Raw genomic sequence first — 57,671 nt, 5'->3', positions numbered from 1 at the left:
GTCGCCGACCGCAAGTACCTGGCCGACGAAGGGGCGATGAACATCTACACGATGTACCGGCTGCACAACCTTCACTTCGTGGTCTACGGCGCGATGTTCCTCGGCCAGTACACGCCGGCCATCGCGGCGGCCGAGGAGATCATCGCCTCCACGCCCGACGCCGTGCTGCGCGTCAAGACGCCCCCGTTCGCCGATTTCATGGAGGGCTTCATCCCGATGAAGCAGCACGTGCTGGTGCGCTTCGGCAAATGGCACGAGATCCTGGCGCAGACGCTGCCGGACGATCGCGACGTCTACTGCTCGACCACGGCCATGATGCTCTACGCCAAGGGGGTCGCGCACTCGATCCTGGGCAACCTCGAGGAGGCCGAGAAGACGCGCACCGCCTTCCTCCAGGCCAAGGCGCGGGTGCCCGACTCACGGCTGGTGCACAACAACACAGTGACCAGCCTGCTCGGTGTCGCCGAGGCGATGCTGAGCGGCGAGCTCGAGTACCGCCGCCGCAACTACGACATCGCCTTCGCCCATCTGCGCCGCTCGGTGGCGCTGAACGACGCCCTGCTCTACGACGAGCCGTGGGGCTGGATGCAGCCGACGCGCCACGCGCTGGGCGCGCTGCTGCTCGAGCAGGGCCAGGTCGCCGAGGCCGAGGCGGTCTATCGCGCCGATCTCGGCTTCGACGGCAAGCTGAGCCGCGCCTGCCAGCATCCCGACAATGTGTGGAGCCTGCACGGCCTGCACGAATGCCTGACCCGCCGCGGCGACAGGATCGAGACGCCGCTGATCAAGTCCCGCCTCGACCTCGCCCTGGCCCGCTGCGAGGTCCCCATCCACGCCTCCTGCTTCTGCCGCCGCAAGGCGATGGCGGCGTAGCTTCATTCTCCCTCCCCAGCTCCGCTGGGGAGGTGTCCCGTCTTACGGGACGGAGGGGTCATGAGCAGCGCGACTGCGGCTTACGACCCCTCCGTCGCCGCAGACGGCGACACCTCCCCACCTTGTGGGGAGGAACAAGACTGACAGGCCCGCTTCGGCGCCGTGCGGCGGCCGTCCTTCCTCGGCCGCACGGCGGCGTGGCCGCAGGCGGTGCAGGCGTCGATCTCGAAATCGACCCAATGGGTCGGCGTGCCGCACGCCTCGCACGGCAGGCCGCGGCGCGACTGGGTGAGGCCGAAGCCCGGCGCCTGGCATTTCGGGCACAGGCATTGCAGGCGCCTGGCGAGCTTCCACGACAGCGCGCGCAGCACCTGCATGCGCGTCGGGTTGCGGTGCGCGCGCATGTCGGCGATGACGATGGCCAGCCCCTCCTCCGAGCGCCTTGCCTCGCTGTCGACCGCCGCCACGACGTCCTCCAGCCGCGTCAGGTCCTTGATCGGCTTCGTCGGATCGGTGCTCGAGATCACGAACACGCCGTAGCGCGGAAAGCCCATCGCCTTGACGGCCTCGGGCACGGCGGGATCGCCGGCCGGGAAGCGATGGAGCCGCCAGTTGGTGCGCTCGGTGCCCAGGGTCTCGACCAGCCGGATGCCGCGCCGGCGGTCGATGAAGGCCATCGCCTCGACGCCGCTCGCCACGAACGGCACGCGGACGATCGGCCCGTAGCTGCCCTCGCTCGCCACCGCGCAGTCGACATCGAGCGTGCGGAAGGCGAGCTCGGCCTTGAGGAAAGTGGTCTCGACCAGCGCATCGGGCCGCGGGATCTCGCCCGAGAAGGTGCCGAGCGTGTCGGTGTCGACATCGGGCGCCACGGTGATGTGGGCGCCGAGCAGCCGCCGGAACGGCGGCCGCATCGCCTGCTCCTTGGCATGGATGGTCGACAGGCCGATCGCCTGGCCTGTGTAGGGATGGGCACGGGACGCCATGGCGCGCTGCCGCCGGCGCAGGAGGCTGGGCTACTCCGCGGCGTGCGGCACGGCCTGCCGGGCGAGCTGCTGCTCGACCAGCGTCGCCCAGTAGGAGGCGCCGATCGGCAGGATCTCGTCGTTGAAGTCGTAGCCCGGGTTGTGGACCATGCAGCTGCCTTCGCCGTCGCCGTTGCCGATCCAGATGTAGCAGCCCGGCTTCTTCAGAAGCATCCAGGCGAAATCCTCGCTGCCCATCGCCGGCGTCGGGTTGCGGTTGACGTTCTCCCTGCCGACCAGCGCCGATGCCGCCTGGGCCGCGAACTCGGTCTCCTTGTCGCTGTTCACGGTCGCCGGATAGCGCCGCTCGTAGCGCCACTTGGTGACCTCGGCGCCAAAGCCCGCCGCGACGTTGCGCGCGATCTTCTCGATGCGCTTCTCGATCATATCCTGCACCGGCTTCTTGAAGGTGCGGACGGTGCCGCGCAACACGCATTCCTGCGGGATGACGTTCCAGGTGTCGCCGGAATGGATCTGCGTCGTCGACACCACGGCGGTGTCCATCGGGTCGATGTTGCGCGCCACGATCGACTGCAGCGCGGTCACGATGTGGGCGCCGACCACGACCGGGTCGATGCCGTGATGCGGCATCGCGCCGTGCGCGCCGACGCCCTTCACCACGACCTCGAAAATGTCGTAGGCCGCCATCATCGGGCCGGGCCGGACCGCGAAGCGGCCCACCGGGATGCCCGGGATGTTGTGCATGCCGTAGACGCCCTCGACCGGGAACTTGTCGAACAGCCCCTCCTCGACCATGACGCGGCCGCCGCCCTCGTTCTCCTCGGCCGGCTGGAAGATGAAGTAGACCGTGCCGTCGAAGTTCTTCGTCTCGGCCAGGTACTTGGCGGCGCCGAGCAGCATCACCGTGTGGCCGTCGTGGCCGCAGGCGTGCATCTTGCCGGGGATCGTCGATTTGTGATCGAAATTGTTGGTTTCGTGCACGTCCAGCGCATCCATGTCGGCACGCAGGCCGATCGCCCGCTTCGAGGTGCCGCAGCGGAGCACGCCGACCACGCCGGTCTTGGCCAGGCCGCGATGGACCTCGAGGCCGAACGATTTCAGCTTGTCGGCGACGATATCGGCGGTCCGCACTTCCTCGAAGGCCGTCTCGGGGTGGCTGTGAATGTCATGCCGCCACGCGGTCATGTCCTTGTGGAACGAGGCAATGCGGTTGTTGACCGGCATTCAAATTCTCCCGGAAGTGCGCTGGCAGCTGGATAACAGGCATGCCGGATGACGCGCAAAACGTCAACGGCTCGCGTCGTAGCTCCGCTCCTCGACGCCGAGCCGCCCTTCCTCGATCGCGTGGCAGGCGACCGTGCCGCCCTCGATCGGCAGCGCCTTCGGCCGCTCGACCTTGCAGCGCGCGTTGGCGAAGGGGCAGCGCGGGTGAAACGAGCAGCCCGGCGGCGGGTTGATCGGGCTCGGCACCTCGCCGGCCACCGGGACGCGCTGGCGGCCGGTCATCTCGAGGTCGGGAATCGTGTCCAGCAGCATCCGCGTGTAGGGGTGCTTGGGCCGGCGGAACAGCGTGTCGGTCGGCGCCACCTCGACCAGCCGGCCGAGATACATCACCCCGACCCGCGTCGAGATGTGATAGACGACCGCGAGGTTGTGCGAGATGAACAGGTAGGTGAGCTGCAGGCGGCGCTGCAGGTCGACCATCAGGTTCAGGATCTGCGCCTGCACCGAGACGTCGAGCGCCGAGGTCGGCTCGTCGCACACCAGGAACTCGGGCTGGCTGGCGAGCGCCCGGGCGATCGAGATGCGCTGGCGCTGGCCGCCGGAAAATTCATGCGGGTACTTGCGGCCGTCGGCCGGCGTCAGCCGGACCTGGCGCAACAGGTCGCCGACTCGCTGCTCGAGGTCGGCCTTGTCCCGGGCGAGGTCGAAGGCGCGGATCGGCTCGGCGATGATGTCGAACACGCGCCAGCGCGGATTGAGGCTGGCGTACGGGTCCTGGAAGATCATCTGCATGCGCCGGCGCAGCGCCGCCGTCTCGGCCTGGCTGCGGCGCTGCGCCATGTCGTTGCCGTCGAACTGGATCGAGCCTGCGGTCGGCGGGTAGAGGCCGACCACCAGGCGCGCCACCGTCGACTTGCCGCAGCCCGATTCGCCGACCAGCGAGAAGGTCTCGCCCTTGGCGATCTCGATGTCGATGCCGTCGACTGCCTGCACGATCTGGCGCGGCCGGCCCTCGAGCGTGCGCACGAGCCATGGCGCCGAGACGTCGAAATAGCGCTTCAGCCCGGCGAGGCGGACGAATTGGCCGCCCTTCAAACCGTCAGTCGGGACGTCAGGCATGCCGTCAGGCATCGGCGGTCTCCCGGGCGACCGGCGCGCCCACCCCGCCGCGATCGTGCAGCCAGCAGGCGGCACGGCTGGTGCCGGCCGACATGAGCTCGGGGCGCTCGACGAGGCAGCGCGAGCCGCGCTCGGTGCAGCGCGGGTTGAAGGCGCAGCCCGGCGGGATCTCGGTCAGGCGCGGCATGGCGCCGTCGATCTGGGTCAGCCGGTCATGACGCACGCCGAGGCTCGGGATCGAGCCCATCAGCCCTTTGGTGTAGGGATGCCTGGCGTGCTTGACGACGTCGCGCACCGGCCCGATCTCGGCGATGCGGCCGGCATACATAACGGCCACCCGGTCGGCGGTCTCGGCGATCACGCCCATGTCGTGCGTCACCAGCATCACCGCCGTGGCGTGCTCGCGACACAGCCGCTTCAAGAGCGCGATGATCTGTGCTTGGATCGAGACGTCGAGCGCCGTGGTCGGCTCGTCGGCCACGATCAGGCGCGGGCCGGCGCAGAGCGCCAGCGCGATCACCACGCGCTGGCGCATGCCGCCGGAGAACTGGTGCGGGTAGTGATCGATGCGGGTCTCGGCACCGGGGATGCCGACCTCCTTCAGGAGATCGAGGGCGCGCTGGCGCGCCGCCGCGGCCGACAGCGGCAGGTGCGTCTGAATGGTCTCGACGAGCTGGCGGCCGACCGAATAGAGCGGGTTCAGGCTGGTCAGCGGATCCTGGAAGATGGCGCCGATCCGAGCCCCGCGCACCTTGCGCATCTCCTCGTACGGCAGGTTGTCGATGCGCCGTCCCTCGAGGCGGATCTCGCCGGCGGCGACGCGGCCGGGCGGCTCGAGCAGGCCGATGATGGCATTGCCGGTCAGCGACTTGCCGGCGCCCGATTCGCCCACCACGCCCAGCACCTCGCCCGGTGCGATGTCGAACGACACGTCGTCGACCGCCAGCAGGGTGCCGCGCCGGGTCGGGAACTCGACGCGCAGGTTCTTCACCTCGAGCAGCGGCGGATTGTTGGAGGCAATGGTCATGACCGCCCTCCCGTCATCCTGAGCGCAGCGAAGGATCTCATCGCCAGAAGTCTCGAAACGCACTCGTGGCGGGCGGCGATGAGGTCCTTCGCTGCGCTCAGGACGACAGAGGAGTTGAAGTTTCGTCTCATCGCAGCTTCGGGTTCAGGGCGTCGCGCAGCCAGTCGCCCAGCAGGTTCACGGCCAGGACCAGGGCGGCGAGCGTGATGCCGGGGAACACCGTGATCCACCAGTCGCCCGACTGCAGCACCTCGTTGCCGAGGCGGATCAGGGTGCCGAGCGACGGCTCGGTCGACGGCAGGCCGACGCCGAGGAACGACAGCGTCGCCTCGGTGATGATGGCGAGTCCGAGATTGAGGGTGGCGATCACCAGCACCGGGCCGGTGACGTTGGGCAGCACGTGACGCACCATGATCAGCAACGGCGACAGGCCGATGACTCGCGCCGCCTGCACGTACTCCTTGTTCTTCTCGACCATGACCGAGCCGCGCACCGTGCGCGCGTAGCTCACCCAGAACGACAGGCCGATGGCGCCGACGATCACCAGCAGGGCGATCTCGTCGTGGCGCTTGACGGAGATCAGGCCGCGCACCACGCCGTCGATCAGCAGCGCCACCAGGATCGCCGGGAAGGTCAGTTGGACGTCGGCGATGCGCATGATCACGGCGTCGACCGTGCCGCCGAAATAGCCGCTGATCAGGCCCAGCGTGATGCCGATCAGCATGGCGACGAACACCGAGGCGAAGCCGACCTCGAGTGACAGACGGGTGCCGTACATGATCGACGACAGCACGTCCCTGCCCTGGTCGTCGGTGCCGAGCGGGAAGGTCCAGTCGCCATCGGCCGAGACCAGCACCGGCGGCTTCAGCCCGTCGCTGAGGTTGAGCGTCGCCGGGTCGAACGGCGTGTGCGGCGCCAGCACCGGCGCCAGGAAGGCCATGGCGAAGATGAACAGCGTCAGGAGCGCCGCCGCCACCGTCATCGGCGAGGATTTGAAGCTCCACCAGATATCGCTGTCGGTGACGCGGTGCAGCCAAGTGGTCGGTACGGCTCCGCTGGCCATCTCAGTGCCCCGCCGGCCGCGCGCTGCCGGCGCCGCGCAGGCGCGGATCGACCACCGAATAGAGCAGGTCGACCGTGAGGTTGATGACCACGAACAGCAGGCCGATCAGCAGCAGATAGGCCGCCATCACCGGGATGTCCGAGAACTGCACCGACTGGATGAAGAGCTGGCCGACGCCCGGCCACGCGAACACCGTCTCGGTAACGATGGCAAAGGCGATCAGCGAGCCGAGCTGCAGGCCGAACACGGTGATCACCGGCACCAGGGTGTTCTTGAGCGCGTGACCGAAATTGATCGCGTGATTGGTGAGGCCGCGGGCGCGCGCGAACTTGATGTAGTCGGTGCGCATCACCTCGAGCATCTCCGACCGCACCAGCCGCATGATCAGCGTGAGCTGGAACAGGCCCAGCGTGATCGACGGCAGGATCAGCGCCTTGAGCCCCGAGATCGTCAGGAAGTTGGTCGTCCACCAGCCGATCTGCACGGTCTGGCCGCGGCCGAACGACGGCAGCCAGTGCAGGCTGACGGCAAAGATCAGGATCAGCAGGATGCCGACCAGGAAGGGCGGCAGCGAGACGCCGAACAGCGACACCGCCTGCAGCAACCGGCTCGACCAATGGCGTGGGTAAAGCCCGGTATAGACTCCCATCGGCACGCCGACGAAGAGGATGAACACGGCCGCGCAGAACGACAGTTCCAGCGTCGCCGGCACGCGCTCGAGGATCAGCCGGCCAACCGGCTCCGACGTGCGATAGCTCAGGCCGAAATTGCCGCGCGCCGCATTGGTGATGAAGCGGAAGAACTGGATCGGCGCCGGGTCGTTCAGCCCCAGCTTGTCGCGCATCGCCGCCCGCTCCTCCATCGAGGTGTCCTGGCCGACCATGGCGTTGATCGGGTCGCCGACGTAGCGGAACAGCGAGAAGGCGACCAAGCCCACCGCCAGCAGCACGGCGATGGATTGCGCAAGTCGTCGCAGGATGAAGGCAAGCATGTCAGGTTGATTGGCTCGGCGGCAGGCCTAGCAGGATTGGCGCCAAATAGCAGCTTTTTCCTCCTCCCCAGCTTCGCTGGGGAGGTGCCCCGTCATACGGGGCGGAGGGGTCATGCGCTGGGAGTGCGCCACTCCGTGGCGCTTTTCTCGTTGATCACACATCCCATGAGCGCCACGGAGTGGCGCGCTCCCGGCCATGAAGCCCATGACCCCTCCGTCGCCGTAAGACGGTGACACCTCCCCAGCGGAGCTGGGGAGGCGGGAGGACATTCTACTTCACCGTCACGAAGCGCAGCGGGAAGCTGTTGTCGGCGGGCTGGACCAGGTCGATGTTCTTGCGCGCCGCCCAGACCACCGCCTGCTGGTGCAGCGGAATGTAGGCGAAGTCCTCGACATAGAGCCTGGTCGCCTCGGCGATCATGGCGTCGCGCTTGGCCTTGTCGGTCTCCTGCTCCATCTTGTCGGCGAGCGCGTCGATCTTGGGATTGGAGTAGCCGCCGGCGTTGAACTGACCCTTCTTGGTCTCCTTGTTCGGGGTCTGGATCAGCGCCTCGAAGACGTTGTGGACGTCGTAGGTCTGGGCCGGCGACCAGCCCAGCATGTAGAGGTCGGTCTCGCCCGGCGACAGGTCGCCCTTGCGCAGGATCTTGGCGAAGTAGAGGTTGCGGGTCTGCGCCCGCAGGTTCACCTTCACCCCGATGCGGGCCAGCATCGCCACCACGGCCTGGCAGATCTTCTCGTCGTTGACGTAGCGATCGTTCGGGCAGTCCATGCCGATCTCGAAGCCGTTGGGATAGCCGGCGTCGGCCAGCAGCTTCTTGGCCTCCTCCGGCTTCAGGAGCGGCGGACGCTTGTCGAGGTCCTTCATGTAGCCGTTGATGCCCGGCGCCACCATCAGGTTGGTCGGGAACGACTGGCCGCGCATCACCGTGCGCTTGATCGCCTCGACATCGATCGAGCGATGAATCGCCTCGCGCACCCGCTTGTCCTTGAACGGGTTCTTGCCCTTGATGTTGGACTCGGGCAGCTCGGGCCGCTCCTGGTCGAAGCCCAGGTAGACGATGCGCGTCTCGGGGCCTTCGAGCACATTGACGTTGGCGTCCTTCTTCAGCGATTCGGTGTCGGCCGGCGGGACCTCGTAGGTCATGTCGATATCGCCCGATTTCAGGGCGGCGACGCGCGTCGCCGCATTGGCGACCGGCGTGAAGATCACCTCGGTGAGGTTGTGCGTCGGCTTGTCCCACCAGTTGGGATTGACCACCAGGACCGTGCGCTCGCCGGCGCGCCGCTCCTTGAGCATGAACGGCCCGGTGCCCATGGCATTGCGGGTCGCGAAATTCTCCTCGTTCTTGGTCATCTCGGCGGAATTGACGGCGTTGTTCTTCTCCGCCCACGCCTTCGACATCATGCCCAGCGCCGCCCACTTATCGGCCAGCAGCGGATCGGGATATTTGGTCGTCACCTCGACGCGCAGGTCGCCGGCCTTCTTGATCTCCTTCACCGACACGAAGTTGCTCTGCATGTTCGAGCCCGGGCCGTTGGCGCGGTTGAGCGAGAACACGATGTCGTCGGCGGTCAGCGTCGAGCCGTCGTGGAACTTCACGTTCGGCCGGATGTCGAAGAACCAGGTGGTGGGGTCGGTCTGCCCCCACTTCACTGCCAGCGCCGGCTCGAGCTTGAGATCCTTGTCGCGCCGGATCAGCGGATCGTAGATGTTGGAGTTGAAGGTCAGCAGGAAAGTCTCCTGCCGCGCGTAGGGATCCATCGAGCTGACGTCGCCCGAGTTGGCCCATTTGAAGGTCTTGGCGTCGACCGGACCGGCCAATGCAAGACTGGCGCAGGCGAACGCCGCCAGCGCGAAAGACTGCCTGAAAGTGAAATGCATCCCTGTTACCCCTCGATGGCGCCCGTCAGGTCGCGCCGATGTTCTCCCCGCTCCCTGAGTTATGCGCACACGCATACCTGTATCCAAGTTGCACCGGCGGTGCGGAGGCGTCAATTGCCCAAAAAATTTGCATGTTGGGGGCAGTTGGATTTGCAGGGCGAGGCCCGGTATCGTAGCCGACCTCGCTTTTCCTATGTCGATTTAACAGGGTGCCGCCATGAACGACGTTTCTCGCAGCTTCCGCGGCAATTCCAACGCCGCGCGGGACATTGCGCACCACCTGCACCCGTACACCAACTTCAAGAAGCACGAGGAGACCGGCCCGCTCACCATCGTGCGCGGCCGCGGCATCTACGTCACCGACGACGACGGCAAGGAGTATATCGAGGGCATGGCCGGCCTGTGGTCGGCGGCGCTGGGCTTCAGCAACGAGCGCCTGGCGACGGTGGCCTACGAGCAGATGAAGCAGCTGCCGTTCTATCATGCCTTCAATCAGCGCAGCCACGAGCCCGCGATCAACCTCGCCGAGAAGCTGAAGCAGATGGCGCCGGTCGAGATGTCGAAGGTGTTCTTCGCCAATTCAGGGTCGGAGGCCAATGACACCGTCGTGAAGATGGTGTGGTACATGAACAATGCGCTGGACCGTCCGAACAAGAAGAAGATCGTGTCGCGCCTCAAGGGCTATCACGGCATCACCGTGGCGGCGGGCAGCCTGACCGGCCTGCCCACCAACCATCGTTCGTTCGACCTGCCGATCGCGGGTGTCCTCCACACGACGACGCCGCACTACTATCGCGGCGCCCAGGCCGGCGAGACCGAGGACCAGTTCGCCACGCGCTGCGCCGAGGAGCTCGAGGCGCTGATCATCAAGGAAGGCGGCGCCGACCATGTCGCGGCGATGATCTGCGAGCCGGTGATGGGCGCGGGCGGTGTGATCGTGCCGCCCAAGGGCTACTATGAGAAGATCCAGGCGGTGTGCCGCAAGTACGACATGCTGTTCGTCGCCGACGAGGTGATCTGCGGCTTCGGCCGCACCGGCAACGTCTGGGGCAGCCAGACGATGAACATCAAGCCGGACATCCTGACCTGCGCCAAGGCGCTGTCGGCGTCGTTCCTGCCGATCTCGGCGGTGATGGTGAACGACAAGGTCTACCAGGCGCTGATGAGCGAGAGCAACAAGATCGGCACCTGGGGCCACGGCTTCACCTACTCTGGCCATCCGGTGGCGGCCGCCGTCGCCCTGGAAGCCCAGAAGATCTACGACGAGATCGACCTGTTCGGTCATGCCAAACGCATGAGCCCGGTCTTCACCAAGCACATCCAGTCGTTCGCCGATCATCCGCTGGTCGGCGAGGCGATGAGCGTCGGCATGGTGGGTGCCCTCGAGGTGGTCGCGGACAAGAAGACCAAGACGCCGTTCGACCTGGCGACGGTCGGCGCGGGCAACCGCGTCTACAACCACGCCGTGACGCGCGGGCTGTTCATCCGCAACATGGGCGACCGCGTCGCGGTCTGCCCGCCGCTGATCATCAACGAGAGCGAGCTCGCCGACCTGTTTGGCCGCTTGCGCCAGTCGCTCGACGCGACGCTCGCCGATCTGAGGTCGGAAGGCCACTTCAAGGGCTGAGGTGAACGAGCGGCCGCCGCCGTTCGGCACCAGCCAGCGCATCCGCAACAGGGCGATCTGGGCGGTCGCCCTGTTCGCGGCCTCCCTGCCGCCGGCCGCGGTCGGCTTCGGCATCGCCCACGCGACCGAGGACCAGATCAACATCGCCACCCCACTCGCCCTGCTCTTCTGGGTGCTGGGCTTCCTGTTCGCGCTGTGGACTGCCGTCCCGACGCTGCGCTACTGGGACGGTCTGCCGCTGGCCACACGGTGGCTCGGCGCGCTGCCGCTGCTCTCGGTGTCGATGTTTCTCACCGCGGTGCTGATCGCCGGGATGGTGATGTAGCCCTCCTCCCCAGCTTCGCTGGGGAGACCCCCAGCCCGGCGGCGCGCACCACGATGCCGAGAAAATCGGGGCGGTGCCCGCCCCGATTTTCATAGGAGGAAAATGACGTCACTTCCCCGACTCTTTGCGCAGGTAGGCGATGATGTCGGCGCGATCCTCGGCGGTGGCGACGCGGAAGTTCATGCGCTGGCCGGGGATCAGGGCCTGCGGGTTGGTGAGCCAGGCGTCGAGCGTCCTCTCCTCCCACACCACCGTCGAGCCCTTGACCGCCGTCGAGTAGCTGAAGTTGGGCGCACTGCCTGCCTTGCGGCCGTAGACGCCGCGGTGTGCCGGGCCGACCCGGTTGGCATCGAGGGAATGGCAACCGCCGCAACGCGATTCGTAGAGTTCCTGGCCGTGCGCGGCGTCGGCCGCGGCGGCGTGATCCGCCTCGGCCGACAGGAGCGCCATCGCCAGAAGCGAATGGCCAAGGCGCATGATCAGGCGCCGAAGCTCAGCGCCTTGGCCGGCAGCGGCTGCTGGAGCGCGCCAGTCAGGGCCGTCCAGTGCATCACCTCGTCCTCGCCGAGCCGGGCCGAGATCTGCGCCAGCGTGCGGTCGTTGAACGACGGGATGACGCCGACATAGGCGTTGGCGGCGCCCCTCTCGAGCCTCTGCGCCAGCTTCAGCACATCGGCCTGCGTCTTGAGCGAAGCGGCGTTCAGGGCCTTCGCCACCTCGGCGTCGCTCTTGGCCATCACCGGCGTGCCGCCCATCTTGCGGATCGTGGCGACCAGAGCGTCGCGGTGCTCCTTGTGATGCGACTGGAACAACACGGCGACCTCGAGCACCGGCTTCTGCAGCAGGCCGCTCTGCGCGCCGAGCTGATAGGCGCTGATCGCCTCGTGCTCGAGCGCGAGCGCGACATTCAGGATGCCGACGTCGCTGGCCGCGCCGCCGGTATTGGCGAGCGCCACCTTCTCCTCGCCGGCCAGCAGCGCGACCGCCGAGGCCGACAACAGCGTGACGCCAGACGCGCGCAACAGGCCGCGACGGCGCAGATCGATCAAACGGGACATGAAATCCTCCGGGCGTTGGCTAGGAGCACGGCAGATCGCCTGCTCTGCCCCGCTTTACGCGCGCCGGCTTTCGGGTGGATGGCACACGCGGCCATCACGTGCAGGTGAGCCCGACGCGAGGGCGCGAACGCGAAGTCGTGAGGTGGCGATCGCGGGTGTCATTCTCCTCCCCAGCTTTGCTGGGGAGACCCCCAGCACGCCGGCGCGCACCACGATGCTGAGAAAATCGGGGCGGTGCCCGCCCCGATTTTCATAGGAGGTGTCCGCGTAATCGCGGACGGAGGGGTCGAAAGCCTCACTGAGACTCATGACCCCTCCGTCGCCGTATGACGGCGACACCTCCCCAAGCTTCGCTTAGGGAGGAGAAAGAGCGTGCGATCGCTTTGACCCTTGTGGAAGCGGTCGATAGAGTCCGCGCCGCGCGTGTCGCCAATGCAAGAGATGACTCGAAACGCCCCGACTTTCGCCACGCTGCTGCTGCGGATTTTCCTGCCGTTCGCGCTGGCTTATTTCCTGTCCTACATCTTCCGCGGCGTGAACGCGGTCATCTTTCCGTATCTCGAGCGCGACATCGGAATTACCGCGGGCGATCTCGGCCTGCTGACCTCGGCCTTCTTCCTGTTCTTCGCCGGCTGCCAGCCGGTGCTGGGCGTCATGCTCGACCGCTACGGACCGCGCAAGGTGCAGGCCGTGCTGCTGGCGGTGGCGGCGCTGGGCTCGGCGCTGTTCGGCTTGAGCCTCTCGCTCGGTGAGCTGATCCTGGCGCGCGTGCTGATCGGGCTGGGCTTCGCCGGCGGGCTGATGGCCGCGATCAAGGCGATCACGCTGTGGTACCCGCCGCATCGCTGGGGCCTGATCACCGGCTTCCACATGATGACCGGCGGGCTGGGCTCGATGGCGGCGACGCTGCCGGTTCAATGGTCGCTGTCGGTGATCACGTGGCAGGGCCTGTTCTTCTGGCTGTCCGGCTTCTGCCTCGCCACGTCGGCGATCCTGCTGATCGTCGTGCCCGAGCGCGCCACGGCGCACGGCGGCGCAACCGACTCCGGCGCAACCCTGCGCGATCAGTTCCGCATCACCGGCACGGTGCTGGCCGACGGATTCTACTGGCGCATCCAGCCCCTGCTCGCCGTGCAGCAGCTCGCCTTCATCGGCTGCATCTCGTTGTGGATCGGCCCGTGGCTGCGCGACGTCGGCTGCATCACCGACAAGGATTTGCGCGCCGACATCCAGCTCTATGCGGCGGCCGCGACGACGGTCGGCTTCGCCATGAGCGGCGTCATTGCCGGCGCTTTCCGAAGGATCGGCGTCAGCGGTTTCGGCACGGCGGGCCTGACCAGCGTGCTGTTCGCCCTGGTGTGCGGCTGGCTTGCCTTCCTGCCGTCATTCGAGCCCGTGCTCGCCTGGCTGCTGTTCGGCTTCCTGGGCGCCTGTCCGATCCAGTACATGCCGCTGATGGTGGCGGCCTTCCCCACCCACTATGCCGGACGGGTCACGACCTCGAGCAACCTGGTCGTCTTCACCGTGATCTTCGCCGGCCAATGGGCGATCGGGAAGATCGTCGACCTGTGGCCGCGCACCGCGACCGGCTATTCTCCCGACGGCTACACCTGGGCGTTCGGCGCCCTGTTCATTCTGCAGCTTGCTGGTCTTCTGTGGCTGGTTCTGTCGCGGGCACGTCCGATGGCGCGTCCGCAGCTCGCCGTGGCAGGTTGAGCGACGCCACCAGGTCGCGCACTTCCTGGCGGGCGGCGACGTGGCTCAAGGTCAGCGACGGGCCGCTGCCGCCGCGCTTGAGGTCGAGCAGGGTCAGCCCGTTCAGGAACAGCTCCTTGTAGATCACTCGCTCGCTGAGGCCCGCGGCGACGCGAAAGCCGATACGCTTGGCCAGCGCGTCGAGCACCGTGCTCATGTCGCGCTTGTTGCGCGCGGCCAGCGACGACAGGCGATTGCGCATCACCACCCAGTCGACCGGCCGGCCACCCTGCACCGCGCGCAGCTGGCGCTGCTTCCACACCGCCTCGGCATAGATCGACGGCCGCACGATCTTGAGCGTGTCGGGATCGATCCGCGCCAGCAGGTCGAGATCGATGAAGCTGTCGTTCAGCGGCGTCAGCAGCGTGTCCGCCCAGGTATGGGCGAGCCGCGACAGGTAGGTGTCGCTGCCCGGCGTGTCGATGATCGCAAAGTCCACGCTGTCGATCACCGGCTCGAGCGCCGCCTCGAAGCGACCGCGTTCATCGGCCTGTGCCTCAGCACGGTCGGCCAGGGTCGAGATCGGCACCGCGGCATGGATCGGCATCGGCAGCTCGATGCCTTTGCGCTTCGCGTAGGCGGCGCGGTTCTCGAGGTAGCGGCCGAACGTGCCTTGCCGCGCGTCGAGGTCGAAGGTGGCAACGCGCGCGCCGTCGTTCAGCAGGGCGACGGCAATGTGCAGCGCCGTCGTCGACTTGCCGGAGCCGCCCTTCTCGTTGCCGATCACCAGCACATGGGCGCGATCGGCGACCGGCGCTGCCTGTGCCTGGGTGACGCTCGGATTGGGCGCGGGCTGAAATTCCGTCATTGTCATGCAGGTTTGCGAATCCAGACAGCGGTGTCGTGGAAAACCGCCCCGCCGTTCGGCCAGCCGGGATCGGCCGAGGTCAGGGCGTTGATGCCGATCCCCGTCTCGAAGTTGCGATTGGGCCAGATGCCCTCGACGATCACCACACCGCGCTGCTGGCCGGCCTTCGGCCTGCAGTGGACGATGGTCCTGCCGCGATCGTTGCCGATCTCGAGCCGGTCGCCGTCGACGAAGCCCAGCGCCGCGCAGTCCTCGGGATTCATCATCACCGTCGGCCGCACTTCGCGCTTCTGGCTGCTCGGCGTCTCGGTGAAGGTCGAATTGAGGAAGGTGCGCGCCGGCGCCGCGACCATGCGGAACGGCTTGTCGGCCGTCGCATTCTCGATCACGTCGAAATGGTCGGGCAGCCTCGGCATTTCCTTGCCGCGCGGGCCATAGGCCGCCCAGTCGGGCTTGAAGCGGAACTTCTTGTCCGGCCATGGGAAGCCATCGAGGAAATGCGACGTCTCGAAGCCGAGATGAAAATCCTGTCCGCCTTTGCGCCAATTGGTTTCGGCATCCCACATGCCCGAGTCCCGCAGCGCCTCGTCCATGATGTCCCAGACGCTCATGTCGAAGCCGCGATGCTTTGCGCCGAGCCGCTTGGCCAGCTCTGCAATCACCCAGTGGTTCTCGCGGCATTCACCGGGCGGCTCGATGACCGCCTTGGTCACCTGGAAGAAGGTGTGGCCGCTCGCCGTGTAGAAATCGTCGTGCTCGAGGAACATCGTCGCCGGCAGCACGATATCGGCCAAGGCCGCCGTCTCGGTCAGGAACTGCTCGTGCACGCAGGTGAACAGGTCCTCGCGCCTGAACCCCTTGTGCACCAGCTCGAGCTCGGGACAGACCATCGCCGGGTTGGTGTTCTGGATCAGCATCGCCGTCACCGGCGGTCCATTCTTCAAAGCCTCGCGATCGCCGGTCAGGATCGGACCGAGGCGCGACTGGTCGAGGTCGCGGATCGACAGGTCGACCGCATCGAGCCCTTCGATCAGGGTCTTCCTGATCGGATACATGCCGGTGTGGCCGTACAGCGCCCCGCCACCCTTGACCTGCCAGGCGCCGGTGACGGCCGGCAGGCAGGTGACGGCATGCATGTTGGCGGCACCGTTGCGGCTGCGGCTGAAGCCGTGATGGCAGCGGATGAACGAGGCCTTGGTCCGCCCATAGAGCCGCGCGAAGGAGACGATCTGCTCGACCGACAGGCCGGTGATCGGCGCGGCCCACTCCGGCGGTCGCTCGGCGACGTGCGCGGCCAGCTCATCCGGGGCGTCGGTGTAGCGGCGGAGATAGTCCCAGTCGGCGAAGCCTTCCTTGAACAGGACATGCATCATCGCGACGGCGAGCGCGCCGTCGGTGCCGGGACGCACGGCGAGATGGATGTCGGCCTGGTCGGCGGTGCCGGTGCGATAGGGATCGACCACCACCAGGGTCGCGCCGCGCTTCCTGGCGCGCATGGCGTGGGTCATGACGTTGACCTGGGTATTCACCGGGTTGCCGCCCCAGATCACGACCAGGTCGGAATGCTCGTCGACCTCGCGCACATCGGCGCCGCGCTTGGCACCCACCCCGGCGATCCAGCCGGTATCGGACAGGGTCACGCAGATGGTCGAGAAGTAGCGCGAGTACTTCATGACATGGCGCAGGCGGTTGATGCCGTCGCGCTGCACCAGGCCCATCGTGCCGGCATAGTAGTACGGCCAGACCGTCTCGGTGCCGTGCCGGCGCGCCTTGGCGATGAACTGCTCGGCCACGATGTCGAGCGCGTCCGTCCAGGAGATCTCGGCGAACTGGCGCGACCCCTTGGGGCCGACCCGGCGCAGCGGCTTCATCAGCCGGTCGGGATGATGGATGCGCTCGGCGTAGCGCGCGACCTTCTCGCAGATAACGCCGGCCGTGTAGTCGTTGCGCATTGAGCCGCGCACCCGGCCGATGCGCTTGCTGTCGAGGCGTTCGACGTCGAGCGCGCAGGTGCTGGTGCAGTCGTGCGGGCACACCGAGGGTACGGTGGTTACGCCGGATTCGGCGCTCCTGGCCCGTACGCCGGGCGAGTAGGCATGGTCGTCGGGGGACACTCTATGGACGCTCCACGAGAAGTGCCGCAGCATACAGCGCACCAGACCATGGGAATACCCCGACCTGTCCACTGACCGGATCCGCCTTGCGACGCCCGAAGACGCCCGCGCCCTCGCCGTACTGTCGCCGGCAGTCGTGCCGACCGCCGCAGATGATCGCGCCGTGTTCGTGATGGAGGGGGCGAGCGGCTTGACAGCGGCGGTCGAGCTACTGCGGCGGTCCGACCACATCAGCGTCGAGCATCTCGTCGGCAGCGAGGCCGATCGCCGGACGTTGATCGGGCACGCCGAGAAGATCGCGCGCACCCTGCAGGTCGACCAGGTCCACTGGTCGGGCTATCCGGCCGGCAGGAAGCGGATCAGTCCACACCGATTCGAGGCTCTGGCCAACCTTCTGGGCGCCGAGGGCGTGCCATTGTGGCGCGACGGCACCGCCTCGCTGTCGCAGACCCTCTACGCGCGGGGGATGTGGGCAGCGCTCGCCCTGATCGTCGGCCTCGGCAGCATCTCGCTCGCCGTGTTCAGCGGCATGAAGGTCACCTGGCTGCACATCGCCCTGCCGGCGGCGCTGTGCGCGATTGGAGTGGCCTTTGCGATCTGGCAGATCGGCCTGCTCGCCCTCGCGGCACGTCGGGCCGCCGGCTGGCTCGCCTTCGGCGCCACGGCCGCGGCGGCCGTCGCCGCCTTCGTGGCGATCGGCACGCTGCTGGCCGATCGCGCCGTACCGTCCGTCGCCGAGATGTGGGCCATCTACACCGGCGACGTCGCGCTGAACGACCTTGCTGTCACCATCGACCGCGACGGCCGTACGCTTCACGTCGCCGGCTCATACGGAGTCGGCAGTGCCGAGGCCGTCCGTCGCGCCCTCGACGCGAATCCTGGGATTCGCACCGTGGTGCTCTCCGGCCCGGGCGGCCGTGCTTCCGTCGGCTTCGAGCTCTATCGCCTGTTCCAGCAGCGGCGGTTGGCGACGCGGGTCGACGGTGCGTGCGCCTCGGCCTGCACCATCGCCTTCCTCGGCGGCGTCGACCGTAGTGTTTCGCCGGGCGGACGTCTCGGCTTCCATCGCGCCAGCTTTCCCGGCATGAGCGACGACGACATGCACGAGAGCAACAGGGACCTGCGACGCTTCATGATCTACGGCGCCAAGGTGACACCGGAGTTCGTCGACCGCGTGTTCGATACGGCGCCCGACTCGATCTGGGTGCCGACGCCGCAGGAGCTGGTGGCCGGTCGCGTGGTCACCCGAGTGGTGCGCTGATATGATCCCGCGCGGTGTTCCCTACGACGAGGCGATGCGGCTGTTTCGCTGGCCGCGTCCCGAACGGTTCAACATCGGCCGCGCCGTATGCGAACGGCATCCCTCCGAAGCGCTGGCCCTGATCGTCGAGAATGCCGACGGCAGCGTGCGGAACTGGACGTTCGGCCAATTGCTCGCCGCCAGCTCGCGCCTCGCCAACGCCTTGAAGGCTAAGGGCGTCGCCCAAGGCGATCGGGTTGGCGTCTTCCTCAGCCAGGGCGCCGAGCTGACGATCTGCCATCTCGCCGGCTACCGCATGGGCGCCGTCGTGCTGCCGCTCTTTACCCTGTTCGGCGAGGAGGCTCTCGAATACCGACTGTCGAACGCCGAGGCGTCGGCACTGATAACCGACATGTCGCAGTTGCCCAAGGTGCTCGCGGTACGCGACCGGCTGCCGCATCTCAAGACGCTGATCGTGATCGGCGCCGGCGCCAACGGGGCGGCCTTCTTCGACTGGGACCGCGTGCTGGCCGCTGCCTCCGACAGGTTCGCGACCGTCGACACGCTGGCCGAGGATCCTGCCCTGCTGATCTACACATCGGGGACCACGGGCCAGCCCAAGGGGGCGCTGCACGCCCATCGCATGATGCTGGGCTCCGTGCCGCCGGTCGAGCAGTGGCTGGGCCACTGGCCGCGCGGCAATGAGGTCATGTGGACGCCGGCCGAATGGGCGTGGATCGCCGGCCTCTACGATGCCCTGTTCCCCGCCTGGTACTACGCCACGCCGGTGGTGGCGCATCGCTTCGCCAAGTTCGATCCGGAGCGCGCCTTTGCGCTGCTGGAGAAGCACAAGGTCGGCGTCGGCTTCGTCCCGCCGACGGCGCTCAAGATGATGCGCCAGGTTGCGCGGCCGCGCGAGCGCTGGCGCTACGACCTGCGCGCCATCGCGACCGGCGGCGAGGCGATGGGGGAGGAGTTGCTCGACTGGGGCCGTGCAACCTTCGGCACCACCATCTCCGAAGGCTACGGCCAGACCGAGATGAACCTGATGCTGCTGAACTCGCCCGACTGGTTCGAGGTCCGACCCGGCTCCTGCGGCCGCGCCTGTCCCGGCCGCAGGGTCGCCATCGTCGATGGCAGCGGCACCGTGCTGCCGCCCGGCGAGGAAGGCCAGATCGCGGGCTGGCGGCACGATCCGATCGTCATGCTGGAATACTGGCGCAATCCCGAGGCGACGGCGGCCAAGTTCGCCGGCGACTGGCTGCTGACCGGCGATCTCGGCCGCATCGACGAGCAGGGCTATGTGTTCTTCAAGAGCCGCGACGACGACGTGATCACCTCGGGCGGCTACCGCATCGGCCCGGGCGAGATCGAGGAATGCCTGATGCGGCATCCCGCCGTCGCCATGGTGGGCGTGGTCGGCGTGCCCGACCCGGTGCGCACCGAGATCGTCAAGGCGTTCGTCCAGCTCCGTCCCGAGATGGCTGCCACCGAGTCCTTGAAGACTGACCTGGCGAACTTCGTGAAGACGCGGCTGGCTGCCCACGAATATCCGCGCGAGGTCGAGTTCGTGAGCGAGCTGCCGCTGACAACGACCGGCAAGATCATGCGCCGCGAGCTGCGGCGGATGCATGCCGAGAAGGCCAAACCCGCTGTCGGTGAACGAGCATGACCAGAACTGGTCACGATCGCCGAGGGTCGGCCGTTCGCCGAGGCCTGGTCGGGGACGTTGTCCTGGCGAGCCGTTTCGCGCGAACCGGTCATTCGGGAATCCTGGCGCGACGCAAGGCCTCGAACACCGGCGCGAGCTTCTCGGGCGCGCTGATCGGATAGCGGCGAAGCAGTCGTCCAATGGAGTAGCCAGGCTCGAGGACGAGCACCCGTCTCGTCGCGTCGCGCGCCTCGTCGAGGCGGCCGATCGCAGCCGCGCTGGAAGCAAGCGCGACCCAACCCGGGAGATAGTTCGGATTGTGCTGCACGGCGCGGCGGGCCCATTCGCAGGCGGTCGCCGAGTCGCCCTCGACATGATGAGCGAGCGCCAGCGCCTGATAGATCGCGTAGTTGCGCGAATCACGCGGGCTGAGGCGCCGTGCCCGATCGAGATGCTCGATGGCCGTGCGCGTCTGGCCGGCGCGGACCCGCACCACGCCGCTCGGCAGCAAGGCGTGAACGAGGTTCGGCGCTATCTCGATCGCCTCGTCGATGTAGGCGATTCCTTTCGCGAGGTCGTGCTCGAACCAGGCGAAGCATTGTCCGGCCGTGGCAAGCATCAGCGGATCGCGCCGGTCGGCGCCAAGGCCGGCCTCCACGAGTGCGAGAGCTTCGGCAACCTGCTTCTTCTTCTCCTCCTCCTCGGCGATCCAACCCTGGATCAGACGCTGGATGTAGGTGCGTGCGGCGAGCGCATAGGCCGGGGCGAACGACGGATCGAGCGCGATAGCGCGGCGACAGGCCTGGAGCATGGTGTCGACCGAGCTGGGGGTGAAGGTATCGGTCTGGGCCAGGCTGCGCAGATAGAAATCGTATGCGCCCATGTGCTCCGGTCGCTTGCGGCGCACGCGCTCGATCTCGGCGTGCTGTACGGCGTGGTCGAGGACGCCGACCACGGCCTCGGCAATGCGGTCCTGCACCTCGAACAGGTCCTCGACCGGCATGTCGAACCTGTCGGCCCAGACGTAACCGCCCGTGGTCGCGTCGACGAGCTGGGCGGTACAGCGAAGCTGGCCGCCCGCCCGCCGCATGCTGCCCTCCAGAACGTATCGGACCCCGAGCTCGCAGCCGATCTGCTTGATGCCGGCCGTTCGTCCCCGGTAGGCGAAGCTCGAGCTGCGCGAGATGACGAACAGGGACTTGAATCGCGACAGCGCATTGATGATGTCCTCGACGACGCCGTCGGCGAAATACTCCTGCTCCGGATCGCCGCTCAGGTTGCTGAAGGGCAGTACGGCGATCGACGGCCGATCTGGAAGGGCGAGGACGGATGTCTCGGCTGAAGGAATCGTCGGCCCGCCGGCGATGCCCAGCCTGGCGGCAAAGGCGGCGCTGTCGAGCTCCCAGTCGAAACGGCTGAAGCCGGGCCGGTGTCGCGCGACCGCTTCGGTCAACAGGGAGAGATTGTGATCGGTCGGCGTCTGGACGCCGGAGGCCCACCGACTGACGACCGACTTGTCGATGCCGATGGCCTGTGCAACTCGCCCGCGGCTCAGGTTGAAGACCTTCAGGACCAGGCCGAACTTGAGTGCAAAATCCGGCGCCGCCATGCCGGTCCTTTCCCATCGAGCAGGTCGAAGGATCGCCCGATCCGGCAGCCCGCGCAACATTTCGCAACCCCTCGGTGCCCGCCGCACCTGCCGGTGCAGGCCTTCGGCTGCGACTGTTCCGGGCACCTCGGGAAGGAGGGCGACATGCGGAACGGGCAGAACCTGCTGGCCAACGTCGAGGAGATCGCAAGGGGCTTCGCCGCAGACCGCCAGGTGCGCCAGCAGCGACGCGCGCTCGACCCTGCCGACGTCGTCGCTCTCAAGGAGGCCGGCCTGCATCTCGCAGCGGTGCCCGAGGAGCATGGCGGCTGGTGGCAGGGCCGGCAGCGCTCGCTGCGCACTCATTGCCAGGCGCTGCGCCTCCTCGCACGGGGCGATGCCTCCGTGGCTCTCGTCGCCACCATGCACCCGTCGGTCCTCTCTTTCTGGCGCGATCCCGATCCGCCCGCCCGAGGGCAAGCCGCTTGGGAGGCGCAGAAGCGCCAGGTCTTCGGCACGGTCGTCGACGGGGCATGGTGGGGTACCATCACCTCGGAGCCCGGCACGGGCGGCGATATCTCGCGCAGCCGGGCGGCGGCGATCCCGGACGGCGACGGCGTCCACGCCTTCCGTATCTCCGGCGAGAAGCATTTCGGCAGCGGCTCGGGCGGCACCACGCACATGGTGACAACCGCGCGCCGGCCGGGCGCCGACGCGCCGGAATGGTTCTTCATCGAGGTTGCCGGAACGCCGTGGGACGGCACGACCGGCATGGCCTTGAAGGCCGCCTGGGATGGCCACGGCATGGCCGCCACCAACAGCCACGCCTTCACCTTCACCGACTATCCCGCCACTCGAATGGCCTGGCCCGGAACCTGGCGCGAGGTGATGGAGGGCGCCGGCGGCTCCGGCACGCTCGCCAACGTGGCGCCGTTCGTCGGCATCGTCGATGCAGCCATGCGCCATATGCGCGAGGAGTTCGCGCGCCGTGGCCTCGAGCCCAAGGACTTCCGGCCCTTCGAGCGGATCGAATGGGCAACGGCCCATCGCGAGACGTGGCTGCTCTACCAGGCCTACGACGGGGCACTGGCCGCGGTCGAACGGAAGGGCCGCGCGCGTCACGAAGCGGCGCTTGCCGAGGCAAGCATCGCGGTGCTGGCGGAATCGATCCTGACCAGGCTCTGCCGCATCGCCGGCGGCGGCGCCTACTCCCGCCACTCCCCGCTGGGCTTCTGGTTCGAGGACGTGCGCGCGCTGGGCTTTCTCCGCCCGCCTTGGGCGCTCGCCGCCGACGCACTGTTCGCGTTCAGCACCGAGGCCGAGCCGGGTCTATGATTGCGGCAGCGAGGAGCAGCCGGAACGACCGGATGCCGAATGTCCACGCGCGGCAACTGACCAGACGACTTCAGCGCGATACAGTCCTCTCGCCCCTATATCCTGCCGTCACCGCCCACGTCGATGTGCCGGACATGGCCTTTCAGCCGCGGGCGTCCCGCCCGCTCATGCTCATTCTTTTGCGGATCGCGGACGAGGTCGCGATGGCGGCCGACATCGGTGGGAGCAGAAAGAGCGCGACGGCCCGCAGCGCTCTGGTACAATAACTCGCTGACAGTAACGCGAGGCGGTCAGCCGGAAAGAGCTGTCAGATCAGCTTCTTTGGGGGCGTCTTTGCTCGCAGTCTCCTGTGCTCAATGCGGTCAACAGCTGCCTCCCGCAGCCAAGTTCTGCATGGAGTGCGGGCGGCCGACAGGCCGGGCCCAGGATGCGCCGGCACCAATTGGCCCGCCCCCTGTCTACACGCCGCAACACCTGGCGCAGAAGATCCTGGGTTCGAAGGCTGCCCTCGAAGGCGAACGCAAGCAGGTGACGGTGCTGTTCGCCGACCTCAAGGGCTCGACGGAGCTGTTGGGCGACCGCGATCCCGAGGAGGCGCGCGACCTTCTCCATCCGGTCCTCGACCTCATGATGGAGGCTGTCCACCACTACGAGGGAACCGTCAACCAGACCGCGGGAGACGGCATCATGGCGCTGTTCGGAGCACCCCTCGCTCATGAGGACCATGCGGTGCGTGCCTGCTTCGCGGCGCTGCGCATGCAAGAGCGGGTGAAGCGCCACGCCGAAGGAGTATTCAATGCTCACGGCGTGAACCTGCAGATCCGCGTCGGACTGAATTCCGGCGAGGTCGTCGTCGGCACCATCCGCAGCGACCTCCGCATGGACTACACGGCCGTGGGGCGAACCACCCACCTCGCGGCGCGCATGGAGCAGCTCGCAAGCCCGGGCAGCATCCTGCTCACGCCGTCCACGCTGCAGCTTGCCGAAGGCCTGGTCCGGACCAGGTCACTGGGCCCTGTTCCGGTCAAAGGGCTTGCCGAGCCCCTGGAAGTCCACGAACTGACCGGTACTGGCCCTGCGCGCACCCGGTTCCAGGCAGTCGTCCGTCGCACGTTGACGCCGTTCGTCGGCCGCGATGCCGAGCTCGAACAGCTTCGCCGGGCGCAAAGATCGGCTCTCGACGGCTACGGTCAAGTCGTGGCGCTGGTTGCTGAAGCCGGCGCGGGCAAGTCACGCCTGGTCTACGAACTCACCCGCTCGCTGAGCCGCGAGGGCTTGCTGGTGATCGAGTGCGGTGCTGTCTCGTACGGCAAGGCGATGAGCTGGCTGCCTGTCGTCGGCCTTCTCAGGAGCTATTTCGAGATCGAGGAGGACCGCGACGACCGCCAAGCGATCCGCGACAAGGTGACGACCAGGCTGCTCGCACTCGACCACGCGCTGGTGCCGGGCTTGTCGGCCTTGCTGACACTGCTCGACGTGCCAGTGAAGGACGACGCGGGGCAAGCGCTCGACCCCGGCGAGCGACGCCGGCTTACGCTCGACGCCGTGCGCCGCCTGCTGCTCACCGCCACGCGCGAACGGCCCGCCGTCGTGATCTTCGAAGACCTGCACTGGATCGACCGCGAGACACAGGCGCTGCTCGACGAGCTTGTCGAAAGCCTCGAGTCCACACACGCGCTACTGCTCGTTACCTGCCGGCCCGAATACCAGCATGGCTGGAGCAGCAAGCCCCACTACAGCGAGGTGCGGCTCGACGATCTCTCCGAACAATGCGCCGGCGAGCTGCTGGATGCGCTGCTCGGCCACGATCGCGCACTTCGTCCTCTCAAGCAGCGCCTCGCCAAGCTTGGCAATCCGTTCTTCCTCGAGGAAGCGATCCGGACACTGGTGGAGACGAAGGTGCTGGAGGGGCCGCGAGGCCAGTATCGATTGACGCGGCCGGTCGAGGCCATCCAGGTCCCGGCAACTGTGCAGGCAACGCTGGCGGCCCGTATCGACCGCCTCCCCGCGGAGGAAAAGCACCTGCTGCAGGTCGCTTCGGTCGTCGGCACGGAGGTGCCCGTCGGCTTGCTTCGGGCAGTCACCGAGCTGGGGACCGAGACTCTCCAGGAGAGGCTGGCCCATCTGCACGGCGCCGAGTTCCTCGATGAATCCAGATCGCCTCAGGCTCTCGAATACACGTTCAGGCACACACTGACGCACGACGTCGCCTACGGCAGTCTCCTGCATGAGCGACGCCGCGAGCTACACGCTCAGATCGTCGAGGCGATCGAGACCCTCCACCGAGACGGCCTGGACCAGCACGTCGAGCGGCTCGCCCATCACGCCGTGCGAGGTGAGCTGCGCGAGAAAGCGGTGTCGTATCTTTTCCGGGCCGGACGCAAGGCTCAAAGACAGTCGGCGCCTCACAGCGCCGCCGATTGCTATGAACAGGCGCTTCTCCTGCTCGAAGCCTTGCCGGAAAGCCAGTTCAAGCTGGAGCGAAGTCTGGATATTCGAATCCGTCTGCGGGGTGTCCTGATCGGTCTCGGTGAAACGCGGAAGGCGCTTCAGCGTCTGAGCGAGGTCGAAGCCGTTGCCGACAAACTCGACGATGAACGCAGACGGGCACGTTTTTGGGTGGCGTTGGCAACCCTCAAGTGCTTGCGTGCTGATCTCGACGACGCACTCGGCAATGCCAAGGGCGCCCTAGCGATCGCCGAACGTATCGGGGATTCGACCCTATGCATTCAGTCCAGGATCGCCCTGGAACAGATCCGCTTTTACCGCGGCGACTATCGGCAAGTCGTCGAACTCGCCTCCATCATCCTGGCAGCAAAGCCGCACGACGAATCGTTTCACTATAGCTCCAACTACCGCGGCCCGACGATCGCCCACCATTACCTCACCCTGAGTCTGATCCAACTCGGTCGATTCTCCGAGGCGGCCACCCACGTCAAGGAGTTGTTCAGGCTCGCCGGACCGACACACGGGCGCGCCACAGGGCTGGCACAGTTGTCGGAGGCGATGCGTCTTCTTTCCATGGGCGACTGGGCACACGCCGGGCCGGTCATCGAACAGTCGATCGAAGCCTTTCGACGGAGCAACAACTTCCTTACCCTTACCCATGCCGTTCCCATGTCGGCGTGGACTTTCGCTCAACTTGGCGAGACCAGCGAGGCGTCGCGCCGCGTTCAAGAAGGTGAAACCCTCCTGGAACAACACACGGCCGATGGCACGATAGCTCAGTATGGGATGGACTACGTCAGGCTGGGCCATGCCGTTCTTCGGATGAGTCGGCTCGACGATGCCAAGAGGTTCGCGAGCCGCGCTATCGAGCTCGCGCCCTCACATCCAGGCCCTGCCGCGCACGTCCAAAGCCTGCTCGGCGACATCGCAATGCACCGTGACCGCTTTGACGCCGGCACGGGCGAGCTTCACTATCGCAAGGCACTCGCACTTGCCGAGCCGCGCGGCATGCGCCCCCTAGTCGCCCATTGTCACTTCGGCCTCGGCAAGATGCATCAGCGCCTGGGAAAGCGAGAGCAAGCCGACGAGCACTTCACAGCCGCAATGATGCTCTACCGGGAGATGGGCATGCCGTTCTGGCTGGAGCAGGTCGAGGCCGGGAAGCGGTAGCCGACGTGGTGGCGAATTCCGCGCCAGTACGTACGCGCAGGTCAGGTCATTACGCTATGCTATGCTGGCCTCAATGCCGGCGGCACGTCGTGTGAGACGGTGAACTGGAAAGAGCTGTCAGGTCAGCTCGTTGGGGGCGCCCTTGCTCGCAAACTCCTGTGTGCGTTGCGGTCAGCAGCTTCCTCCTGGAGCCAAGTTCTGCATGGAGTGCGGGCGGCCGACAGGCAGGGCCCAGGATGCACGGCCACCAATTGGCCCACCTCCCATCTCGACGCCGCAACACCTGGCGCAGAAGATTCTGAGCTCGAAGGCTGCCCTCGAAGGCGAACGCAAGCAGGTGACGGTGCTGTTCGCCGATCTCAAGGGCTCGACGGAGCTGTTGGCCGACCGCGATCCCGAGGAGGCGCGCGACCTTCTCCACCCGGTCCTCGACCTCATGATGGAGGCTGTCCACCACTACGAGGGAACCGTCAACCAGACCGCGGGAGACGGGATCATGGCCCTGTTCGGGGCTCCTCTCGCTCACGAGGACCATGCCGTGCGTGCCTGCTTCGCGGCGCTGCGCATGCAAGAACGGGTTAAGCGCCACGCCGAGGGCGTATTCAATGCTTATGGCGTGAACCTCCAAATCCGCGTCGGACTGAATTCCGGCGAGGTCGTCGTCGGCACCATCCGCAGCGATCTCCGCATGGACTACACAGCCGTGGGGCGAACCACGCATCTGGCGGCGCGCATGGAGCAGCTCGCAAGCCCGGGCAGCACCCTGCTCACGCCGTCCACGCTGCAGCTTGCCGAAGGCCTGGTCCGGACTAGGTCACTGGGCCCCGTGCCGATCAAAGGGCTTGCCGAACCCCTCGAAGTCCACGAACTGACCGGTACTGGCCCTGCGCGCACCCGGTTCCAGGCAGTCGTTCGTCGCACGCTGACGCCGTTCGTCGGCCGCGATGTCGAGCTCGAACAGCTTCGCCTGGCGCAAAGATCGGCTCTCGACGGCTACGGTCAAGTCGTGGCGCTGGTTGCTGAAGCCGGCGCGGGCAAGTCACGCCTGGTCTATGAACTCACCCACGCGCTCGACCGCGAGGGCTGGCTGGTGCTCGAGGGCGGTGCGGTCTCGTACGGCACGGCGATGAGTTGGCTGCCTGTCATCGGCCTCCTCAGGTGCTATTTCGAGATCGGGGACCGGGACGACCTTCAAGCCGTCCGTGACAAGGTGACGGCCAGGCTGGTCGCCCTCGATCGTGCGCTGGAGCCGGGCTTGCCGGCTTTGCTGACCCTGCTCGACGTACCGGTGAAAGAGGACGCCTGGCAAGCGCTCGACCCCGGCGAGCGACGCCGGCGTACGCTCGACACCGTGCGCAGCCTGCTGCTGGCCGCCGCGCGCGTGCAGCCTTGTGTCGTGATCTTCGAGGACCTGCACTGGATCGACGGCGAGACGCAGGCGCTGCTCGACGATCTGATCGAAAGCCTGACGTCGGCGCGCACCCTGCTGCTCGTCACCTACCGGCCCGAATACCAGCATGGCTGGAATGTCAAGCCCCACTACGGCGAGATGCGGCTCGATGCGCTGTCTCCCGAAAGAGCCGGACAGTTGCTGGATGCGCTTCTTGGCGCCGATCTCGCGCTCGACCCCCTCAAGCAGCGCCTCGCCAGGCTTGCCAACCCGTTCTTCCTCGAGGAGGCGGTCCGGACACTGGTGGAGACGAAAACACTGGGGGGTCCGCGAGGCCAATATCGGTTGACGCGTCCGGTCGAGGCGATCCAGGTCCCGGCCACGGTGCAGGCGACACTGGCGGCCCGTATCGACCGCCTTCCCGCGGAGGAAAAGCACCTGCTGCAGGTCGCTTCGGTCGTCGGAATGGACGTGCCCTTCGCAGTGCTTCAAGCGGTCGCCGAGCTGCCGGACGAGACTCTGCGCAGGGGACTAGCCCATCTGCAGGGCGCCGAGTTCCTCTATGAATCCCGACTGCCTCCGGCTCTCGAGCATACGTTCAAGCATGCACTCACGCACGACGTCGCATACGGCAGTCTTCTGCACGAGCGCCGCCGCGAACTCCACGCGCGGATCGTCGGGACGATCGAGACACTGCACCAGGATCGCCTGGGCGAGCACACGGAGCGACTGGCACATCACGCCCTCCGGGGGGGATTGCGCGAGAAGGCCGTGTCGTATCTCATCCTGGCTGGAGGCAAGGCGGCAGTAAATTCGGCACCTCGCAACGCTCTGAATTGGTATGAGCAAGCATTGGCGGTGTTGAAGCAGCTGCCGGATAGCCAGGACAAGCTGCAGCGGAGCTTCGACATATACATTCAGATGCGCGGTGCATGGAGCGGTATCGGTGAGACACGCAAGGCGCTTCAATGCCTGCGGGAGGTCGAAATACTCGCTGAAGCGCTTCACGATGAACGCAGACGTTGTCGGGCCCTCGCAGAATTGACAGTCATGAACTGTTACTTTGGTGAGCTTGGCGAAGCTCTTGCCAATGGCGTGCGTGCATTGGCGATCGCCGAGCGAACCGGGGATGCGGATCTAGGCGCCATAGCGCGGGTCCACCTCAGGCGGGTGCATTGGTATCGAGGTGAGTACGAGCGAGCCGTCGAGATCACCATAGGAACTCTCACAGATATGCCAACAGGGGTAGGGACTTCTGTCGGCCTGAGACCTGCGTGGGATCACCTGGTATCTACGGTGGATCAATACTTGCTGGTCAGGAGCCTTGCCGAGCTCGGTCGATTCGCCGACGCAGCTCATCACGTTGACAACGCCTTTCGGCGCGCCACGACGAAGCACACTGCGCTTGCAATGGGCATGGCCCACCACGCTGCGGGTTGGCTCTTCCTGGCCAAGGGAGACTGGGTGCAGGCTCGCTCGTTCGTCGAGCGTGGGATGGCAGAGCACCGCAAAGGGAACGTGCTCATTTCCCTTCCCCACACGGTCGCCTCGTTGGCTTGGATCCTCGCTGAGGTCGACGAGGCGAAGGACGCCCTGAACCTTCTGCAAGAGGGCGAGGAGCTCCTGGAGGGTAGGCTGGCAGATGGATCCTTAGACCAGGCCGGAATGGACTATCATTGGCTGGCGCGCGCTGCTTTGGTCCTTGGCAGGGTCGACGATGCGCAGAGGCTGACCGACTGCTCGCTGAGATACTCCCCATCGCACCCAGGGTTCGCCGCCCACGCACTGCGATTGCTCGGCGACATCGCAAGCCATCCAGACCGGCTCAATGCCGAACGCGGTGAGGACTGCTACCGCAAGGCGCTGGCGCTTGGAGAACCGCGTGGCATGCGGCCCCTGGTTGCCCATTGCCACTTCGGCCTTGGCAGGCTCCATCAGCGAACAGGCATGCGGCGGAAGGCCCACGATCACCTCACCACCGCCACCACAATGTACCGCGAGATAGATATGCGCTCCTATCTGGAGAAGGCGGAAGCGGTGATTTGATCGACACAAACTCGGGAGCAGAACCTCAGAGTTGCTCAGCTGCCGCATCGCTTCTGCGCGGGGACCTCGCCGGTTTCCGCGATTCGACGTATGGCACCGGCATCGAGCAGGACGATCCGACCACGCGCCAACGTCACGTAGTGGCAGTCGCGCCACAACGCCAACTGCCTGTTAACCACCTCGCGCGACACCCCGAGAATGCGCGACAGCTCGTCCTGGGAAACCGCGATGGAGGTCCCGGCCGCGCCCGCGTCGGCGAGGGCGACGAGCGTCTTGGCCAGACGCTGGGGAGTGCTGAGAAGCGTCACGTCGGCAAGCGCGCCTGTGCCGCGGCGCACCAACGTCGACAGGTGCACGGCCAACCGCAGTACCAGCTCCGGATGTCTGTACAGAAACGGCAGGAAGATGTGGCGAGCGATGAAAAGGACGGTCGACGCGTCGCGGGCGGTGACCGTTGTCGAGCGAACGCCGCCGTCCAGCAGCGCCATCTCGCCGAACAGTGCACCGGGCATCAACATCGTCAGGATCATCTCGCGACCCTCCGCCGTCTCGAAGGAAACGCTCAGCCGGCCAGTGAGTAGCCCATAGAGTCCATCGGCCGTGTCACCCTGACGGATGACGACTTCGCCCGCCGTAAAACTCTTCATGACGCAATAGCGTGACAGCTCACGAACCTGGTCCGTGGGCATGTCACAGAGGAGTGGGCTCCCGCGGAAGAGGTCCTGCGGTTTCATCGTTTCATCCAAGATAGGGTTCGGCACCACCGGTCAATGTGAGGATCATCACACGCCCACGCTGAAACGCTTGGAATGCATGGCAAGAAAGCACGCCGCCGTGTGATGGTCCTCTCAATGCGGCGGCGCGACAAGGGTCATTGTTTTCCTGTCGATCATCCCGATCGAAAAGGAGAGCATCTCATGATTGCTATCGTTGTCCGAACCGCTTCCGCGACCATGATGGCACTGGCGGTTGCGCTTGCAGCGTCATCGGTGACCGCGCAAAGCGGCACCGGACAGGCGTGCGGTCCAGCCGTGTGGTCCACCGCCGACCAGAAGCACGTCACCGTTCCGTGCACCGCTCCGACGCCGAAGGTCGAGCCCGGCAAGGCGGCCTGCGGCGTGCCGACATGGTCCACTGCCGACCAGCGTCACACGGTCTTGCCATGCACCGACTCGTCTGGCCCCACTGAGCGTGCGGCTCATATCGGAGAGTGACGAGACGGCCTCACGTGGACCGCGGGCCTCCCGTCCGCTCATGATCATGGCCGGGAGCGCGCCACTTCAGGCGGAGTAATCTCCGCCGACGTGGCGCTCTTCTCGTTCTCCCTCCCCAGTTTCGCTGGGGAGGTGTCGGCGTCTTCGCCGACGGAGGGGTCAAGGGCACCCGAGGGGTTGCTCATGACCCCTCCGTCCGCGATGACGCGGACACCTCCCCAAGCGAAGCTTGGGGAGGGGAATGAATTCACTCCGCCGCAGCGGCGTGGGTGAACTGCAGCTCGGCGAGGCGGGCGTAGAGGCCGCCGCGGCGGACGAGGTCGGCGTGGCGGCCGACATCGACGACGCGGCCCTGGTCGATGACGACGATCCGGTCGGCCTTCTGCACGGTCGCCAGGCGATGGGCGATCACCAGGGTCGTGCGGTGATGCATCAGCCGATCGAGCGCCTGCTGGACCGCCAGCTCGCTCTCGGCATCGAGCGCGCTGGTCGCCTCGTCGAGCAACAGGATGGCGGGATTGCACAACAGCGCCCGCGCGATGGCGATGCGCTGGCGCTGGCCACCCGAGAGGCGCACGCCGCGCGTGCCGAGATCGGTGGCGAAGCCCTGCGGCATCGCCTCGATGAAGGCTAGCGCCGAGGCCGCCTCGGCGGCGGCGCGCACCTCGGCATCTGACGCGTCGGGGCGGCCATAGCGGATGTTGTCGGCCACCGAGGCGGTGAACAGCACCGGCTCCTGCGGCACGATGGCGAGGGCGCGGCGCAGGTCGGCGAAGCGCAGGTCGCGCACGTCGATGCCGTCGACGCGAACGACGCCTGCTTCCGGATCGTAGAAGCGCAGCAGCAGGTTGAACACGGTGGTCTTGCCGGCGCCGGAGGGACCGACGATGGCCACCGTCTCGCCGGGCGCCACGCTGAGATCGAAATGATCGAGCGCCAGCGCCTCGGGGCGCGTCGGATAGCGGAAGCAGACGCCCTCGAACTGGACGCTGCCCTGCACGCCTTGGGGCAGCGCCTTGGGCGTCGTCGTCTCGACGATGACGGGCGGCTCGGCCTGCAGCTCGGCCAGGCGCTCGGCCGCGCCGGCGGCGCGCTGCAGGTCGCCGATGGTCTCGCTGATCGCGCCGCCCGAGCTCGCCACCAGGACGGCATAGAAGATGAAAGCCGACAGGTCGCCGGCGCTGATGTGTCCCTCGAGAACGTCGTGCCCGCCGATCCACAGCAGGAAGCCCACCGCCGAGAAGACGATGAAGATCACCAGGGTGGTCATGACGGCGCGCCGCACGATGCGCTGGCGGGCCGCGTCGAAGGCGCGCTCGGTGGCTTGGCCGAACCGCCGCGATGCGTTCTCCTCCTGGGCGAAGGCCTGCACGGTGCGCACGGAGTCGAGCGTCTCGGCGCCTTCCGACACCATGTCGGCCATGCGCGCCTGCGCCTCGCGCGACAGCGCCCGGACCTTGCGCCCGAACAGGATGATCGGCGCCACCACCAGCGGCACCATGGCGAGCACCAGCAGGGCAAGCTTGGGATTGGTCACCACCAGCATCACCACGCCGCCGACGCACATCAGCGTGTTGCGCAGCGCCACCGAGGCCGACGAACCGATCACCTGCTCGATCAGCTGGGCATCGGCCGAGATCCGGCTCATGACGTCGCCCGAGCGCTTGATCTCGAACCACGCCGGCCCGAGCCGCACCACGTGGGCGAACAGGTCGCGCCGCAGATCGCCGACCACGCGCTCGCCGAGCCACGACACGAGGTAGAAGCGCGCGCCCGACGCGAACGCCAGCACCACCGCGACGACCAGCAGCGAGGCCAGGGCATAGTTCAGGATGTCGGGCCGGCCGTCGGCAAAGCCGCGGTCGATCAGCGCCCGCAGGCAGGCGCCGAAAGCCAGCACCGTGCCGGCAGCAACCAGCAGCGACACCAGGGCGAGCGCCACCTTGCCGCGATAAGGCCGCAGATAGGGTCCCAGCAGGGCGAGGCCGCCGAAGCGGTTCATTGCGGCCGCCAGGCCAGGGAAAGCCCCAGCTCGCTCGACAGCAGAGTCAGAAGATCCTCCCCGCCCCGCGTGTCCTGCCAACGCCCGCTGGCCGCATCGAACGCATAGTGCCGGGCACCGCTCTGCGGCGAGCTCAGCCAGATCTGCTTGGTGGGTGCATGTTTGTTGACGAGCCACGTCCCGTCGTCGCCCTCGACGGTCAGGACGCCACCCTGCCGCTCGGCATCGGTGTGGGCCCCGATCGTCTCCTCGAGGGTCTCGAGCAGGCTGTCGGCCAAGCTTTCGAAGGCGCTGTCGTCCATGGTTTGGGCCGGTCTACAGGCCCCTTAGGCTGGCGACAACCGGGATGTGATGGGCTTGTCCTCAGGAGATGGGGCCTGTATACCCCCGGCCCTGTTGCGCCGGCCGGTCGGAAATCGGCCCTGAAGCGCTGGAGAATTGGCATGAAAGAGAAGATCCATCCCGACTACCACAAGATCACCGTGGTGATGACCGACGGGACGTCCTTCGAGACCAAGTCGACCTGGGGCAAGGAAGGCGCCTCGCTGCGCCTCGACATCGATCCCAAGACCCACCCGGCGTGGACCGGCGTGCGCCAGACCATCGACCGTGGTGGCCGCGTCCAGCGCTTCAAGGACCGCTTCGGCATGACGGGCAGCGCGGGAACGGCCGCCATCGGCGCCGGCACCAAGGCGACGGGCGCCAAGCCGGAAGCGACGCCAGCTAAGGGCGCGGCCAAGAAGAAGTAAGGCCGAGCTTTTCTAAGGGCTCTGCTACACTGCGCCCTCTTATGGGAGGTGACGTGGTGAAATCCGTTCGAGTCGTCTGCGCGCACGACTGCCCCGACATGTGCTCGCTCATCGCGCATGTCGAGGACGGCAAGGTCGTCCGTGTGCAGGGGGATCCCGATCACCCCTACACGGCAGGTTTTGCCTGCGGCAAGGTCAACCGCGACGCCGATCTGGTGAATTCGCCGGAGCGCATCCGGACCCCGTTGCGCCGCGTCGGCGCCAAAGGCTCCGGCCAGTTCGAGGCGATCGGCTGGGACGAGGCGCTGGACGAGATCGCAACAAAGTGGAAGGCGATCATCGCCGAAAGCGGTCCGCTGGCGCTGCTCGGCTATGCCTACTCCGCGCACCAGGGCCTGATGAACCGCGGCCTGGTCAACGGGCTGTTCCATGCCCTCGGCAGCTCGCGCCTACAGGCCGGCACCGTGTGCGATACCTGCTGCGAGGCCTCGTGGGACGTCACGGTCGGCCCGGTCGGCGGCGCCGATCCGGAGTCGGTGGTGCACTCCGACCTGGTGATTGCCTGGGGTGCCGATCTGGCGGCGACCAACGTGCATTTCTGGGCGCTGGCCGAGGAGCAGAGGAAGAAGCGCGGCGTGCCGGTCGTGGTGATCGACCCGCGCCGCACCCGCAGCGCCCGCGCCGCCGACCTCTATCTGCCCATCCGGATCGGCACCGATGCCGCGCTGGCGCTCGGCATCATGCACATCCTGGTGCGCGACAAGCTCGCTGACCGCGCCTACATCGCCAGCAAGACCTTGGGCTTCGACAAGGTCGAATGCGACATCCTGCCGAAATTCCCGCCGGCCCGGGTCGCCGAGATCACCGGCCTCGCCGTGCAGGACATCGAGAAGCTGGCGGGACTGTATGGGCGCGCCAAGGCGGCCCTGATCCGCCTCGGCGAAGGCATGACCCGCCTCGCCCAGGGCGGTCAGGCGTTGCGCGCCGTCACCCTGCTGCCGGGCGTCAGCGGCCACTATGCCGTCAAGGGCGGCGGCGCCCTCCTCCTGACAGCCGCGTCGTGCGACCTGAACTACGCGGCGGTGCGCAAGCCGTCCGGTCCGGCCGCGACGCGACTGGTCAATCATCTGCGCCTCGGCGAAGCGCTGCTGACGATGAACGATCCGCCGCTGCGCGCGCTCTACATCTCGGCCAACAATCCGGCGGTGACCTGCCCTGAGGTGCACAAGGTGCAGAAGGGCCTGGCGCGTGAGGATTTGTTCACGGTCGTGCACGACCCTTTCCTGACCGATACCGCGCGCTGGGCCGACATCGTCCTGCCGGCCACCAGCTACCTGGAGACCGACGATCTCTATCGCGCCTATGGCGCCTATTGGATGCAGTGGGGTCAGCAGGCCGCCAAGCCCTACGGCGAAGCGCGGTCGAACTTCGACGTCGCGCAGGCGCTGGCCGAGCGCATGGGATTGACCGACAAGATCTTCACCCTGGCGCCGCAGCAGGCCGCCGAGGAAATGTTCAAGGGCGCGACCGGTCCGGCCGCCGCCGCCGACCGCGGCAAGCTGTTTGCCGGCGATCCGATCCATATCGCCCACGACTGGGACGGCCAGCCGTTCGCCACGCCGTCGGGCAAGCTCGAGTTCTACTCCGAGCAGCTCGCCAGCCAGGGCGTGTCGCCGGTGCCCGATTGGGAGCCCGATCCGATCGAGGTGGCGGATGCCGCACGCTGGCCGATGCGGCTCCTGACCGCGCCCGGCTACTTCCAGGCCCACACCGCCTTCTCGGGTGTCGGCTTCCTGCGCAACCGCGAGGGCAAGCCGTTCTGCGTGCTGCATCCTGACGATGCGAAGAAGCGCGGGCTGGCGGATGGCGCCGCCGTGCGCCTGTTCAACGACCGCGGCGAGATCGGCCTGCTGCTGCGCGTGAGCGACGAGATCCAGCCCGGCGTCATCCTGGTGCCCGGGCAGCGGCCGACCAGCGAAGCGGTGTCCGGCACCATCAACATGCTGTGCTCCGACCGCTACACCGACATGGGCGAAGGCGCGACCTACCAGAGCACGTGGCTCGATGTCGGGCCGTGGACTGGCCCGGGGACCGGCGCGCAGCAGGCCGCGGAATAATCCACTTGTCCGAGTACGCGCGCCGGCCGCTGCCGCCCAGCCTCTATGCCGACACCGCGCGAGCGGCCGTCGCCACGCCGCCGCTCGACGGCGACAAGCGAGCATCGATCGCCATCATCGGCGGCGGTTTCACCGGACTGTCGGCGGCGCTCCATCTCGCCGAGCAGGGCGCCGATGTCGTGGTGCTGGAGGCGCACGAACCGGGTTGGGGCGCGTCGGGCCGCAACGGCGGACAGGTCAATCCCGGCCTGAAGCACGACCCTGACCATGTCGAGGCGGACTTCGGCCCCGAGCTCGGCCGCCGCATGGTCGAGCTGTCGTGGAATGCGCCGAACGTGGTGTTCGACCTGGTCAGGCGTCATCAGATCACCTGCGAGGCCAGCCAGACAGGCACCATCCGCGCCGCCTATACGGCCGGCAGCGCCGCCGAGGTGCAGGCCAGCTACGAGCAAGGGGCACGCCGCGGCATGCCGGTCGAGCTCCTGGATCCGGCGGGTGCCGCCGCGGCGACCGGCACGCAGCGTTATGTGCGCGCCCTGCTCGACCGGCGCGGCGGCCATGTGAACCCGCTCGGCTATGCGCGCGGGCTGGCGCAGGCGGCAATGCAGGCCGGCGCCGCGATCCATGGCAGCTCGCCGGCAACCAGGGTGTGGCGCGACGGCGGGCGCTGGAACGTGCGCACGCCGACCGGCACGGTCAGCGCCGAGAATCTGGTGGTGGCGACCAACGGCTATACCGACGATGTATGGCCCGACCTGCGTCGCACCATCGTGCCCGTGTACAGCGGCATCGTCGCCTCCGAGCCGCTGCCTGAGGGCGTCGCACGCGACATCTTCCCGCTGCGCTCCTCGCTGTACGAGCTCGGCAAGGTCACGGTCTATTACCGGCTCGATGCCTCGAACCGCGTCCTGATGGGCGGCCGCTGCCAGCAGAGCCCCGTCGACTCGGCGGACGAGATGCAGTTCCTGGTGCGCTACACGCATCGCCTGTGGCCGCAGTTGCGCGACGTCAAGTTCACCCATGGCTGGAACGGCCAGCTCGCGGTCACCATGGACCACTATCCGCACATCCATGAGCCGGCCGACGGCGTGATGGTTTGCCTGGGCTACAACGGACGCGGCGTCGCCATGAGCACCGCCATGGGCCCGCAGCTCGCCCGCCGAATCCTGGGCGGCAAGACAGCGGAGATCGACATGCCGATCACCAACCTCAAAGCCATCCCCTTCCACGGACTCTGGAAGACGGCGGTCGCTGCGCGCATTACCTACGGCCGGATCCGTGATTATCTGAACGTCTAGACGGCCGTCATCGTCATCCTCCTCCTCCTATGAAAATCGGGGCGGGCACCGCCCCGATTTTCTCGGCATCGTGGTGCGCGCCGGCGGGCTGGGGGTCTCCCCAGCGAAGCTGGGGAGGAGACGCGATGCCTACACGAACCTATGCTGCATGCGCTCGCGCTTGGCGAGCTTGGGGACAGCGCGACCGGCGATCAGGGTCTTGAAGTGCTCTGTCTGCTGGTGGGCGGCGAAGGCGGCCTCGTCGCGGAACACCTCGTAGAAGAAGAACTTCTCCGGCTCGGTCAGCGACTGGTGGATCTGGAAGGCCTGCACGCCGGGCTCGCGCTGGGCCTGCGGCAGGAACTCGCGCAGGATGCCGCCGACTTCCTCCACCTCCCCCGGATTGACCTGCCAGAAGGCGGTGACCACGAGACCATCGCGAATCGAATGAAGATCGGCCATTTGCCTCTCCTTGGGTGAACGATGGAGAGACCGTAGCGGCGACGCCCGGGCCGTCGTTTCGGCGGCGGGCGAAGCGCTCGTATTTGCTACTTGATGAGGGCCTCCGCCGCCACCCGGATGCGGCCGCTGCGGCGCGCCTTCTCGAGCGTCGCGTGGTCCCGCTCGGTCTGCTTGGCATAGGCTGCACCGAACTTGGCGATGGCATCGTCGAGCGCATCGCTGTTGCCGCAGTAGCCCGCGATCATGGCCGGATCGCCCGATTTCGCGTGCGCCAGCGCCAACGCCCAGCCGCACAGCATGCAGTAGTGGTTGAAGGCGCCCAAGGCCACGGCGTCGTTCTCGTCGAGCTTAATCCCGCCCTTCATGTCGGCGAGCTGGCGAACGTAGAAATGCCTGCCGTCGGCCTCACCCCAGCCCAGGAAGATGTCCGGCGAGCCCTGGATCAGCCGCTGCCCAACCACCACCCGTTGGCCATTGTTGGTGAAGGGTATCTTGTAGTCGACATAGGGAGCGAGAACCGACGCCTGCGCCTCCTTGACCTGGAGAAACAGCGGATCGTCTTCGTCGACGCCCTGCAAGAGGACGACCCAGCAGCCGGTGCCCACGCTGCCGACCCCGACAACCTTGCGGGCAGAGTCGACGATGCGATAGCGCGCCAGGAGACGCCGCCGGTCGTCGCTCTTCGAGTTGATGTATGACTGCAGCATCCTGTCGAGGGCTACATTCGACGGCGTTCCCGCGTCGGTATGCGTCTCGCGCACGATCAGGGGGACTTCCTCGATGATCCTGTGCTCCCCGTCGACGCGCTCGGTCATTTTCTCGAGGGCCTGCACATGCCCCTTGTCCCGCGCCCTGCTGAGGAAGCGTTCGGCACGGCGCAGCTGCTTGGGCGCCAGCCCGTCGAGAATCGCCTGTTCGTCGATGCGGCTGTACCAGACGCCGAGGTAGCTCATCTCCGCGAAGCTGCGCATCCGTTCGCGATAGGACCGCACGATTCCGCGTGCTGCTTCACTCGCCCCCGCCTTGTCCCCGCCCATGAAACGAACCGCCACGACGGCGCTCGCCGCCAAACGCTTGAGATCCCACTCCCAAGGTCCCGGAAAGGTCTCGTCGAAGTCGTTGATGGCGAAGACCAGGTTGCGCTCGGCCGAGCCGAAAGCTCCAAAATTGGCGACGTGCATGTCGCCGCACGCCGCAACGCCGATGCCGGTGACCGGCGTCGCCGAAAGATCGGCCGCCATTACCGCTGCCGACCCACGCAGGAAAGCAAACGGTGAACCGAGCATGCGGGCATAGCGTACCGGCACCAGCTTCTGAATCCGCACGGCGTTCTGCTGCTCGAGGATCTCGACCGGGTCGGGGCGGTCCGATGCCGGGCTGTACTTGCCGTGTGCGGCACGCGGTACCGACCTGCGCAGGGCCTTGCCCGCCGCCAGTCGCTCTGCGACGGACGGCCGTTTCGCCGTGAAGCTGTCGACCAGCTCCAACTCCGCTTGCGCAGCAATCATCCGTTGATAGGACTTGTCGATGCTGGCGTTCAAGCTGACGACATTCATGGCGGCCCCCTTTCCGCGGCATCCGCGGCCACCTACTCTAACGCAATGATCGGCTCCGGCCATCGCAGGTTGCGGATGGCACGCAGCACCGCCGTATCCATGTACACGCGCTCCTCGGCGATCCGGCCGCCGCGCAGGCGGAACTTGTCGACGCCACGCCAGTCGATGGCGACGACATCGCCGCGACGTGACGTGCCTGGGAACCTGCGATTGAGATATCATGCGCCGGGACCGCGCCACTCCGATGGCGCTCATCGGATCTGTGATCGACGAGAAGAGCGCCATCGGAGTGACACGGTCCCGGCGAAGAGCCACCGCGGCGACACGGACGTAGGTCTCACGGCACCGGCCGCCGTGCCAGACGTGCGCCCAGCGCTGCGGCGAGCAGGGCCGCCAGGACGAAGCAGGCCGGCACCCACAAGGCTGCGTGGGCGACATCCGCGCGCTCGAGGCCTGCCGACAGGCCGGCCGCGTTGGCCACCAGGCCCGCCACTGCCGCGCCGAGCGCAAAGCCGGTCTGCTGCACCGTTGCGATCGAGGACGCGGCAACGTCCTCCTCGCCCTTGCGGGCGCCGCCCATGACCCGCTGGGCAATGAACGCCCAGCATGAGCCGATGCCGGCACCGAGCATGAAGATGGCCGGAAACACGACGATCGCCGGCTCGAGCGGCAACAACAGCGCGATACCCAATAACCCCGCGCCCATCATCGCCGGGCCGGCAACCAGGAGACGGCCCGTTGCCGACAACGAGACGCCCGCCACCATCAGCGAAATTGCCGTCCAGCCGAACGACCCGCCGGCCACCATGTAGCCGGAGCTCAACGGATCGAGGCCGTGCAGCGACTGCAGGAAAATCGGCATGAAGACCTGCAGCGGGCTGTAGGCAATCGACACCGTGAGGATCAGCCAGAGCCCCATGCCGGTCATCGAGCTCAGGGAGAAGGCATCGCTCGGCAACAGGCGCGTCGCTGCGCGGCGATCGATCACCAGCATCGACGCCATCAGACCGACCGCGGCAACAACGAGAGCGGCCTTGGCCAGGACGTGCGGAGCGATCGCGCTCAGGGACATCACGGCGATCGCCCCGCAGAGCAGGGCCACGCGCAGGCCCGGCGGACGTGCTGCGCCGGTGCCGGCGGATCCGGCCGGCAGCGCCTGGAAGGCACCGATCGCCAGAATGCTCGCCAGCCCGGCCACGCAGAAGAAGGCGCCGCGCCAGCTGCCATACTGGGCGAAGACTCCGCCGACCATGGGGCCAACCACGATCGACAGGCTCCAGGCGCCCGACAGCAGGGCAAAGGCGCGCGGCCATAATTCGCCGGGCAACGTGTTGCGCACCAGCACGTAGGCGATCGCTGCCAACAGGCCACCGCCGAAGCCCTGCACGAACCGTCCGATGACGATCAATGCCATCGACGGCGCCAGCGCACAGAAGATGGCCCCGACGCCGAAGACGAGCGCGCCAATGCAGAAGGTGTTGCGCGCGCCGATGTTGGACGTGAGGTAGCCCGTGCAGGTCGCCGCGACGATCGACGAGGCAAGATAGGCCGTGCTCGTCCAGCTGAGCAGCGTGGCCCCGCCGATGTCGTCGACCACGCTCGGCAGGACGGTGGCCAGCATCAGCACGTTCATGGAATGCAGCAGGACGCCGCCCACCAGCACGGCCAGCGCCGAGAACCACCGGGCCTCCAGAAGTGCGGACCAGCCGACGATGGCGGTGTCTTTGGTCATTTCATTGTTGGCGCGTTTCCTCGCCGCAAGATAAGCGTTGTTGCCTGTACGGCGGCGGCCGATTTCACATACCAGATGCTAGAAATCGGGCATACCTTCCCCGGGGAGGGCATTCGCACGTGGGCGCGCTTCTCATTTTCCTCCCCAGCTTCGCTGGGGAGGTGTCGCGGTAATCCGAGACGGAGGGGTCAGGAGCCTCAGTGGGGCTTTCGACCCCTCCGTCGCCGTATGACGGCGACACCTCCCCGCGCAAAGCGTGGGGAGGAGAATAAATTGACATGCGCCCGGCCCGATACAGAGGTCCGAAAACCGCGAGCATCGCCCGCTCCTGCATGGGAAACTCCGGCTATGGAATTGCTCGATCGCAAAACCTACTACCGCGCCTTCGAGAGTCATGATTACCGCTTCGATGGCCGCGTCTTCGTGGGCGTCACCTCGACCAATATCTACTGCCGGCCGATATGCCCGGCTCGCGTGCCACGCTTCGAGAATTGCCGCTTCTACGCCTCGGCGGCGTCGGCCCAGGAGGCCGGCTTCCGGCCGTGCTTGCGCTGCCGGCCGGAGATCGCGCCCGACCTCGCCTTCTGGCGCGGCAGCGCCAACACGGTCAGTCGCGCGCTGGCGCTGATTGCCGAGGGGGCGCTCGATGGCGAGGAGACCGATGTCGAGGGGCTGGCCGACCGACTGGGTGTTGGTTCCCGGCAGCTTCGCCGTCTGTTCCAACGCCACCTCGGCGCGTCGCCCATCGCCGTCGCCCAGACACGTCGCGTGCTGTTCGCCAAGCAGCTCCTCCACGATACCCATCTGCCGATGGCGCAAGTGGCCCTGGCGTCGGGGTTCGGCAGCATCCGCCGATTCAACGAGACGTTTCGCGACCTGTTCGGCCGCCCGCCGAGCGCATTGCGCCGCAAGACCGGCGTGGCGGAATCGGCGCGCGACGGGGTGACCCTGCGGCTGGCCTACCGACCGCCCTACGACTGGCCCGGCATGCTGGCGGCGCTCGCCGCCCGCGCCACGCCCGGCGAGGAATGGATCGCCAACGATACGTGGCATCGCCGCGTCGTGCTCGATGATGCGGAGGGCAGCGCCTCGGTCAGTCACCTCCCCGATCGGAACTCAGTCCTGGTCACGATCCGGTTCCCTTGCGTCAAGGCCCTGCCGGGCATCGTCGCCCGGGTGCGCCGGGTGTTCGATCTCGGCGCCGACATCACCACGATCGACAGCCACCTGGCGCGCGATCCCGGCCTGGCGCCGCTGATCGCCCGGCGCCCCGGCCTGCGGGCACCGGGTGACTGGGAGCGCGAAGCGGTCGCGACGACGTTCCCCGATGACGCCCCGCGGCACTGGCGGCCGTGGAATGCCTACGCAATGCAGCACCTCAGGATGGCAACCCATGGACAGGCGTAAGCCCCACCCCCTCGCGCTCTTCATCGATCGCATGCCGACGCCGATCGGCGAGCTCGTGATCGTGGCCGACCAGGCCGGCAAGCTGCGCGCCATCGACTGGACCGATCATGAGCCGCGCATGCTGCAGCTGCTCGATCGGTACTTCGGCAAGGGTGGCTATACGCTCGAGCCCGCCCGCGACCCGGGCGGCCTCACCAGCGCCCTGCAGGCCTACTTCAAGGGCGACATCGACGCGATCGATCGGCTGCCCGTCGAGATGGCGGGGACGCCGTTCCAGAACAGCATCTGGCGGGCCCTACGCAAGATCCGTCGCGGCGAGACGATCAGCTACGCCGAGCTGGCGCGACGCATCGGCAGACCCAAGGCGGTGCGCGCCGCCGGCCTCGCCAACGGTCAGAATCCGATCAGCATCGTCGTGCCCTGCCATCGCGTCATCGGCTCGGACGGCACGCTGACTGGCTACGGCGGCGGCCTGCCGCGCAAGGAATGGCTGCTCGCCCACGAGGGCGCGCGCATTGGCGCAGAGCGGCCCGGTCGATAGGCTTGGCGCTCGCCCTACATGCGCGCGTTTCAACCTCCTCCCCAGCTTCGCTGGGGAGGTGTCGGCGTCTTACGCCGACGGAGGGGTCGGAAGCTCCACAGAGACTCATGACCCCTCCGTCGCGTATGACGCGACACCTCCCCAGCTTCGCTGGGGAGGAAATTTGAGGTGGCCCTTCCGGCGACGGCCGCTCACGACATGTAGTAGCTCGTCACCGTATCGCCGATGTTGAGGTGCCGCGCGATGTCCCCGCCGGTCGGCTGGGCCTGCAGCAGAGGAACGAGCTGCTTGTTCACGTACTTCAGGGTGTCGATGTCGTTGCTGCGGGCCGCGCGCTGTCCCTGCTCGATCAGGCGCTCGGCGAGGATCGGGTCGGTGAGCTCGTCGCGGCGCGCCAGGCAGTAATCGAAGCGCGCGAGGTGCACGGCAGGATCGCGATCGCGCACCATCCACCACAGGGCCTCGTACTCCTGGATGTTGCGCCGGAGCATGTCGGCGTTCTGCAGCTCCAGCGCCTTCTGGAAGTCGACCTCGAGGGACTTCAGGAGCTGACGGTCGCTTTCCCTGCCGTTCTCCTCGACAACCTTCTCCGCATCCGCGCGCACGCCGCGCGCCCGGTCCAGCAGCTTGGGAAACCGCAGGGCGTCCTCCAGCAGATCGATCAACGCCGCCAGCTCGCGCAACCGGCGATCGAGCATGCCCAGCGAATCGGGGTCGTTGGCGGCGGCTTCGGTCAGCTTCCGGATGGTCTCCAGCAGGTCTTCCTCGTCGATGCGGCGAAGAACCTCGATGGTTGCCGGAATCCCGATCCGCTCCGCCTCCTCCCTGGCGGTCGTCAAGCGCTCGCGCAGGTCGGCGGCCTCGCGCATCAGTCGCTCCAGCGACTGGCGTTCGGAGACCGGCGTGAACACGACATCGAAGTCGATCTCGAACACCCGGACGAAGGCGTGCACGCGAATCTGCTGCGATTCGTCCATCTTGACCGAGACTTCGACGATGCTGCCCGCCGGCAGATCGCGTTCCAGATCGGCGCCGGTGATCTCGATCGCGCCAATGCCGTGGTTGCGTACAGCCCGCATGTACTCCCCTTCCAGCAGGGGAATGCGCAGAACATCGTCGCGCCGGCCGGCGCGCAGCGTCTTGGTCGTGATGTGATCCATCGCCTTGGCAAAAGGCAGGCTGTCGCCCTTCTTCACGTAGACGGCCACGTTGCCGTTGCTCAGACCCACCCCGATGGTCTGGCTCGCCGGCTGCGCGTTCGGCAGATTGAGCATGTAGGTGTAGGCGAGCGACCGCGGCTCGGTCGTAACCGGCGTGCCCGCAGGATCGCACAGCACGACCTCGTAGGTGTGGCGGCCTGTGGTGACGGCATAGAGCTGGGTCAGGAACACGCCGCTGGCGCCCAGCGTGAGCCGGCCGGAGCGCCATTTGGTACCGACGTCGACGAATTCCAGCGTGAAGCCCGTCGGGTCGCGGCCCGCCGGCGCTATGATCCGCCCGCCGATGTCGGGATCCTGCTGGTTGCCGACCGGATTGTGCTCGGTTTGAACCAGCCACGTGTCGGCCGCCCGGTCGCCGCCCGGAACCACGACGACGTCCTTCGAGGCCTTGAGCTCCACGGTGCTGGCGAATATCGCCGCGCCGCGGGCGACCACCGTCACCGGATCGATACTATGGTCGACGGGGCCGCCGAGCTCGGATTGGACGGCCTCGCGAATCCACGGATTGAGCGTCGATCCTCCCACCATCAGGATGCGCTCGATTGCGCTCGCTTCCAGGCCGGCACCGCGCAGCGTCTTGCGGCAAAGATTGAGGGTGCGCCGGACGTAGGGTCGGCTGAGGCTCGCGATGTCATCGGGTGTCAGCGTGCAGGCAAAATCGATGCTGCGCCCACGCCCGTCGGTGCACCAATTGTCGAAGGCGATCTCCACGGCGGCGCGGGTGCGGCAGACGTCGATCTTGCCGCGCTCGGCGATCAGCTTGAGGCGCCCGAACGCACTCTCCCAGCGTGGATTGCCACGGCGGAAATCGGGCAGATCGAACTGATCGAGCGCCACGGGCAGCAAGCGTTCCGTGACGATGTCCCAATCGAGGAGCTTGCCGCCGAGCTGGTTGTCGCCATCATGGTTCTCAACGTGGATGAGGCCGTCGCGCAGGCGCATGACCGCCGCATCGAACGTGCCGCCGCCGAAATCATAGACCAGCCAGTAGACGTTCTCCCGCTCGCTCTGAAAACCGTAGGCAAGCGCCGCGGCGACCGGCTCGAGCAGCAGCGGGCAGCGAGTGATACCGGCAAGAATCGCTGCAGATTGCGTCGCCGCCGTCGCCGGCTGCTCGAAGGCCGCAGGGACCGTGATCACCGCCGCCTGGACATCCTCACCCATCGTGGCGCGGACATCGGTGCGAAGGCTCTTCAGCACCTCCGCCGAGAGGGCTTCGGGCGAGAACAGGCGGTCGCTGGCGACGAAGTGCTTCTCGATTCCGTCGCCGCTCATGCCCATGCGCAGCTTGAATTCCACCGCTGCGTTGTACGGGTCGTCGTCCAACGCCCGCCGCTTGGCCTCCTCGCCGACGTGGAGATTGCCGCGCTTGTCGATCCAGACCGCCGAGGAGGTGATGCCCGCGCCCAGTTTGTTCGGAATGATCTTCGCGCCCTGGCCGTCGGCAACGGCGATCGAGCTGTTCGTGGTGCCGAGGTCGATGCCGAAATCAATCGTGGTCCGGCGCATTCGGCGCTCCTTGTTCCCTGAATTCGCTGGTCCATTGCCCTCTCGGGCAGTCTCATTGCCGGCTCTTGCTGTCGTGCGGTGGGGCGTGAGCGCGCACCGGCACCGCGACAAAAACCTCGCCACGCTGAATGAGGCTGCTGCCCCGGAACACCATCGGCCTTGCCGTCTCCGAAACCGTGTCCGTCGATACGCCGGCGGTGGGTTCGAACTGAAGAGGGGTCATCATTGCCTCGCCGCCCGCCGGATAACGCGTGCCGGTCGGATCGACCAGCCTGATCCCCGCTTTATCGAGCGCCTTGACGGCTCGATCAAGACGGCTGAGCGCGTGGCGCGTTCGCACGTCGGGATCGGCAGTCTCCTCATCGAGCCATCGCCTCCTGAAATATCTGGTCTTCAGATACCACAGGCAATTGGCAAGCTCGGTCACCACCTCCTCCGGGAAAGCGTGCTCACGCACCGGTTCGCGTCCATCACCGGCTGACGCCAGCCGATCAGGCGCGGGCATGGCCACCGCGGCGACCGACGAGGGATCGACCTTGCGTCGACGCCCGCCCGCCGCCGTCTTCGCTGGCCGCGCGACGGGAATCTCCTCGAGCGGCGCGTGCAACTTGGGCACGCTCCTGCGCGGCTGGCGCTTGCTAGACTTGGCCATCGGGTCTCCGGGCACATGGTACTCGCATAGGGATGCGCTCTTCATTCTCCTCCCCAGCTTCGCTGGGGAGGTGTCGCCGTCTTACGGCGACGGAGGGGTCATGAGTCACGTGAGGGGGCCTATGACCCCTCCGTCCGCATCGGCTTTTGGCCGCAGAGCGGCCAAACGCCTTGGACGCGGACACCTCCCCAGCGTAGCTGGGGAGGAGGATGAAGAGTGTCGAATCGTCATTCAGGGCACCGCCGATACGAGGCCCGTTGCCTCCCGAGAGGCGGGCCGCTCCAGCGCATAGGTGTGCCCGAAGCTCCATCCCTTCTGACGCAACTCCCGGACGGTGTGGAAATCGAGGTAGGCTTCCTCGGCTTTGATCGCCGAGGGAAGCGACGGGTCCGGCGTTTCGGCGACGAACCTCTGCATCGCAGCTTCCGTCCCGCCCTCCGCGCGCCGCTTCGACCCGGTGATCATCGCTGCGCCCGCTCCCGCTCCGGCAAGAAGCCCGACCACGACCGCCAAGGCCACTCCCGCCCCGGCGATGCTTTGCAGGCCATAAGCGGCGCCGGCCCAGGTCGACACACCCGTCAGGCCAGCCACGATCCTTGCCTTGCGCTCGAACCTCGACACCGCCGCCTGGGTTACCTGCTCGCGCCTGTCGCGCCATTGCACCCGCCGACCACCGAGGTCGCGATGCGCATCCCGGCACCTGAGGCAGCGTGGCACGACGATCATGGCTGTCCTGATCATGGTGCTCTCGCCGAACAGTCTTCGTTCTCTCTCGATGTCGCCGCACATCGGCAGCTGGATGGCACAGTCGGACGATGGCGGCGCCTCGCCGCAATAGTGGCAAACGGCATCCTCCGGGCTCGCCGGCAGCGTGACCGCGATGAAGCGCTCCGTGTGGTGAAACCGCGTCATGAGGGAGGCGGTGCCGGGCAACGCACATTGCAGGTCACGTGCGTGCTGCTCGAGGATGCCGAGATTGAGCCTGGTCCTCGGATCGTCCGGATAGAGCTCATCGGCAAGCAGCTGGCACTCGAGCGCGGCCGCCAGCTCGCGCCTGAAGACGTTGCGCTTGCCTTCGATCTCCACGTCGAGCGTGTCGGCGCAATCTCTGCACAGCCAGACAGGGATGTCGCGAACCTTGAACTGGGACCAGCGTCGGTATGCCTGGTTGCCGCAGCTCGGGCAGGGAGGCTTCATGAAATCCGGCAGCTCTGGATCGGGGAAGCGGTGCAGCGGCGAGCGGTCGGCGGCGAACCTGTCGATCAGCCGGCGCCGCATGGTCGGCTCCTGGCGGAACTCGCGGATCGCCACATTGAAGATCTGGGCACTCCACGCCGTGAGGCAAAAGGATGCCGCACGGCGCAGAGGTCTGTCGATGGACGACGGGAGCGCGCTCAACAGAGTCATGGCGCCCTCGAAGTCGCTTGCCATCGTCAGCGCGCGGGCCTCCTCCAGGGTGGCGATGGTGGCATCCGGCAGGTCCCAATAGCCGGGAGCGCACCATTCGCTGCCGCTCTTCGCGTTCTCGCGAACCGTTGCCAGGTTCTCGTCCAGCAGCACCCTCAGGGCGTCTCCTGCCGCCATCTGGCGAGCCAGCTCGAGCAGCCGGACGCTCTCGCCCCAGTCGTCGACCTTGGCCGTATACGCCATCTGGCCCTCGAGCATCGCCTCCGCGATCATGTCGCGCAGCTCGTTGCGCATGTCGGCGAACGCGCCACCCTCCATCGACCGCAAGGGAGCGGCGACGTTGTCGACGACCGCATCGACGATCGAGACCAGGCGGCCGCAATCGTCGTAGATCGAGCGAACATTCTCGTTGGCACGATGAGGCGCCGCGCGCCACGTCGTCTTGGCGCGATCGATCGCCTCCCGGATCTGGTCCTCCCACAAGGCCAGGGCATGTCGCAGGGCGCCTTGTCGTGCGGTCGCCTCGAACCTCGCCGATTTGAGAAGCTGCAGATGCCGCGTCACGTCGGCACTGTTCGACCCCTCGGCGGCGGCGAAGGCGAGCCGCGCATGGATGTGCAGCAGGCCGGTCGGCAGCGATTCGCGAATCCGTGCAACCAGGCGGGGCGACACCTTCGCGTCGTTCAAGGCCGCCGCGCGGTGCGACACCACCCGCCAGAACTGCGGATCGGCATGGATTTCAGCCCACTGGCCCAGGGCGCGCCGCCACAGCGCATCGAGCTCGGTTCGCGGCTTCGCCTCGGCCGCGCGAGCCTGCTCGCGGTCGAGCGCAGAGAGGTGAAAGAAGACTGCCAGATTGTGCCGCGCCGCTACACGCCGCTCCGGCGGGCCGGTCTCGCGGCCCCAGATCGCCGCGGCATCGGCCGGCCGTCCTTCCTCGACGGCGCGAAGCGCCGGATCCGGCCATTCGTCCAAAGGCCAGAACCAGAAGAACTCCGCCTGGAATCGGTCGAGTGGCGCATGCAGACGGGCCAGCGCTCCGCGGATCTCGTCCTGACCCGGTGGCGGGCTCAGGGCCAGAAGCCCGCCCGCCGCCGCCAGCGTCGGCAGCCCGAGCTTCGCTTCCAGCGCGCGGCGCGCCTCACGCCGCTGCACGTCGCGGGCGGCGGCTGTCACCGGCAAGCCCAGGATTCGGAAGAGATTGGTCCTGTAGAGATCCGGCGTCAGTACCTTGTAGACGTCGTCATCCATCGCTCGGCACACGGAATACGCATGTGGCCGCCGTCACCAGCGGACCGGCCATCCGGCCCCCTACGATACACGATCAGGATCACCTTGGCGGCTCAGAGCGATCCACCGGACACCATGTCGAAGCGGCTCCGGATTTCCTCCACGGTGGGGATCCTGTCGGCCTCCAGCTCCGGGAACTCCTGAGCCAGCGCATGCCGATCGTACTCGTCGAGATGCATGTCGGCCAGCGCGTGGTCGTTCTCCAGGACGTCGAGGGTCCTGTGAAGGTGGAACAGGTGCCAATGGGCCGGCCCGTGGAACACGCCCTCCTCGATCTTGGCCAGACGCTCCTCGAAACGCTGCAAGACGCTCTTCCGTTCAGCTGCCAAGACGTGCCTCCCCTCCTCGCCAGGACGCCGATGGTGCCTGCCCGTGGTGACGATCGCAAGGTCGGGTGGGAACGAGCTTTTCATTCTCCTCCTATGAAAATCGGGGCGGGCACCGCCCCGATTTTCTCAGCATCGTGGTGCGCGCCGGCGTGCTGGGGGTCTCCCCAGCGAAGCTGGGGAGGAGAAGACTACGGCTGAACGTCCAGCCCCTTGTAGAGTGCGGCGCTGTAGATGCCGTGGGAGCGCACGTTCTTGATGCTCTTCTTGGCCACCAGGAACAGGCGGGAATGAGCGGCGGGCAGCATCAGCGCCTCCTGGTGAACCAGGCGCTGGACCTCCTTGAAGTTCTTCTCGCGCTCGGCGTCGGTCAACGCGTGGCGGCCGGCCTCGAGCAGGCGGTCGGTCTCCTCGTCGGCCCACATCATGCGATTGGGCACCGGCCGGTTCTTCGAGTGATAGTAGAGATACATCTGATCGCCCGCCGAGGTATAGGGCACCGAGAGCGTCCAGATGTCGTAATCCTGCTGGGCGATCTTCTGGAAGAACACGGTCGGGTCCCAGGTCTGGATCTTGATGTCGACGCCGACGGTGCGGGCCGCGGCCTGCAGGATCTCCGAGAGCTTCGGGTTCTGCCCGACCGTGTACGAATACATCAGGAGCTCGAGCTTCTTGCCGTCCTTGTAGCGAAACCCGTCGGTGGCCAGTTTCCAGCCGGCCTCGTCGAGCAGCGCCTTGGATCTCTCCGGATCGCGCTTCGTCAGCACGTCGAGCGTCGCCGGCTCGAAATCGAGCGCCTTGGGATGGACGAGCGAGCGCGCCGTCTCCGCCTGGCCGAAGAAGATCGCCTTGTTGATCTCCTCGCGGTCGACCAGGTGGGAGAGCGCCTGGCGTACGCGCTTGTCGGCCACCTTCTCGCGCGTCGCCTTGAAGCCCCAGTAGTACATCGCGAAATCGGCGACCGGCTCGTAGATCGCGAGGGTGGGCGCCTTGCGGAAGGTCTCGATCGCCTGCAGGGGATTCCAATGACAGAAGTCGGCCTGCCCGGCCAGCATGGTGGCAATGCGAGTCGTCTCCTCCGGCACGATGCGCCAGATCATGCGCTCGTATCTGACCGGTCCCTTGTTGGCATAGACGCCGGTCGGTCCCCATTTGTAGGCATCGTGGCGCTTGAGCACGAGCTCCTTGCGCGGCTCCCACTTCTCCCAGCACAGCGGCCCGGTGCCGTCGAAGCCCTTGACGCCGAAGTCGGCGCCCAGCCCCTCGACATTATCTTTGTTGATGATCGTGGCGGCGAAGTTGGCGAGGTCGACCAGCAGCTCGGCGTGCGGTCGCTTCAGCTTGTAGACCACGGTGTGTGGATCGGCTGCGCTGATCGAGTCGACGTCACCGAGCCGCCAGTAGAACGGCCACTTGGCGGCCGGATCGGCCAGCCGCGTGAACGAGTAGACGACATCGGCCGCGGTAAACTTCTTGCCGCTGCAGAAGGTGACGTCGTCGCGCAGCGCGAAGGTGTAGGTGAGCTTGTCGTCCGACACTGTCCACGACTTGGCGAGCAGCGGATGGACGCTCTTGAGATCCCAGTCGAGCGCCACCAAGGTGTCGCCCATCATGAACATGGGATGCCCCATGCCGCTCGACGTGTTGCTGTGGGGATCGTACTTCGGCGCATCCTGCGACCGGATGTTGACGAGCGTCTGGCCGGTCGCCGGCAGCGCGACAGCACACAGGCCCATCGCGAGCGCCAATGCGGCGCGCGTTGACTTCCTCAGCATGCAAAAGCTCCGATCAGGCGGCGGCGAGGCTGATGCCGAATGATTCGAGATTGGGGGCGATGCGCTCGGTCAGCAGCCCGACCTTGCGCAGGTTGCGCACCAGCCCGCCATGCAGGTCGCGCCGGAAGTACTTGCGGAAGGCGGTCTCGTCACCGCCGGCCGCGCGTTCGCGGCGATAGCGCTTGATCTCGTCGAGGTCGCCCTTGCTGAAGCCCATCTCCTGATAGGCTGCCAGCGGAAAGATGCCCGAGAGGGTGCGGCTCAGCGCCCACACCGCGAAGTCCTCCATCTCGCGGCGCTCGGCCTCGCTCGCCTCGCCGACGATGGCGGGCAACGACAGCATGGCGAAGCCCATATGGCGCGCCTCGTCCTGCACGATCCGCCGGCAGACCTGGCGAAGCACCGCGTCCTTCGACGACTCCGCCAGCATGCGGAACAGCGACACGGCAAAGGTCTCGGCGACGAGCTGCAGGCCGATCGTCTTCAGGTGCCACGACGATGTGCCGAGCAGCGTGTCGAAGATCTCGCGGACGTTGCCGCCGACCGGATAGATCTCGCCGTCGAGGCGCAGGTCGAGATAGCGCTGCAGCACCTCGTTGTGGCGCGCCTCGTCGGCCACCTGGGTGGACTGGAACAGCTTGGCGTCCTGGCCCTGCACGTTCTCGACCAGCTGGCTGCACAGCAGCATGGCGCCGTGCTCGCCCTGCACCAGGGTGGAGAGGCGCCAGCGGCTGACCCGGCGGTTGAGCTCGATGCGGTCGCTTTCGGACAGCGCGTCCCAGAAGCGCGTGCCGTGGATATCGACGAGATCGTCGGAGATCAGCCCGCCGTCGCCCTCGAGCGGCACCGACCAGTCGATGTCGCGATCGGCATTCCATTGATCGATCTTGGCCTGCTCGTAGAGCCGGCGCAGGTCGGCCTGGTCGCTGGCATAGTCGTGGCGGAAATGCGCTGTATTGCGCGTCTCGACATGGTGACCGTTGCGCACTGGCTTCCTCCTGCTGTCTTGTCTTTGTTCAGACAGCAGGATGAACGTGCATTCAGCTCATTTCAACCCGGGCGAGCCCTCTACACGGCAGCCTGGTCTTGTGTGCGGCGCAACAGCGAGGCCGTGGCGCGGCCGTCCTCGGCCGGCTGATAGACGACGCTGAACAGCGTGCGCGCCTTGGCAAGGGCCTCGCCGAAGCCCTTCTGCTCACTCTCGAAGGTATCGAAGCCGCAGCGCAGCATGAAGGGCAGCTGGTCCTGCAGGACGTTGCCGGTGGCGCGCAGCTCGCCCGCGTAGCCCAGCCGGCCGCGCAGCAGGCGGGCCTGGCTGTAGGCTCGACCGTCGCTGAACCTGGGGAAGCGCAGCGCAATCAGGCGCAGCCTGCCGACATGCGGCGCCAGCTCCTCGACCGGGTCGGTGTTGGCGAGCGCCACTGCCGGCCATTGCGGGCGCTGCCGCCACTCGGCGTACGGCAGGGCAACCAGGATGGAGGGCGTCGCCGCTTCAGTGAACAGTGCCATAGACCCGGTCCTTGAAAGGTTGGGCGCCGATGCGCCGATAGGTATCGACGAACCGTTCGCCTGATTCGCGCGCGTCGAGATAGGTGGCGACCAGGGCGTCGACCGCCTCGACCACCTTGTCGGCGGTAACCGCCGGGCCGAGGATGGCGCCCAGCGCCGTCTTGCCGAAGTCGACGTCCCCGCCCAGGCTGATCTGGTAGAGCTCGACGCCATTCTTATCGACGCCGAGGATGCCGATGTGGCCGACATGGTGATGGCCGCAGGCATTGATGCAGCCAGAGATCTTGATCTTCAGGTCGCCGATGTCGTGCTGGCGCGCCAGCGCGGCGAAGTGGGTCGAGATGCGCTGCGCCACCGGGATCGAGCGCGCGTTGGCAAGCGCGCAATAGTCGAGCCCCGGGCAGGCGATGATGTCGGTGATCTTGCCGACATTGGCCTCGGCGAAGCCCAGCACGCCGAGCGCGCGCCACACCGCCGGCAGATCGGCGATGGCGACATGGGGGAACACCAGGTTCTGCTCGTGGCTGACTCGAATCTCGCCCTGGGCGTAGCTGTCGGCGACGTCGGCGACGCCCTCCATCTGGGCGGCGCTGGCGTCGCCCGGCGGCGCGCCGGCGGGCTTCAGCGAGGCGGTCACGATGGCGTAGCCCGGCTTGCGGTGCGGCGCCACGTTGGCTTTCAGCCAGAGGGCGAAGTTGCAATCCTCGCGCTTCAGCTGCTCGACGCGCTCCGCCACCGACGGCCGCTCGGGCAGATCGGGCGGCGCGAACTGGCGGGCGATCGCCTCGATGGTCTCGTTGGGCAGGCCGAGCGGGCCGCCCCGGGACGCGGCGTACTCGGCCTCGACTTCCTCGCGCATCTTGGCGACGCCGATCTCGTGCACCAGGATCTTGATGCGCGCCTTGTAGAGGTTGTCGCGCCGGCCGTAGCGGTTGTAGACGCGCAGGACGGCCTCGAGATAGGCGAGCAGCTCGTTGCGCGGCAGGAACTCGCGCACCGTCTCGCCGATCATCGGCGTGCGGCCGAGGCCGCCGCCCACGATCACCTCGAAGCCCACCTCGCCCGCCGGGTTGCGCCACAGGCGCAGGCCGATGTCATGCACGCGCACCGCCGCGCGGTCGTTGGGCGAGCCGGTGACGGCGATCTTGAACTTGCGCGGCAGGAAGCTGAACTCGGGATGCAGCGTCGACCACTGGCGCACGATCTCGCACCAGATGCGCGGGTCCTCGATCTCGTCCACGGCGGCGCCGGCGAAGTGGTCGGCCGTGACGTTGCGGATCACGTTGCCGCTGGTCTGCATGGCGTGCATGTCGACCTCGGCCAGCTCGGCCAGCGCGTCGGGCGCGTCCTCGAGCTTGATCCAGTTGAGCTGCAGGTTCTGGCGCGTCGTGAAGTGGCCGTAGCCGCGGTCGTACTTGCGGGCGATGTCGGCGAGCTTGCGCAGCTGGCGGCTGCTCAGCGTGCCGTAGGGGATGGCGATCCGCAGCATGTAGGCGTGCAGCTGCAGATAAAGCCCGTTGGTGAGGCGCAGCGGCTTGAACTGCTCCTCGGTGAGCTCGCCGGACAGGCGGCGGCGCACCTGGTCACGGAACTGCTCGACGCGCTCGGCGACCAGCGTACGGTCGTAGCTGTCGTAGCGGTAGAAATGGGTGTCAGGCATAGCGCACGGCGTCGGCAGCGATGGCGTCGAAGGTGAGGCCCGAGGCGCGGATGCGCTCGCGCAGCGACAGCGGCTCGAACGTGCCGTCGCCGTCCTCCGACACGGCCACGAGGTATGGATCGATCACCCCGAAGGCCTCGGCGCGCGCCCGCTCGAGCAGGATCTCGCCCTGCCGCTCGCCGCGCGCCAGGGCGGCGCGGTCGAAGCGCTCGGTCCACTGGCCGGCATCGTCGAGGAAGACCACCACGCCGTCGACCAGCCGGTTTGCCGACGCGATCGACAGGTCGCCGTTGAGATTCTTCGCCATCAGGATGCCTCTGCGAGAAGGGGTTGCGCGGCGGCGGCCGCGAGGGCGGCGACCTCGCCGACGATGATGAGGATCGGGCCGGCGTCGCCGCGAAAGGTAGGGGGGACGACGAGCCGCGCCAGATCGCCGAGTGGGCCGGTGCTGACCCGCTCGTCGGGTCGCGTGCCGTTCTCGACGATGGCGACCGGCGTGCTTGGGGACGCGCCGGCGGCCAGGAGACGGTGGCGCACGGAGGCCGCCTCCGTGGCGCCCATGTAGATGGCGAGGGTATGGCCCTCGGCAGCCAGCGCCGGCCAGCGTTCGTCCTGCCGGCCATCGGCGCGACGGGCCGTGACGAAGGTGACGGCGGACGCCAGCCGGCGATGGGTGAGCGGGATGCCGGCCGAGGCAGCGCAGCCCAGGGCGGCGGTGATGCCCGGGACGACGGCGACCGGCAGGCCGGCGCGGCGCAGCGCCTCGACCTCCTCGCCACCGCGCCCGAACACGAACGGATCGCCGGCCTTCAGGCGCACCACGGTCTGGCCGGCACGCACGCGGCGCACCAGCTCGGCGTCGATTTCGGCCTGGGTCCAGCGCACCCGGCCGTTGCGCTTGCCGACGGCGACGAGCTCGGCGTCACGGCGCGCGCGCGCCAGGATGGCCGGCGGCACCAGGTCGTCGTGCAGGATGGCATCGGCCTCCTGCAGGAGCTGCGCGGCGCGCAGGGTCAGGAGATCGGGATCACCCGGGCCGGCGCCGACGATGTGGGCGATGCCGGGAGGCGTCGCACCACGGCGCGCGGCGTCCTGCTCGCGACGGCGCGCAGCATCGAGCTCGCCCAGCATCACGCGGCGGGCGCCGGCGTCATCGCCGGCCAGCACCAGTTGGGCCGCCGGTCCCTCGACCAGCCGGCGCCACAGGGTGCGGCGGTGCGGCGGCTCGGCGATCAGCGCGCCGACCTGGGCGCGAAAGGATTTGGCGAGGCGGGCCAGCGCGCCCAATCGCTCGGGCAGGATCGCCTCGAGGCGCTGGCGCAGCACGGTCGCCAGGACGGGCGCCGCGCCGCCGGTCGAGATCGCGACCACGACGTCGTCGCGATCGACGATCGCCGGCATGATGAAATCGCACAGCGCCGGCCGGTCGACGACGTTCACCGGCACCGCGGCAGACCGGGCCGCGCGCGCCGCTGTCGCGTCGGCATCGGCGTCGCCGGTTGCAACGAAGGCAGCGGCTGCACCCCGGTACGCCTCGACGTCATCGAACCCCGCCTCCAGGCGCTCGACCTCGGCACCGGCTGACCGCGCCAGGGCGGCGCGGCGGGCGGCGGCGGGGCCCTGCCCCACCACGACGACGCGGCGATCCTGGAGATCGAAGAACAGCGGCAGATGTCTCACGCGACGGCAGCCCGCAGCAAAATGTTGAGGCCGAGCATCGCCACCGCCTGGCTGATGGCCAGAAGCCAGGGCCGCGTGACGGCGTAGCGTTCCAGGAGTTGCGACATGCGGCCTTTTCCTCGGTCCCCTTCGATCTGGAGATGTTTGACACATTCGCCATGACTTGAATTTCCGAAGGTTTTCCGCGAAGGGGCATTTCTTGCTGCGCCATGCCGGGAGAAGAAAATTTTCTTTTCCGGGCGTTTCCCGTCGTAGGCGCTAACCTGCAAAGGGACCTCACCCTGAGGAGCGGCCCGGAGGCCGCGTCTCGATGTCCGTGAAAGGAAAGGTCCCTCGCTGCGCTCGGGATGACAACAATGGTGTCATCCCGAGCGCAGCGAGGGACCTTTCTTTCTTCATCCCGCAGTCGACAGCACAGGCCTCCTGAGGATGAGGATTTTGTTGGGTCTTTGACCCTTATGGTGTTTTCCCACCCCCTTGACGATCCGCCGGCCGATCCCAAATAGCCTGCTGTCACCCGTGCCCACCCTGGGGCGGAAGACGTGAAAAACATCGCTCACTGGAGGATGATCAATGCGTACGTTCGACTATTCCCCGTTCTATCGTGCCACCGTCGGCTTCGATCGGGTCTTCGACCTGCTCGATTCGGTGGCAAGCCAAACCGGCTCCAACGGCTACCCGCCGTACAATATCGAGAAGGCTGGCGACAACGCCTACAGGATCGTGATGGCCGTGGCCGGCTTCGCCGAGGCCGAGCTCAACGTGACCCAGAAGGAGAACGAGCTCCTGGTCACCGGCCAGACGGCGAACGCCCAGGATGACAGGCAGTACCTCTACCGCGGCATTGCCGGGCGCAACTTCGAGCGCCGCTTCCAGCTCGCCGACCACGTCAAGGTCATCGGTGCGAAGCTTGCGAACGGCCTGCTGACGATCGAGCTGCAGCGTGAGATCCCGGAGGAGAAGAAGCCCCGCGCGATCCCCGTCACCGCCGGTCAGGCGGCCCTGACGCACTAAGCAGCTCCGGCTGGGAGAAGGGCGCCGCCGCATGCGGCGCCCTTTTTCGTTGCCCGCCTCGCTGGTTTTCGTTGCTTGCTGGGCAGGGTGGCGAAACAATGTGGGGCATGACCCTGTCCGCCCAGCTCACTCATTTCGGCATCCATGCCGTCGACCTCGACCGCATGGTCGACTTCTACACCCGTGTCATGGGCTTCGTGGTGAGCGACTCCGGTGTCGGCCGTTCGGGCGCGCGCGTCTTCTTCATGACGCAGGATGCCGAGTGCCATCACCAGTTCGTGCTGTTCGACGGCCGCTCGGCCGACATCACCTACAATCCGGTGAACCAGATCTCGTTCCGGCTGGAGTCGCTCGACACGCTGAAGGGCTACCGCCGGACCTTGATCGCCGAGGGCATCACCGAGCACCGCGTGACCGATCACGGCAACGCCTGGGCGCTCTACTTCAAGGATCCCGAGGGCAACCCGGTCGAGCTCTACACCGACACGCCGTTCTACACGCCGCAGCCCTGCGGCGAGCCGCTCGACCTCGACCAATCCAATGACCAGATCCTGGCGACGACCGAAGCCATGTGCCGCAGCCGCCCCCGCTTCATGACGCGCGAGGTCTGGATGCAGAGCATCCAGGCCAAGCTCGACGCGCGGTAGGCGCTCCTTCCTCTCCTCCTCAGCTTCGCTGGGGAGGTGTCCGCGTCCAAGGCGTTTGGCCGCTCTGCGGCCAAACGCCGTGGACGCGGACACCTCCCCAGCGAAGCTGTGGAGGAGAGGAAGGAGCGCCTACCGCGCGTCGAGCTTGGCCTGGATGCTCTGCATCCAGACCTCGCGCGTCATGAAGCGGGGGCGGCTGCGG

The 57,671-nt window shown here is 67.1% G+C and carries 44 protein-coding genes and 1 pseudogene (1 of these 45 running past the window's edge); 17 read left to right on the top strand and 28 right to left on the bottom strand.

Annotated features, from left to right (window positions below):
* Positions 1–873 carry the 3' portion of a tetratricopeptide repeat protein gene (locus ACILR9_RS31175; protein WP_395713879.1) on the top strand. 783 nt of this gene lie to the left of the window's left edge, so 873 of the gene's 1,656 nt are visible here — the last part of the coding sequence; its start codon lies beyond the left edge, outside the window; the stop codon is at positions 871–873.
* A gap of 80 nt (positions 874–953) precedes the next feature.
* Here ACILR9_RS31175 and ACILR9_RS31170 read toward each other — a convergent pair whose 3' ends face one another.
* From ACILR9_RS31170 to ACILR9_RS31140, 7 genes are all read right to left on the bottom strand, one after another.
* Entirely contained in the window at positions 954–1,859 is a 906-nt protein-coding gene (locus tag ACILR9_RS31170; RefSeq protein ID WP_395713878.1) for a DUF6671 family protein, read from the bottom strand.
* A 30-nt stretch (positions 1,860–1,889) separates the two neighbouring features.
* Positions 1,890–3,083 carry a M20 aminoacylase family protein gene (locus ACILR9_RS31165; protein WP_395713877.1) on the bottom strand — a complete coding sequence of 398 codons (1,194 nt, stop codon included), beginning with the start codon at positions 3,081–3,083 and terminating at the stop codon, positions 1,890–1,892.
* Positions 3,084–3,146: 63 nt separating this feature from the next.
* On the bottom strand, positions 3,147–4,214 hold the full coding sequence (locus ACILR9_RS31160; RefSeq protein ID WP_395713876.1) for an ABC transporter ATP-binding protein: 1,068 nt from the start codon (positions 4,212–4,214) through the stop codon (positions 3,147–3,149).
* Entirely contained in the window at positions 4,207–5,229 is a 1,023-nt protein-coding gene (locus ACILR9_RS31155) for an ABC transporter ATP-binding protein (RefSeq protein WP_395713875.1), read from the bottom strand. The genes ACILR9_RS31160 and ACILR9_RS31155 overlap by 8 nt, the downstream gene beginning before the upstream one ends.
* A 127-nt stretch (positions 5,230–5,356) precedes the next feature.
* Positions 5,357–6,292, bottom strand: coding sequence for an ABC transporter permease (locus tag ACILR9_RS31150; protein WP_395713874.1), 936 nt, complete (start codon positions 6,290–6,292; stop codon positions 5,357–5,359).
* A gap of 1 nt (position 6,293) precedes the next feature.
* Complete coding sequence (locus ACILR9_RS31145) at positions 6,294–7,283, bottom strand: ABC transporter permease (protein WP_395713873.1); 990 nt, start codon at positions 7,281–7,283, stop codon at positions 6,294–6,296.
* Between the two features lie 271 nt (positions 7,284–7,554).
* The gene (locus ACILR9_RS31140) at positions 7,555–9,168 is read right to left on the bottom strand and encodes an ABC transporter substrate-binding protein (protein WP_395713872.1); all 1,614 of its coding nucleotides are present in this window, start codon (positions 9,166–9,168) and stop codon (positions 7,555–7,557) included.
* Positions 9,169–9,385: 217 nt separating this feature from the next.
* Between ACILR9_RS31140 and ACILR9_RS31135 the strand changes: the two genes are divergently transcribed.
* Positions 9,386–10,795: an aspartate aminotransferase family protein gene (locus ACILR9_RS31135; RefSeq protein ID WP_395713871.1), complete on the top strand. Its 1,410-nt coding sequence runs from the start codon at positions 9,386–9,388 to the stop codon at positions 10,793–10,795.
* A gap of 1 nt (position 10,796) precedes the next feature.
* Positions 10,797–11,120, top strand: coding sequence for a hypothetical protein (locus tag ACILR9_RS31130; protein ID WP_395713870.1), 324 nt, complete (start codon positions 10,797–10,799; stop codon positions 11,118–11,120).
* A 108-nt stretch (positions 11,121–11,228) separates the two neighbouring features.
* On the opposite strand, the gene ACILR9_RS31125 is transcribed toward ACILR9_RS31130, so the two are convergent.
* Together ACILR9_RS31125 and ACILR9_RS31120 are read right to left on the bottom strand one after the other, a co-directional pair.
* Complete coding sequence (locus tag ACILR9_RS31125) at positions 11,229–11,597, bottom strand: c-type cytochrome (RefSeq protein ID WP_395713869.1); 369 nt, start codon at positions 11,595–11,597, stop codon at positions 11,229–11,231.
* 2 nt (positions 11,598–11,599) lie between these two features.
* On the bottom strand, positions 11,600–12,178 hold the full coding sequence (locus ACILR9_RS31120) for a ferritin-like domain-containing protein (protein ID WP_395713868.1): 579 nt from the start codon (positions 12,176–12,178) through the stop codon (positions 11,600–11,602).
* Positions 12,179–12,619: 441 nt separating this feature from the next.
* Between ACILR9_RS31120 and ACILR9_RS31115 the strand changes: the two genes are divergently transcribed.
* On the top strand, positions 12,620–13,894 hold the full coding sequence (locus ACILR9_RS31115) for an MFS transporter (RefSeq protein ID WP_395713867.1): 1,275 nt from the start codon (positions 12,620–12,622) through the stop codon (positions 13,892–13,894).
* Here ACILR9_RS31115 and ACILR9_RS31110 read toward each other — a convergent pair.
* Positions 13,809–14,747: a division plane positioning ATPase MipZ gene (locus ACILR9_RS31110; RefSeq protein ID WP_395713866.1), complete on the bottom strand. Its 939-nt coding sequence runs from the start codon at positions 14,745–14,747 to the stop codon at positions 13,809–13,811. The genes ACILR9_RS31115 and ACILR9_RS31110 overlap by 86 nt on opposite strands.
* Positions 14,744–16,855, bottom strand: a complete 2,112-nt coding sequence (locus ACILR9_RS31105) for a molybdopterin-dependent oxidoreductase (RefSeq protein ID WP_395713865.1) — start codon at positions 16,853–16,855, stop codon at positions 14,744–14,746. The genes ACILR9_RS31110 and ACILR9_RS31105 overlap by 4 nt, the downstream gene beginning before the upstream one ends.
* A gap of 136 nt (positions 16,856–16,991) precedes the next feature.
* Between ACILR9_RS31105 and ACILR9_RS31100 the strand changes: the two genes are divergently transcribed.
* Positions 16,992–18,116: a hypothetical protein gene (locus ACILR9_RS31100; RefSeq protein WP_395713864.1), complete on the top strand. Its 1,125-nt coding sequence runs from the start codon at positions 16,992–16,994 to the stop codon at positions 18,114–18,116.
* A 1-nt stretch (position 18,117) separates the two neighbouring features.
* Positions 18,118–19,767 carry an AMP-binding protein gene (locus ACILR9_RS31095; protein ID WP_395713863.1) on the top strand — a complete coding sequence of 550 codons (1,650 nt, stop codon included), beginning with the start codon at positions 18,118–18,120 and terminating at the stop codon, positions 19,765–19,767.
* 88 nt (positions 19,768–19,855) lie between these two features.
* On the opposite strand, the gene ACILR9_RS31090 is transcribed toward ACILR9_RS31095, so the two are convergent.
* On the bottom strand, positions 19,856–21,355 hold the full coding sequence (locus ACILR9_RS31090; RefSeq protein ID WP_395713862.1) for a CadC-family transcriptional regulator: 1,500 nt from the start codon (positions 21,353–21,355) through the stop codon (positions 19,856–19,858).
* 144 nt (positions 21,356–21,499) lie between these two features.
* Here ACILR9_RS31090 and ACILR9_RS31085 point away from each other — a divergent pair, with 144 nt between their 5' ends.
* From ACILR9_RS31085 to ACILR9_RS31075, 3 genes are all read left to right on the top strand, one after another.
* The gene (locus tag ACILR9_RS31085) at positions 21,500–22,669 is read left to right on the top strand and encodes a hypothetical protein (RefSeq protein ID WP_395713861.1); all 1,170 of its coding nucleotides are present in this window, start codon (positions 21,500–21,502) and stop codon (positions 22,667–22,669) included.
* Positions 22,670–22,792: 123 nt separating this feature from the next.
* Positions 22,793–26,287 carry an ATP-binding protein gene (locus ACILR9_RS31080; RefSeq protein WP_395713860.1) on the top strand — a complete coding sequence of 1,165 codons (3,495 nt, stop codon included), beginning with the start codon at positions 22,793–22,795 and terminating at the stop codon, positions 26,285–26,287.
* Between the two features lie 160 nt (positions 26,288–26,447).
* On the top strand, positions 26,448–29,723 hold the full coding sequence (locus ACILR9_RS31075; RefSeq protein WP_395713881.1) for an AAA family ATPase: 3,276 nt from the start codon (positions 26,448–26,450) through the stop codon (positions 29,721–29,723).
* Positions 29,724–29,758: 35 nt separating this feature from the next.
* Here the strand turns inward: ACILR9_RS31075 and ACILR9_RS31070 are convergent, their stop codons facing one another.
* Positions 29,759–30,457, bottom strand: coding sequence for a Crp/Fnr family transcriptional regulator (locus ACILR9_RS31070; RefSeq protein WP_395713859.1), 699 nt, complete (start codon positions 30,455–30,457; stop codon positions 29,759–29,761).
* Positions 30,458–30,532: 75 nt separating this feature from the next.
* Between ACILR9_RS31070 and ACILR9_RS31065 the strand changes: the two genes are divergently transcribed.
* Complete coding sequence (locus ACILR9_RS31065; RefSeq protein WP_395713858.1) at positions 30,533–30,937, top strand: hypothetical protein; 405 nt, start codon at positions 30,533–30,535, stop codon at positions 30,935–30,937.
* Between the two features lie 247 nt (positions 30,938–31,184).
* Here ACILR9_RS31065 and ACILR9_RS31060 read toward each other — a convergent pair whose 3' ends face one another.
* Both ACILR9_RS31060 and cyaY read right to left on the bottom strand, forming a co-directional pair.
* On the bottom strand, positions 31,185–32,939 hold the full coding sequence (locus tag ACILR9_RS31060) for an ABC transporter transmembrane domain-containing protein (RefSeq protein ID WP_395713857.1): 1,755 nt from the start codon (positions 32,937–32,939) through the stop codon (positions 31,185–31,187).
* Positions 32,936–33,241 (bottom strand): iron donor protein CyaY, encoded by a 306-nt coding sequence (gene cyaY / locus ACILR9_RS31055; RefSeq protein ID WP_395713856.1) that lies wholly within the window; start codon positions 33,239–33,241, stop codon positions 32,936–32,938. The genes ACILR9_RS31060 and cyaY overlap by 4 nt, the downstream gene beginning before the upstream one ends.
* A 141-nt stretch (positions 33,242–33,382) precedes the next feature.
* Between cyaY and rpmE the strand changes: the two are divergent.
* The 3 genes and pseudogenes from rpmE to ACILR9_RS31040 all read left to right on the top strand — a co-directional run.
* Positions 33,383–33,595, top strand: a pseudogene (gene rpmE / locus ACILR9_RS31050) (50S ribosomal protein L31); the annotation flags it as partial.
* A 149-nt stretch (positions 33,596–33,744) separates the two neighbouring features.
* Positions 33,745–35,805, top strand: a complete 2,061-nt coding sequence (locus ACILR9_RS31045) for a molybdopterin-dependent oxidoreductase (protein ID WP_395713855.1) — start codon at positions 33,745–33,747, stop codon at positions 35,803–35,805.
* Between the two features lie 5 nt (positions 35,806–35,810).
* Positions 35,811–37,103, top strand: coding sequence for an NAD(P)/FAD-dependent oxidoreductase (locus tag ACILR9_RS31040; protein WP_395713854.1), 1,293 nt, complete (start codon positions 35,811–35,813; stop codon positions 37,101–37,103).
* A gap of 129 nt (positions 37,104–37,232) precedes the next feature.
* On the opposite strand, the gene ACILR9_RS31035 is transcribed toward ACILR9_RS31040, so the two are convergent.
* The 3 genes from ACILR9_RS31035 to ACILR9_RS31025 form a co-directional block, all read right to left on the bottom strand.
* Positions 37,233–37,544, bottom strand: a complete 312-nt coding sequence (locus ACILR9_RS31035) for a putative quinol monooxygenase (RefSeq protein ID WP_395713853.1) — start codon at positions 37,542–37,544, stop codon at positions 37,233–37,235.
* A gap of 86 nt (positions 37,545–37,630) precedes the next feature.
* Positions 37,631–39,100, bottom strand: coding sequence for a DUF2252 domain-containing protein (locus ACILR9_RS31030; RefSeq protein WP_395713852.1), 1,470 nt, complete (start codon positions 39,098–39,100; stop codon positions 37,631–37,633).
* Between the two features lie 337 nt (positions 39,101–39,437).
* A complete protein-coding gene (locus ACILR9_RS31025; RefSeq protein WP_395713851.1) occupies positions 39,438–40,832 on the bottom strand; it encodes an MFS transporter in 1,395 nt (464 codons plus the stop codon).
* A 348-nt stretch (positions 40,833–41,180) separates the two neighbouring features.
* Here ACILR9_RS31025 and ACILR9_RS31020 point away from each other — a divergent pair, with 348 nt between their 5' ends.
* Positions 41,181–42,239 carry a bifunctional transcriptional activator/DNA repair enzyme AdaA gene (locus ACILR9_RS31020; protein WP_395713850.1) on the top strand — a complete coding sequence of 353 codons (1,059 nt, stop codon included), beginning with the start codon at positions 41,181–41,183 and terminating at the stop codon, positions 42,237–42,239.
* Positions 42,226–42,780 carry a methylated-DNA--[protein]-cysteine S-methyltransferase gene (gene ogt, locus ACILR9_RS31015; RefSeq protein ID WP_395713849.1) on the top strand — a complete coding sequence of 185 codons (555 nt, stop codon included), beginning with the start codon at positions 42,226–42,228 and terminating at the stop codon, positions 42,778–42,780. The genes ACILR9_RS31020 and ogt overlap by 14 nt, the downstream gene beginning before the upstream one ends.
* Before the next feature lie 191 nt (positions 42,781–42,971).
* Here ogt and ACILR9_RS31010 read toward each other — a convergent pair whose 3' ends face one another.
* The 10 genes from ACILR9_RS31010 to cysG form a co-directional block, all read right to left on the bottom strand.
* Positions 42,972–45,509 carry an Hsp70 family protein gene (locus tag ACILR9_RS31010; RefSeq protein ID WP_395713848.1) on the bottom strand — a complete coding sequence of 846 codons (2,538 nt, stop codon included), beginning with the start codon at positions 45,507–45,509 and terminating at the stop codon, positions 42,972–42,974.
* A gap of 52 nt (positions 45,510–45,561) precedes the next feature.
* Positions 45,562–46,161 (bottom strand): hypothetical protein, encoded by a 600-nt coding sequence (locus tag ACILR9_RS31005; protein ID WP_395713847.1) that lies wholly within the window; start codon positions 46,159–46,161, stop codon positions 45,562–45,564.
* Between the two features lie 231 nt (positions 46,162–46,392).
* Positions 46,393–48,819 carry a hypothetical protein gene (locus tag ACILR9_RS31000; RefSeq protein ID WP_395713846.1) on the bottom strand — a complete coding sequence of 809 codons (2,427 nt, stop codon included), beginning with the start codon at positions 48,817–48,819 and terminating at the stop codon, positions 46,393–46,395.
* A gap of 92 nt (positions 48,820–48,911) precedes the next feature.
* Positions 48,912–49,187: a hypothetical protein gene (locus tag ACILR9_RS30995; protein ID WP_395713845.1), complete on the bottom strand. Its 276-nt coding sequence runs from the start codon at positions 49,185–49,187 to the stop codon at positions 48,912–48,914.
* 188 nt (positions 49,188–49,375) lie between these two features.
* A complete protein-coding gene (locus tag ACILR9_RS30990) occupies positions 49,376–50,959 on the bottom strand; it encodes an ABC transporter substrate-binding protein (RefSeq protein ID WP_395713844.1) in 1,584 nt (527 codons plus the stop codon).
* Between the two features lie 13 nt (positions 50,960–50,972).
* Positions 50,973–51,947 carry a ferritin-like domain-containing protein gene (locus tag ACILR9_RS30985; protein ID WP_395713843.1) on the bottom strand — a complete coding sequence of 325 codons (975 nt, stop codon included), beginning with the start codon at positions 51,945–51,947 and terminating at the stop codon, positions 50,973–50,975.
* Between the two features lie 80 nt (positions 51,948–52,027).
* A complete protein-coding gene (locus ACILR9_RS30980; protein WP_395713842.1) occupies positions 52,028–52,468 on the bottom strand; it encodes a DUF934 domain-containing protein in 441 nt (146 codons plus the stop codon).
* On the bottom strand, positions 52,452–54,128 hold the full coding sequence (locus ACILR9_RS30975) for a nitrite/sulfite reductase (protein ID WP_395713841.1): 1,677 nt from the start codon (positions 54,126–54,128) through the stop codon (positions 52,452–52,454). Before ACILR9_RS30975 ends, ACILR9_RS30980 begins: the two co-directional genes overlap by 17 nt.
* A complete protein-coding gene (locus ACILR9_RS30970) occupies positions 54,121–54,435 on the bottom strand; it encodes a DUF2849 domain-containing protein (RefSeq protein WP_395713840.1) in 315 nt (104 codons plus the stop codon). The genes ACILR9_RS30975 and ACILR9_RS30970 overlap by 8 nt, the downstream gene beginning before the upstream one ends.
* Positions 54,435–55,808 (bottom strand): siroheme synthase CysG, encoded by a 1,374-nt coding sequence (gene cysG / locus ACILR9_RS30965; protein ID WP_395713839.1) that lies wholly within the window; start codon positions 55,806–55,808, stop codon positions 54,435–54,437. Before cysG ends, ACILR9_RS30970 begins: the two co-directional genes overlap by 1 nt.
* A 573-nt stretch (positions 55,809–56,381) precedes the next feature.
* On the opposite strand from cysG, the gene ACILR9_RS30960 reads away from it, so the two are divergent.
* A complete protein-coding gene (locus ACILR9_RS30960) occupies positions 56,382–56,822 on the top strand; it encodes an Hsp20 family protein (protein WP_395713838.1) in 441 nt (146 codons plus the stop codon).
* Between the two features lie 107 nt (positions 56,823–56,929).
* On the top strand, positions 56,930–57,469 hold the full coding sequence (locus ACILR9_RS30955; RefSeq protein WP_395713837.1) for a VOC family protein: 540 nt from the start codon (positions 56,930–56,932) through the stop codon (positions 57,467–57,469).
* Positions 57,470–57,671 lie beyond the last annotated feature (202 nt).

This window comes from Reyranella sp. (assembly GCF_044224635.1).
GTDB lineage: Bacteria > Pseudomonadota > Alphaproteobacteria > Reyranellales > Reyranellaceae > Reyranella.
The sequence above is the reverse complement of the archived record's forward strand: the minus strand, read 5'-3'. Positions and strand labels throughout refer to the sequence as shown.

Excerpts from the sequence above, each read along its gene's own strand:
- ACILR9_RS31120 (WP_395713868.1), bottom strand. The coding sequence starts at position 12,178 with ATGTCCCGTTTGATCGATCTGCGCCGTCGCGGCCTGTTGCGCGCGTCT.
- ACILR9_RS30980 (WP_395713842.1), bottom strand. The coding sequence starts at position 52,468 with ATGGCACTGTTCACTGAAGCGGCGACGCCCTCCATCCTGGTTGCCCTG.
- ACILR9_RS31095 (WP_395713863.1), top strand. The coding sequence starts at position 18,118 with ATGATCCCGCGCGGTGTTCCCTACGACGAGGCGATGCGGCTGTTTCGC.
- ACILR9_RS30960 (WP_395713838.1), top strand. The coding sequence starts at position 56,382 with ATGCGTACGTTCGACTATTCCCCGTTCTATCGTGCCACCGTCGGCTTC.
- ACILR9_RS31080 (WP_395713860.1), top strand. The coding sequence starts at position 22,793 with ATGTGCCGGACATGGCCTTTCAGCCGCGGGCGTCCCGCCCGCTCATGC.
- ACILR9_RS31065 (WP_395713858.1), top strand. The coding sequence starts at position 30,533 with ATGCATGGCAAGAAAGCACGCCGCCGTGTGATGGTCCTCTCAATGCGG.
- ACILR9_RS31125 (WP_395713869.1), bottom strand. The coding sequence starts at position 11,597 with ATGCGCCTTGGCCATTCGCTTCTGGCGATGGCGCTCCTGTCGGCCGAG.
- ACILR9_RS31135 (WP_395713871.1), top strand. The coding sequence starts at position 9,386 with ATGAACGACGTTTCTCGCAGCTTCCGCGGCAATTCCAACGCCGCGCGG.
- ACILR9_RS30955 (WP_395713837.1), top strand. The coding sequence starts at position 56,930 with ATGACCCTGTCCGCCCAGCTCACTCATTTCGGCATCCATGCCGTCGAC.
- ACILR9_RS31070 (WP_395713859.1), bottom strand. The coding sequence starts at position 30,457 with ATGAAACCGCAGGACCTCTTCCGCGGGAGCCCACTCCTCTGTGACATG.
- ACILR9_RS30990 (WP_395713844.1), bottom strand. The coding sequence starts at position 50,959 with ATGCTGAGGAAGTCAACGCGCGCCGCATTGGCGCTCGCGATGGGCCTG.
- ACILR9_RS30970 (WP_395713840.1), bottom strand. The coding sequence starts at position 54,435 with ATGGCGAAGAATCTCAACGGCGACCTGTCGATCGCGTCGGCAAACCGG.
- ACILR9_RS31060 (WP_395713857.1), bottom strand. The coding sequence starts at position 32,939 with ATGAACCGCTTCGGCGGCCTCGCCCTGCTGGGACCCTATCTGCGGCCT.
- ACILR9_RS31160 (WP_395713876.1), bottom strand. The coding sequence starts at position 4,214 with ATGCCTGACGGCATGCCTGACGTCCCGACTGACGGTTTGAAGGGCGGC.
- cyaY (WP_395713856.1), bottom strand. The coding sequence starts at position 33,241 with ATGGACGACAGCGCCTTCGAAAGCTTGGCCGACAGCCTGCTCGAGACC.
- ACILR9_RS31005 (WP_395713847.1), bottom strand. The coding sequence starts at position 46,161 with ATGGCCAAGTCTAGCAAGCGCCAGCCGCGCAGGAGCGTGCCCAAGTTG.
- ogt (WP_395713849.1), top strand. The coding sequence starts at position 42,226 with ATGGACAGGCGTAAGCCCCACCCCCTCGCGCTCTTCATCGATCGCATG.
- ACILR9_RS31110 (WP_395713866.1), bottom strand. The coding sequence starts at position 14,747 with ATGACAATGACGGAATTTCAGCCCGCGCCCAATCCGAGCGTCACCCAG.
- ACILR9_RS31165 (WP_395713877.1), bottom strand. The coding sequence starts at position 3,083 with ATGCCGGTCAACAACCGCATTGCCTCGTTCCACAAGGACATGACCGCG.
- ACILR9_RS31145 (WP_395713873.1), bottom strand. The coding sequence starts at position 7,283 with ATGCTTGCCTTCATCCTGCGACGACTTGCGCAATCCATCGCCGTGCTG.
- ACILR9_RS31085 (WP_395713861.1), top strand. The coding sequence starts at position 21,500 with ATGCGGAACGGGCAGAACCTGCTGGCCAACGTCGAGGAGATCGCAAGG.
- ACILR9_RS31155 (WP_395713875.1), bottom strand. The coding sequence starts at position 5,229 with ATGACCATTGCCTCCAACAATCCGCCGCTGCTCGAGGTGAAGAACCTG.
- ACILR9_RS31150 (WP_395713874.1), bottom strand. The coding sequence starts at position 6,292 with ATGGCCAGCGGAGCCGTACCGACCACTTGGCTGCACCGCGTCACCGAC.
- ACILR9_RS31090 (WP_395713862.1), bottom strand. The coding sequence starts at position 21,355 with ATGGCGGCGCCGGATTTTGCACTCAAGTTCGGCCTGGTCCTGAAGGTC.
- ACILR9_RS31020 (WP_395713850.1), top strand. The coding sequence starts at position 41,181 with ATGGAATTGCTCGATCGCAAAACCTACTACCGCGCCTTCGAGAGTCAT.
- ACILR9_RS31115 (WP_395713867.1), top strand. The coding sequence starts at position 12,620 with ATGACTCGAAACGCCCCGACTTTCGCCACGCTGCTGCTGCGGATTTTC.
- ACILR9_RS31170 (WP_395713878.1), bottom strand. The coding sequence starts at position 1,859 with ATGGCGTCCCGTGCCCATCCCTACACAGGCCAGGCGATCGGCCTGTCG.
- ACILR9_RS31030 (WP_395713852.1), bottom strand. The coding sequence starts at position 39,100 with ATGAATGTCGTCAGCTTGAACGCCAGCATCGACAAGTCCTATCAACGG.
- ACILR9_RS31000 (WP_395713846.1), bottom strand. The coding sequence starts at position 48,819 with ATGGATGACGACGTCTACAAGGTACTGACGCCGGATCTCTACAGGACC.
- ACILR9_RS31010 (WP_395713848.1), bottom strand. The coding sequence starts at position 45,509 with ATGCGCCGGACCACGATTGATTTCGGCATCGACCTCGGCACCACGAAC.
- ACILR9_RS31035 (WP_395713853.1), bottom strand. The coding sequence starts at position 37,544 with ATGGCCGATCTTCATTCGATTCGCGATGGTCTCGTGGTCACCGCCTTC.
- ACILR9_RS30975 (WP_395713841.1), bottom strand. The coding sequence starts at position 54,128 with ATGCCTGACACCCATTTCTACCGCTACGACAGCTACGACCGTACGCTG.
- ACILR9_RS31140 (WP_395713872.1), bottom strand. The coding sequence starts at position 9,168 with ATGCATTTCACTTTCAGGCAGTCTTTCGCGCTGGCGGCGTTCGCCTGC.
- ACILR9_RS31025 (WP_395713851.1), bottom strand. The coding sequence starts at position 40,832 with ATGACCAAAGACACCGCCATCGTCGGCTGGTCCGCACTTCTGGAGGCC.